This window comes from Micavibrio aeruginosavorus EPB (genome assembly GCF_000348745.1).
Taxonomy (GTDB): Bacteria; Pseudomonadota; Alphaproteobacteria; order Micavibrionales; family Micavibrionaceae; genus Micavibrio; species Micavibrio aeruginosavorus_A.
On record NC_020812.1, the window covers coordinates 1497936 to 1555606 of the forward strand.

A 57671-nucleotide genomic window follows, 5' to 3' on the forward strand; every position below is an offset into this window, starting at 1 on the left:
GCGTTATATTTATCTCGGAAGGTTGTAACCGCAGCATCGGTCGCCTTAACCTGCGCAACAGTAGCGGCAATCTGCGCATTGTTAATCAACTCCTGGCCTTTCAGAACCCCACCGATCAGCAGACCGATGATGATCATGACCACGGCCAGTTCGACGAGCGTAAAGCCCGCCTGGGACCGGTTGGTCGTGTGAATAGATTTAGTCATAGAGAAATCTCCTTACCTTGACGTCATTGAAGAGAGGTTTTGTTAAGAACTGCAGTTTCGAAAAACCGCCCCGCCGCCGGAAACGGCGCGCGAAAACGATTCGTGAAAATTATACACGCTCCGCACACACAGAGAACCCCTAACCGTTTCAGAATGCGGCGTTTTTGGTAAACGGAGTATTAAAAATGACAGGGTGATCCACCCATTTTGACGGATTGAGAAGGCGGTTTGTCAGAATGAATCGAGAACATTACAATCACCGCCGTGAAGCGCATGATCGAGGCCCTAAACTTTGTCCCTAAACTGCCCCGGCGTCACGCCTTCGATCTCTTTAAACACCCGGTTAAAGGATGCGATGGAGTTAAAACCCACCTCCTCCGCCACGGTTTTGACCGGGGCTTTGGTATCGCGGAGCAGGATTTTGGCATCCGCCACGCGGCGTTCGTTCAAAATCTGCGGCAGAGTTTTGCCGAAATGCAGGTTGACCACGCGGGAAATCGCCGTTTCCGATACCCCCAATTCCCGGGCCAGATGGGCGCGGCCATAGGTCGGTTCGTGGTAGACTTTCTCCATGGTTAACAACTGGTCAATCTTTTGCGCCAGATCCCGGTCCGCGCCAGACAAATCCCCCGCCCCCTTGGCCTCGCCCCGCGCGACCAGTTTCAAGGCTTGCGGGTAAATGCGAAACAGGCTGGTCCCCGCCAGATAGACAAACCCCAGCCCCCAGATGGTCCGGATCACCACCGCGTCATCCATCCCCAGAACCGGGGTCAGGGCCAGCAGCATGGTGGTGAGGAAAAACAGGTTGGTAAACACCAGCATCAGCACCAGCCAGTACCGATCCGCCCCGCCCGGCTGGGTTTGCATTTGTTGCAAAATCGCCCGTTGCGCCCACATGACCGCCATACTGATCGCCCCCGCCAGCAACCCGGTCACGGTCAGCCAGTCGCCATACGTTGCGCATTCATCCAACGGTTTGCATTCGGAATCCAGCGACGCCGCAAACACGGACACGGCCAACGCCACGGGCACCAGCAGTAAAACAAAAAAATTGAACCAGCGCGGCAATTCCGACATACGCGCAATCTGGATCATCAGCAGGACGGACAAAGGCGGCCCCATGTACCACAGCGCCCATTGAATGGTTGTGAAATGCGGAATAGACCCGCCGATAAAGCGCGTCGCAAAGCCGGATAAAAACGCACAAGCCAGAACAAAGAAATAAACAAACGGAATGGCCGCCCGCACCCAGCTTCCCGAACGAAACGCCATGTACACCAGAACGTAAACGCACTGCACCAGTCCAATCAAGGACAGGATTTCGGGAATGGTGAATTTCAACGACTCCAGATCCATACCCTAGCCCCCCGGAATGGATGTGCAAACGGGATGGGTCGCCGCCTGTGACGGGGTCAGAATTTTGTCGCAGATCCAATCCCGGATCAGGCGAATTTCCGCCGGATCCATTTTTTCGGCATCGTTTTGTAACATCCCCATCAGAATATCATAGGCGGCTTCCTTCTCTCCCCGAGCGACGAGGATGAAGGCTGGCATCTGCCGCGTCCATGCGGGCATATCGGGAGTCGACAAATTCGCCAGCTTGGTCGCCAGATCAAAAGACCGCACCAGGTCATTCTGGGTATAGCGCGACAGGAACACGGCCTGCGCCAACCAGCGCCATTTTTGCGGCTCTGGCCGTTGGCCGATGACCTCCAGATAATCAATGACGGGGGTTAAATCTTCCTGCTTCGTCGTTGCGCCGTAATAATAGGCTGCCAACGCAGGAATATAGTTGGATTTCGGATCGAGGCTGTCTTCCAGAAAAAACCAATCCTTCAACGCCGTATAATCATATTGCGCCAGGTTGGTAATACGCCCGCCAATATCCCCCAGATTTTGAAGCATCAAGCCATAGACACGATAGCCCATCTGCGCATCGCCCAGCATCGCGATGGTTGCACCGCGTTCGCTGGGGACGGGTGGAACATTGCCCCATGTCGTGCGCGCATGGCGGGCCTGGGTCCAAAACCCGATATTGCACGCAAGCATCAGGATCAGCAAAGCGGGCAAGCCCCACCGTGTAAAATCAAAACCCCGTTTATCGTGCGCGGTCATTGTGGCCATTGATGAACCTCACTCAGAATTGACGGCGCCGCAGATCGACCAGGCCCGCAACCAGAACCAATCCGGTAAAGACCAATCCCTGAAGCGCGACAAAACCGTAACCGACGGATGAATTTTCTGTGCCATAAACCAGCCATGTGGTTTGCGCCATCAAATCCAGACGCGGGATCACAACAGAAATGACGTTCATCAAAATCCCAAGGATGGAGAGGTCGTCCCCCAAAAACGCCTTGTTCGCGATGCCCAACAATTGGCCAATAATCCGGGCCAGAACATAAAACCCGAAAACAGCCAGCGTCCCCGCCGCCGCCCCCGGCAACACCATGGAGAAAAACAACGCGACATTGACAACGATAATCAGCTCAACAGCCAAGGAGAAAACCCAGAGCGCGTGCCCCGCCCCGACAGCCGCCGGAACCATGGCCATCAACGTGCCACCAACCACGGCAGCAACGGCAACGGCCAGAACAGAAAATGCAACAGCATGGGACACCAAAAACCCGGTCCGCGAAATCGGGCGCGACAACAAATAATCGACATCCTTGCTATCAAACGAACGGCGCATGTGAAAGACGACAAACAGGACCAACCCCGCCACCGCCGCAAAGCGCAGGCCGCCGGCGGAAAATACCAGCGCGAAAACCTGATCCTCAATCAACGCGGCGGACCCAAGGAACAGCGACAAGCTGGCCCCCACCGCAACGACCAGCAACAACGCCAGAACGATGCGGTCGCGAACCGCCGCGGTCAAAACATACTGGATCAAAGGCCAGGACAAGAGCATAGAGGCAATCCTTTTTGCGAAAGACATACTGCACTGCCAAATATACAAAGGCCGGTGCGGATTCGTCCAGCACCGGCCCCTATTTATATTGGTTTATTCAACCACCGATTAAATATTGCCCGTCTAGATATTGTCCGGGCGACGGTCACCGGAGAACTGACGATACAGATCGCGATCAATCGGGGAAATGCCGCTGCCATCAATAATGGTGGCCTTCAGGAAGATCACGAGCTCGGTTTTCTGGATATTGTCCACCTGGTTGCGGAACGCGCTACCAAACAACGGGATTTCGGACAGAACCGGAACACCCTGTTGCGTGCTTTGTGTACGATCTTCCATCAAACCACCCATAATCAAAGGCTGGCCGGAATGGGCACGAACAACGGAATCCATTTCCTGAATGTTCACAACCGGGATCAGCGATTGAATGTTGGTGGCCAGGTTGTTGTTCGCCACGGTAAAGGCCACCGCCGGGTCCGCCACCTGATCAACAATACGCGTAACCGTCGGACGCACCGCCATGGAAATGGTTTTGGTTTCGGTATCGATCGACGGAATAACGTTGATCAGAACACCTTCCGGTACGCTCTTGATCTCGCTGTCGATTGTGGTCTGGGTGTTGTTGTCCTGGGTCGTAACGTCGATGTCCAGTTCGAAATACACGCGGTTATCCGCCACGTTCAAAACCGCCGATTGGTTGTTCAAAACGGTCAGACGCGGGCTTGACAATGCACGCACGGTTCCGAAACGGGAAATGGCCTGAATAACGGCTTCGACGTCGTTACCGGCATAGCCCATAACGAAGTTGGATACCGGGTTGGTGGCTTCGGCAAAATCCGGACGGATCAAACCACCCGCCGCGGTTACATCAAAGCCCAACGACCATTCGCCAATCATCCCTTCCAGCAGGTTCCAGTTAATGCCCGTTGCAAACTCATCCGTCAGGGACACTTCCAGAATTTTGGCTTCGATCAAAACCTGTGACGTAACCGACGAACGCAGCTCAGTCAGGTAATCACGAATTTGCGCATGCTGGCGGTCGTTCGCATAGATGGAAACGATACCGGCCTGTTTGTTGATGGCAAAGCTGGGCTCCGCACCGCCACCCTCACCCGCGGACATGCCGCTGTTCGGGTCGGTCTGCGTCGTCGGCAGGGATGTCACGTTCAATACGGCCTGCGGGGCCTGAACCTGTACAACCGGGTTACCATTGGCATCGGTCGTCGTTGCCGGAGCAACCGGAGCCGGGTTGGAGGCCGCCGCGGTAATGGTCGGGTCCGACGCGGTCATCAGGCTGGCGGCCGTCGTGGTCACGCCGAGAATTTGTTGCAAGTTGGTGCTGAGCTCACCCCAGAAGTCCGCTTCGCTGGACGAACTGGCGGCGAATTTCGATCCTGTGCTGGCCGTACCGCCGGACACAACGGAAATGTCGTTGCTGATCCCGCTTTCGCTTTTGCGGATATAGCTGAGGTAATCGATTTTGTATGTTTTGTGATACGGCTTGTCCAATTCAACGCGCAGGACATCATCATCAAAGCTGTAGCGCAGACCGGCAATCTCGGAAATACGCTGGATCACGGAATCCAGCGGACGTTCACGCGCCGTGAAAATAACCGAACCGGTGATGTTCGGGTCCAGTTCCAGGTCATATCCCGCCTGCTCCGCCAATTGATACAGCGCATCGCGCAGCGGTACCGTCTGGTTGACCGAGATGGAGACCAGCGGCATCGGCTTCAGGTTCTTCGACGGCGCGGCCACATACGGCATCAAATCGGGAATATTGTTTTGCGCGACCTTGGCAGCCTTGGCTTCGTCGCTTTCCTCGTTAATGCGCGGGGCGAGCGCGTCACGATAATCCTGGAACTCCATATTGGTGCTGCGATCAGCCTTCAGATAATTGCGCGTCAGGTCGCAGCCGCCCAGCATCAAGGCCGTGGCAGATGTGCCGACGATCATCATGGACAAGCGACCGAAAGAACGAAGGGTGCGTGAATTGACAGGCATGGAAATGTCACCAACAAGGTCGAAAAGATGGGTTACAGGAGGAGCGATCCACCACAAGAACGCAAGGGGCCGCGATTCGAATTACCCTTCAAGGATATGCGTTTTGCCACACCTTGGCCAGCGGATAATTGCGGGAATCATGGAACTTTTGAAGAGTATTATAGAAACCAAAAAACGATCAGTCAGACAACTTAATCGACGATGTATCAATGGATTTAAAGGCATCGCCGCCGCTCTTGCCCATCTTCACCTGCTGGATACGGATCTTCATATCGCCAGGCAGATCAGCCTGGGTGATGGCCGTTTCCTCGGCGATCAATCCGTCAGCAAACAGGCGGAGCAAGGATTGGTCGAACGTGCACATACCGATGGGATTGTTCTGCTCCATCACGTCTTTGATTTTCGTAATCTCACCCTTATGGATCAGATCGCGGATCAGACCCTGGTTCAACATCACCTCAATCGCCACAACCATGCCCCCGCCAATGGCCGGAACCAGACGCTGGGAGACAATACCGCGCAAATTCATGGACAGGTTCAGGCGGATTTGTGCGTGGTAATCTTCGGGGAACAAATTCACAATCCGTTCAATGGATTGATAGGTGTTGTTCGTGTGTAACGTTGCCAGGCACAGGTGCCCCGTTTCGGCGGCGGTCAAGGCCTGCTCCATCACCTCACGGTCGCGCACCTCACCCACCAGAATAACATCCGGGCGCTGGCGCAGCGCGTTCTTCAACGCGACGGAGAAAGATTCCGTATCCACGCCGATTTCACGCTGGGTAATCACGGATTTTTTGTGTTCGTGGAAATATTCGATCGGGTCCTCGATCGTAATAATATGCCCCTGCTCGCGACTGTTGCGATAATCAATCATTGACGCCAGCGTGGTCGATTTACCCGACCCCGTCATCCCGGTCACAAGGATCAGGCCGCGACGTTCCATCGCCAGATGGGCTAAGTTTTCAGGTAAACGAAGCTCACTAAAGCTCGGAATTTTCGAAATAATTCGACGAATAACCAAAGCCGGAAACTGACGCTGGCGCAGGGCATTGACGCGGTAACGCCCAAACTTCCCCACATCCAACGATGTGTTCAGCTCCATATGCGCTTCAAAATCACGGCGCTGGCGGCTGGTAAAAATCGACCCGATAATCTCATTCAGTTCATCCACCGTGATGGGCGTGTCACGCAGATTGAGCAGAGTTTGCTCAATCCGCAACGCCGGCGGGAACCCAACCGTCAGGTAGAGGTCACTCGCCCCCTTGTCGTTCATCGACTGGAAGTACTGAAGGATTAAAGGCGCGGTCAAAATGTATAGCCCTCGCCCGTATCATCCTCACCCGGCTTGCGCGGCTGCGCCCCCGGGGCGCGACCGACGGCCGCCTGCTTCCGAGTCATGGTCTCGGACATTTTACCCCCACCCAACGAGGCCGCCACACTGTCTTCATCGCGCGCCCCTTCGTCTTCGGTGGTTTTCAGCAAGGCGCGGCGCGCCTCGTCCTTGTCAATCACACCCTGCTCCAGCAAAGCGTTCACAGAATCTTCCAACGTGGTCATCCCGTAACGCGATCCGGTCTGGATCATGGAATAAAGCTGGGCGATCTGGTTTTCACGGATCAGGTTTCGCACAGCGTTGGTACCAACCAGAATTTCAAACGCGCCGACCCGGCCCGATCCATCCGCCCGTTTCAACAGCGATTGGGCCACAACGCCCTGCAACGAACTGGCCAACATGGCGCGAACCATTTCCTTGTCCCCCGATGGGAACACGTCAATGATACGGTCAATCGTCTTGGCCGCCGTGTTCGAGTGCAGCGTACCAAACACCAAGTGCCCGGTTTCCGCCGCGGTCAGAGCCAGAGAGATCGTTTCATAATCCCGCATCTCCCCCACCAGAATAACGTCCGGGTCTTCACGCAACGAACTGCGCAAAGCCTTGGAGAATGATTTGGTATCGGTGCCGATTTCACGATGGTTCACCACCGCCTTTTTCGAGGCATGGAAAAATTCGACCGGGTCTTCGACCGTAATAATGTGGCTGGCGTGATTTTCGTTAATATAGTTGATGATCGAGGCCAGCGTGGTCGATTTACCCGACCCCGTCGGACCGGTCACCAGAACCAGCCCCTTTTCCAGCTCGGCAAAACGGCGGATGATCGGCGGCAATTCCAGCTCTTCCATCGTCGGAATCAATGACGGAATGGAACGGAAAACGGCGGCCGTGCCGTTTCGGGTGGTAAAGGCGTTCACACGGAAACGAGCCTTTTCACCGTAGGCAATAGCGAAATCCAGCTCCAGCTCGCGTTCGAAATCGGCGCGCTGATCCTCGTTCATCACGGAATAGAGCATGGTGCGAATGTCATCACTTTGCAGCGGATCGGCCTTGATCCGCTTCATCTCCCCGTTCACCCGGATAACCGGCGGGTTGGTCGGACTCAAGTGCAAGTCAGACGCATTGTTCTGAATCGTAAAGCGCAAAAGCTGAAGAATATCCAAGGCGGCTCTCCCCTGATGATGGCCCGGACATGGACCCAATGCTCACTTTAATGTGAAAAGTGCAAACGGAAGGTTAATCAGATGCAGAATTTGTCACGGATTCAAGGATGTATGAAGCACACCGCCCCGTCAATACGACAACCGGGCAAAAGACAGGCCATGATCCAGCCCCAGATCCACGCGGGTCAGCGCCAGACACAGGGCAAAAGCCGCGATCAGGGCCGGGCCAAAGGGGAAAACCGCCCCACGTCCCGTTATTTTCCAGATCAAAGCCAACCCAACCCCCAGCACCCCAGACCACATCAGGAACGCGGGTGCCAATGCCACCGGGAGCCACACACCCACGACAGCAAAAAACTTAACATCCCCAAGCCCCAACGCCTCTTTCTTCAGAATTTTCTTCATCAAAAAACCAAGCGCAAAAGCACACACGCCCCAGACAAGACCCGACAGGATCGCAAATCCCGCACCATGAACGCCACCCAGAATAAATTGATAAACAACCCCAAGAAGGGCAGCTAACGCATTGAGTTGAGCGGGTAAAATGAAATGGCGCAAATCAATGACAAACAACGCCACCAAAAACGGAATGGTCAGCATGACAATCCCGCCCGGCGCGTTATAGCCCCACAGCGCATACACGCCGCAGCACAACAGCACGGTCGATAGTTCAATCGTCGGATATATCCAGCCAATCGGCTTGTGACAATGACGGCACCGTCCACGCAAAAACACCCATGAAAAAACCGGGATCAAATCCCACAGGGTCAACGGTGTTTGGCAATGCGGACAGGCCGAGCGCGCCGCCCCTTTATTCGCAAATATCCACGACACACCACGCGGAATACGCCAGATCAAAGCCGTGGCAAAGCTGCCGCAGCATAACCCGAACATCAACACAAAAAGGATTTCAAGCGCGGTGCGCGCATCCACACCGGTCATCAAGCACGACCGGTGATCAGATTAGTTCGCCCGCAAGGTCGACAAACGGTCATACACCTGATCCCGCGGAATGGAACGCCCGCCACCATAGACCGCATCGGTTTCCAGCGCCTGCTCATAATACTTCATGGCATTCGATGAATCCCCGGCCCGGTCAAACAGGATGGCCAGATTATACAGGTGCGACGCATTGCGCGGGTCCATGCTGGCGGCCATGTTCAGGGACCGTACGGCATCCTGGGTCTGTCCCATGGCGGCATAGGTCATGCCAATTTGCGCCATCAGGCCGGAGTTCGCGGGATGACGCTCCTTCAAATCCAGCAAACGACGTAAAGCAACAGACGGATATTCGTCACGCAAAATGCCCATCATGTTGATGACGGCATCGGCATTTTTTGGATCGGCCTTCAAAACTTCTTCATAGCTTTGAATGGCCAGCTCGCGGTAACCGACATTCTGTTGCGCCACGGCACGGCCCATCAGGATGCGGATATCGCTCTTATTCTTTTTGTACAGCGTGTCGTACATTTCCAGCGCGGATTCATAGCGCCCCAGATCCAGCGCACGGCCAGCGGCAACGACCATCGCCTCCTGCTCACCGGAACCGTAATCCTTCTGCACAATCACCATGGTCGATGCCGGCTCCATCGTCGGGTCGACCTTGCGCGGGCCAACCGTATTGGACAGCGGTCCCGTCGGAACGCCCGGCGCAGAATCGTAATACACATCATTTTCAACCGCCGGGGCCGGAGCCACGACACGGTTTTCCGTTACACCACTCGCCGATTCACGTCCGGATATGGTTGCAGAGGGTGGCGGTGCCGCCGTATCGGACAGCGTGTCCGGTGCCCCTTCCAATCCGGTCAAATCCGGCATGGGTGGTGTCGGCTCATCATTGCCGAGAATAATAGGCTCCGGCGTTGGCTCTGGCGCAGATTGCGCAACAGGCTCCGGCGTCAACGGCGCGTCCGGCGCAGGAGCGGCAACCGTTTCATCAATAATAATCGGCGTTTCTTCAGGCGCAGAGGCCGGAGGTTCCGCCGAAACAAAACCATCAACCGGAGACGGCGCAGGAGCCGGTGCAGGTGCAGGGGCCGGCAATACACCCGGCGCCGGGGCCAATTCATCCGCGGGCATCGGCACGTCGTCCGGGCCATTCGGCACACCGGCAGCCCCAAGGCCGCCACTCGCCGGTTCAATCGCATTCAGTGCGCCCAGTATCGTCGTCATGGCAGGATCCGCCGCACCATCAATCGACACAGGCACAGTATCAACACGGGACAGCACAGTGACATCCGGCATCGTCACATCCGGCACAACCGGATCAACATCAGCGGCATCGAGAGCGGACAGTTCGGTGACAATCTTACCACCCACCTGCTCCATCTGTTGCGCGCCAGCGGTGGCCAGATAGCCCAGCCCCGCGCCAGCCAATGCAACAACGGCAACCGTCGACATCAAAATTCTGCGCCCCGCGTTCGGTGCGCGCACAGGTTTTTGCAATTCGAGAATGTCATCATCATCGTCCATCATATCCAGAACCATATCGTCCAGATCGGAGTCGTAAGTATTGGACAGGATGTCATTCTTAGCCATTGTAAGCGCCCCAGACAGGATCAGAAAAATATGAAGGCGCGCGAGGAAGGAGAACCCGAAAGCCCCGCGCGACATGATGTATTCGTATTAGATTCTAACAGAAAACCGCATGCAAGTGAATCCTTGCCGCACAACGCTTTTATTCCCATATCAGGCCGCGGCAGAAGGCGTATCAATCACCTTCAAAAACGCCCGTTCCAGGTTATCCACCCCGGCCCGATCACGCAAACCCGCGGGCGGGCCGATATAAACCAGAACACCATCGTGTAAAACCGCAACGCGATCACAAATTTCATCCATATCCGCAAGAATATGGGAACTTAAGAAAATCGCCCGCCCCTGTGCCTTGGTTTGCAATAATGCATCCTTCACCGCCGCGCGGGCGCGCGGATCAAGACCGCTCATCGGCTCATCGAGAATCGATAACTCCGCGCCGGTCATCAAGGTTGCCATCAGCCCCAGCTTCTGCCGCATGCCCTTGGAATAGGTTTGCACACGATGCCCCAGAACATCGGGGTTCAGCCCCAGATGATCGGCCAGCGCACGCGCTTCATCTAAATTAAAAACTTTGCCGTATAACCGCATGGAAAATTTTATAAATTCGGCTCCGCGTAAAAACCATGGCGGCTCAAATTTTTCTGGCAGGTATGCCAGGCTCTTCTTCGCCTCGCCCACCAGACGGTCATGACCGTTGATCAGAATATCGCCGGTGCGGTGGTCACGCAGACCAAGAATCCCCTTGATCAACGTTGTCTTGCCCGCGCCATTCAAACCAATCAGACCAAATGTCTCCCCCTGCGCCACATCAAGCGTGATGGAATGCACAACATCGCGCGCACCATAGGCCATGGTGACGCCAGACAAACGCAATGCGGGAACAGAATGTGATGAATCAGATGGAATCGTCATGCCCAGAAATATAGGGCATGACGCAACATTTAGAAAGGTGCGACATCCATGCCCGCCCCGGCGGCTTCCGTTTCAGCCCCCGTGCCCGGCAGGAAGATGCGCGCATCCAGATTAAAGCGCTCATGCGGGCGCAAGCGAATCGGAAACACCAGGTTGGTCGATGCATCGAACCATTTCAGGTCGATATATTGACGCGCCACCCGAATGTCCAAAATCTGTTTCGGAATGGCATCCTTGGTGATACGCACACCATTCAACCAAACCGTCCAGCTATCCTTGTTGCTGTACAAAATACCGCCCAGGCTCACTTCACGCGGGCCCGTCGGACGCGACACAACCGTGCCATCGGACGCCAGTTCCGTGTTTGTCGGCGGACGGGTAATGAACAACTGTTTCGCTTCCTGTAACAACGCATGTTGCCAGGCGGTGAAGAACAGGCTGGGCATCGATTCCGGCGACATCGCGGAATCACGCAACATATTCTTGGTCGACGCCATACCAACCAGACGCGCATGCGCCTCGGCACGGTCCTCGGCCGAAATTTGGTTGGGCATGGGTTGCCCCATCTGTCCGCGCGGCATCTGCTGGCCCATCTGCGGATTTACGCCATCGGGATATTGCCCCGTTTGCGCCAGCGCCGGGCCGGACAACATCGCAACAACGGCCAGAACCGACGCACCCGCCAATGCTCGACGGTGTAACGTTTGCATGAAGGTCATCATTGCACACCTCCCGCATCATCGCCGCCGGCCTTGGGCACCATGGTGCGCCATGTGAATCCCACTTTGCTATCAATCAAAGTCACGGGAGAACCGGACCCAATCTGACGCAACACGGCTTCGCTCAAATCCCCCTTGCGCGTCAGCTCGATCATGTCGACACCGACATGGCCGGGGAATGCGTTTTCAATCCAGTATACAAAATTGTAAACGTCGATATCGTCCATCGCCTCAATCGCGATTTCAATCGGGCTGACCATCAGCTGCTGACCAGCCTCGGTCGCCTTCTCCGTATCTTCCTGTTGCGCGGCACCGATGGTGTAACGGGCGCTCAAAACACTGGATTGGGTTTGGATAGCCTCAATCGTGCGGCGGGCGTTGTAACGGTCCTGCTCACCAAAAAAATCGGATTTTTGAAGAACGGCGAACAATTCCTTCTGTTCTTCAATCTGTTGCAATTGCGTGCGCATTTTTTCGGTTTCATCACGACGCTGGGAAATCTCCGACCGTACCGTGCGCAATTCCTGATCCGTTTTGTCCTTTTGCGGCAAAACATACAGATATGTCGCCGCCCCCAGAAGGGCATTCACCACAAGCAAACCAGCAATCACTGTTACGCGGCGGGCGCCAAGAACTTCAATCATTGTTCTGCTCCCTCATAAGTCATGTCGGGAGTCGTCTGGTCTTCCATATTTGTGTCCACCGGACTATCCGTTGCCGAAGCATCAGTCGGCGCTCCATCAACAGGGGTTTCAGGTTCGTGGAATTGCACCGGACCGGTAATAACCAGTTCCGCAACATGATCTTCCAGCGGGGCCTGCACTCCGCCCTGCGCACCGGGCACACCCGTGCCGCCTTCAACTTCCTCATAGACCAGATCGCCGACCGGACGCGGAATGGCCACGTCGTAACCCGGCAAGGCCGTCCGCAAACGTGCTTGCAAATCATCAACTTCGCGCTTGGCCACCAGCGGGTCCACCGTTCCGGGGAAGCTGAGCTGCAACGATGCTTTTAATGTCGGGGCTTTTTGCTCCGGCGTCATCTCGGCCACAACATACGGATCATCCGGCAACTTGGGCACAACACGCTCAATCTTCATCGTATCCAGACGGAGTTCAGACCCCAGCGCCTCGCCCACTTTACGCAGGATCGGCAATGGCCGCAGGCTTTCAGCCTCCAGCGTCTTGTATGTTTCCAGCGATGACTGAATCAATTTGATATCAACGCCCAGCGCGTTCATGCGCGCCACTTCAATCTCGTATTCCTGGTTGACGTTGATGCGCAACCGTTGTTGCGACACCAGATCATCCTTTGCCGTGAACCAGGCTTGCGTATTGCCGGCCAACTGCCAGCCCAGATAGGCCGCACCGCAGAACAGCAACAAACCAGCAAATGTCGCCGCCTGACGCGGGCCATAGATTTTGTTGATGTCCGCCGCCACCATCGGCAGGATCAGGCGCGATTTGCGGCCAATCCACGACGCATGCAACGGGTCGGCGTGATATTGGTTTTCCTGGATGCCAATGCTGAAACCCAGTTCGCGCGCAGCCTCGCCCACCGTGTAATTGTGGATATTGCACGGCACGTCGATGCGCTGGCGCAACATTTCACCCGCCTGCGGCGTGGTGATGACGAAAACTTCGGTTCCATCGCCCGCAGAATAACCAAAGCGCGACAGATAGCTGATCGTCGCCTTGAATTCCTGCGCCACTTCGGACACCCATGCATTCGGGTCCGTGGACAGGTCCGTCACCGGCGTCATCCGTGTCATCGCCAATTGGCCGTCACGGGTAATCACCTGACGCAGACCACCACTTTGATGCTGACCAATCAGGACAGCCCAGCGGGATTTGGTTTTTTCACGCTTCGCCGCCTTCTCCGCCAACGCCCGGACCATGTCGGACGATTCAACGGGAAGCAGCGTAAAGCCCGCGATCGACGACATCGACGTCTTGACCGCGCCAATTGTTTTTTGCACCGGTTCCGACATCGGAACGGCGGCGAACAGATACAGCCCACCGCCCGCCTGTGCCGCGGTTGCGCCCGTTTTACGCGGGCCCGCATCTTTCAGCGCCAACGCGCCACGGATCGGATAATTCGGGAATGCCACGGCCAGTTTACGCGCAACCACGTTGGCCTTGTCCATCGGGCCGACCTTCGGAATACGCTGGCCGCCCTTGAACAATTGATCCGTCATGTCGTTGACGATCATCACCGACTTGCCACCGCATTCGCGGCGGATCAGGCCAGAGACCGTTTGTTCAAAATCACGCGTCGCCCACGGCACCGTATCAACCAGCCGGACCTTGCCCCCGACATCATAGACATACAGGGCATCGTCGCTGATCATAAGGACACAGCGCGAAGGCGTTAAAAATGGTATCGATGAACCCGGCATGGTTTAGAAATCAATATTCTCAAAGCTGGCGTAAATGGGACCGAAGACGGCAACGGCAATCCACATGATCATAACACCAAGGAACATGGTCAGGAAGGGTTCAATCATTGCGATAAGACCCTGGACCGCTTCATCCACGTCATTGGTGTAAAATTCCGCGACCTGATCCAGAACCACGGTCAGATTACCGGATTCCTCGCCCACCTTCAGCATACGGACAACCATGCTGGGAAATTCGCCAGACGCGTTGAAGGCCTCGGACAAGGGCGACCCGGCGGCCACCTGCTCCTCAACACCTTCCAACGCTTCAACCAGCGCCAGGTTTTTCACGGTATTCCGCGCAGCGCGCAGAGCCGACAATACGTCAATACCGCTGGCAAACATGGCCCCAAAGGTCTGGGCAAAGCGCGCAATGTTAATTTTCCGGATCAGTGGACCAGCCACCGGCATTTCCAGAAACAAGCGGTCCATCCTGTAAGCAAAATCCTCGGACGATTTCACCAGCGTCTTATAGATAACGTACAGGATCGGCGGCGTGGCCAGAACGCCCCACCAATATTGAACAAAGAAATCCGACGTCGCCATCAGGGACGTGGTGTACCACGGCAATTCCTGGTCCAGGTTACGGATAAAGCCGACAATCTGCGGTACGACGAAGCTCATCATCACCACGATGGTGGCAATAACGACCACAACCAGAATGGTCGGATAGCGCGTCGCTTTACGCACCTTGGCCTGCATTTGATCAACCCATTTCAGGTATTTGATCAAGTGGCGGTACGCGGCGGTCAGATCCCCTGTTTCCTCCCCCGCGGCAATCAGCGAGATATACAGGGAACCGAACGTCTTCGGGTGGTGGGCCATGGCCTCGGACAGGGCCGAACCATCGGACACATCGCGGTGAACCTCGGATAACACGTCACGCAAACGATCATGTTCGGTCGTATCACGAATATCGGCCAGCGCATCAAGCAAGGCCACGCCCGCGCCCTGCATCTGTTCCATGTGCATGAAAAGCTGGATCAGGTCACGCGTACTGATCTTCGGTGCCCGCACATCGGCCAGGAGTCCCTTTTTCTTGGTCAGCGACTGGCACTGGATCAGTTCCAGCCCGGCGCTTTGCAGCTGGTTGTACAAATCCACTTCGTTTGCAGCGGAAATGACGCCCCGGACAGGACGGCCCTTGTTATTAATGGCCCTGTATTTATAGCGATCTGCAGCCATGACACCCGAACTCTGGCAAGTATTGAAACGACTTTAATAAGGAACGGGCTGGATGCTTATTTATAAACATCAACGGCCGTAGCGAGGGATTCGAGGGTGGTAGTACCCTCAAGAACCTTCAGAATGCCATCGTCCTTCATGTTTTTAAAGCCTTTTTCGTAGGCCTTGCGTTTCAGCTCGGCCTTACTGCCATTTTGGGCGATCACTTCATCGAGCTCGTCATCAAACAGCAAAATCTCCGCTATGGAAATTCGACCCTTGTAACCCTGCCCCGCGCACATCTGGCATCCGCCCTGATGCGCTTTGTAAATGGTCGGCGGATTGGCGGGATCGACATTCAAAATCGCGCACTCATCCGGCCCCGGCTGATACGCCTCGCGGCAATGCGGGCAGACCTTGCGGACCAGACGCTGGGCAAACACGGCCACGATCGCCCCGGCGATCATCCCCGGCTTCAACCCCAGATCCAGCAAACGGGGAATCGCCCCGAATGAATCATTGGTGTGCAGGGTCGAATAAACCTGGTGACCCGTCATCGAGGCCTGCAACGCCTTTTCCGCCGTAATCCCGTCCCGGATCTCGCCCAGAAAGATGATGTCCGGATCCTGACGCAGAAGCGCGCGGATACCATCGGCAAATTCCAGCACGCCCTCACGCACCGGCGTCTGACGGATCATCGGCAGCGAATATTCCACCGGATCTTCCAGCGTTTGAATATTCACCTCGACCGTATTGATTTCGTTCAACATGGAATACAGCGACGTGGTCTTACCCGAACCGGTCGGGCCAGTCACAATAATGATCCCCTCCGGACGGGCCTGAGCCCGGCGGATTTTTTCGATGTTGTGAGCACTGAACCCCAACTGATCCAGCGGAATAATGTTGCTGCTCTGGTCCAGAACGCGCAGAACGATATTCTCGCCATGCACTGTCGGCAAGGACGACACACGGAAATCGGCCAGCTTGCCCCCGATATTCAAACCGAAGCGTCCATCCTGCGGACTCAGTTTATCGGCAATGTTCATATGCGACATGATTTTCAGTCGCTGGGAAATCCCGTTCCAGTGTTGTTTGTGCAAAATCTGCGCCGTGAACAAGACACCGTCCAGACGGTAACGCAAGCGCGCGAAGTTTTCTTCCGGTTCAAAGTGCAAGTCGGACGCACCAATTTTCACCGCGTCATAAACCAGCGCGTTCACCAGACGTACAATCGGGTGGGAATAGGCTTCGTCTTCGGACAATGTCGAAAGATCCGTCGGTTCGCCCTCTTCCAGCTCTTTCAGAATCGCAGCGATAGAACTGGCGTAGCCATAGGCCGCATCAATCGCTTCCGAAATAATCTTCGGCGTTGTCACCAACGGCTTGATTGTGATGTTCTTTGGCAGAAAACGACGCAACGTATCCATGGCCACCACGTCATACGGGTCACACATGGCCACGGCGGCTTCTTTATCATCAATGGAAATCGGCAAGAGCTGATGCTTCTTCGCCGTTGCCTTGTCGATCATCGCCAGCGCATCGCCGGAGAAAATCGTGTTCTTCGGATCAAACACATCAAAGCCGGAACTTTCCGCCAGAAAGCCGGACAGCAAATCTTCGTCAATAAACCCAAGGTCAACCAGAACAGATCCCAGCATCTTGCCGGTGACCTTTTTCTCCTGCAGGGCAACGTTCAACTGGTCTTCGGTAATAATGCCCATGGCGACCAGGCGATCACCCATACGGCCACGGTTCAGGTCTTCAGACAAACCACCCGCGTTTTGCACGGCCAGATCACGCGCGCCAGAGGCCGCGCCTGCGCTCGCCCCACTTCCAGATCCCGGTGATGATGGCTGTGGTTGTTGTCCCGGTTGTGGCCCGATGTCACGCGTGACGACCTCAACGGTTTCGGCCTCGATGTAATCGTCATCCAACGCCAGAGCAAAGGCCCCATCGTCAAGCTCCAGATCAGCCCCCGGCTTACGCGGAGCCTTTTTGTTTGAATCGTCCATCACTTCTGGTCCTGTATCTTTGGAAAAACGCATCGTTGATAACCCGGAAAAATCTATTGCAGTGAATGCCGGAAACGGCCCCCGAATGACGCGAATTCTGAAATCCGCCCCCTTACAGAATGCAGCGCAAACGTTAAAGAAAACCCTAATATATTATGACAAAACAAAGACTTCACGCGCGTGCGGCGCACAACCACCTGAAATATATAGAATTTTACTTAAATATCGTCGAAAACGGGGCCCAAATGCCTTTAGCACCGATTGATCGGTGCTGGGTAATTTCAGAACTGTGGGGAAAAATGGCGCGCCCGTAGGGATTCGAACCCCAAACCTCCTGATCCGTAGTCAGGTGCTCTATCCAATTGAGCTACGGGCGCATTCTGTTCCCTGAGGCGGATAAATCCGCCGGGGAAAGCGGAGCAGACCATAAGAGAAGCCGGAGCCGATTGCAAGGGGTTTATGACAGCTTTCTGAATTTCATTATTTTTTGTACAAATCCAAGGGGTTGCCCCCATCACCCCTACCTCTGTGCTGGCCGAACCACGCCGTCTTTTTCCGCATCTGCGGTTCACCATAACCGTGTTGCCCCCTCTGCCCGCCATCCACCTCACCCGTTCAACATAACTAATGTGTATGACCCTGATCTTTTGGGGTGAACGCGCCTTGACAGTCCAACGCTTTTCGTGTGTTTTTAAGGGGGTTTACAGGGACGAATCTGTCCCATTTCATGCCATAGCTGGATTGGTATTATGACACGCAATGTTTCCACCCGTCGGGGTGCTTCTTTTTCACGCTTTGCCTGCAACGCAGCCGTTTTCGCCCTCGCAGGTTTGAGCGCCGCCCTGATCAACGGTGCCCCCGCAGACGCCCGCACCAGCGGGTCAATGCCCCCGGCTCTGGTCGTGACCAACGAACCTTTGCCGAACGAACTGCAAAGCAAAATCTATCAGCAACCGCGCCGCGCGCCCGTGATCGACACCCAGCAAGTGATGGGATCGCAATACTGGGACGAAGGATCCGAAACCATTGTCAGCCGCAAGATCGACGATCTGCGCAAGGAACTGTTCGGCCTGCAGGGCAACGTCTCCGGCCTGTCCGATCGTTTGAACCAGCTCAGCCTGGCTGGCCAAAACCATTCCGCTGAATATTACGCCAACGTCGCAACGATCAGCACGCAATTGCAATCCGGCACCACACCGGGCAACCCGCGTTTGATCAAACGTTTGTCCGTTGCACGCAACTCGCTGGAACAATTGGCGGGCAATGTTGCATCGCTGAACGATCTGGCTGTTGAAATTTCGAATGCGGCCAGCATGGCTGGCTTCCTGCTGGAATCCGCACGCACCACCTACTCCCTGTCTGGCGCGGTGGAGGAAGATCACGTGCGTCTGTCCCAACTGGAAGATTCCATCAGCAACACCGTTGTTGCCATCGACCGCATGTTGAACACCGTGAATGACGATATCACCCGCACGGTTGCGTACCTGAGCACCGAGCGCAATAACCTGCGCACGCTGTCGCTGGGCATCACAACGGGCGATTTGTTCGGCAAGAGCCTGGGCACCCGCCCGTTCTCCGGCGCACCGCAAACATCCATGAACGGCGCCCCGCAAGCTGTTGCACCGATGGGCGATGATATGGCTGGCGGTTACGTTCAACCGGTGTCTCAACCCGCGCCGCTGGCCTCTGCCCGCCCGCTGGTCAAAATTCGTTTTGACAAAGCCAACGTCAATTACGAACAACCGGTTTACATGGCCGTGAACGAAGCGCTGCAACGCTACCCGAACGCGCGCTTTGAACTGGTCGCCGTTCAACCGACCGGTGGCAACAGCGCCGAAGCCACGATCGAAAGCACCCGCGCCCGTCGCAATGCTGAGAAAGTTTTGCGCAGCCTGACCGAAATGGGTGTATCGCTGGATCGCATTGATCTGTCGAACCTGCAAAGCAACGAAGCAACGACCAGCGAAGTGCATCTGTACGTTCGTTAATCAAACGCTTCAAACGATTTTCAAATCCCGGCGCAAGCCGGGATTTTGTTTTGGGCGATCATATTTGCACTGAGAAAAATGGCGTCCCCGGCGTGATTTGAACACGCGGCCTACGGTTTAGGAAACCGTTGCTCTATCCGGCTGAGCTACGGGGACACGCAAGACGCCCCATACCCTAGCGAAGGCGCACACGGTGCGCAATGCCCGTTCCATACAATTTTATCAATCACAACATGCTGAAACATCGACCTTTTTCAGCGCCCTGAAAAAAGACCGCGACACCGCGTCGAAGCGCCCTAAATCATTATCGTAGTGCGCCATAAACGCAGGAGGGTGTAGCCATGAGATCCCTGCTTTTTTCCATCGCCTTTGCCGTTGTGACCTTGATTGTTTTGACCCTGGCCTTCCCCGCCAAACCCAAGGCACAGGAAGCGCCCGCCCCGGCAACGTCACTGTTTTCCAGCACGGCGGAAACGTCGCTCATGCGCATCAACGCGCACAGGGGCCGTGCCGAGGAAGCAAGCTATAACAACGCGCAATCCATCCAGAATTTACTGGACCAGACCATGCTTGATACGCGCGGACAACCCGTTGCACCTGTTCATGACGTTATCATCGTCAACGGCGATGACCGCAATGACAATGAGGCGGAGTTCCTGATCCTGTCCGACGGTACGCAATTCGGCATGTCTGGGCGTATGGTTGCGCTGGAATATAATGACGCTATTAAAAGCGAACCGCGCCGCGAAACACTCAAACGCATCGACACCAGCGATAGCGAAGACATCGTGGCATTTGACTACAGCTTCGAACCCGGCATGAACGATACCCGTCTTTTACGCCTGAATGAAATCAGCGTCCGCAACACGATCGGCACACCAATCTATGGCACCAAAATGGATCAGGTCGGCATGGTCGCCGATGTGACTCTCCAAAACGGGCGGGCCGATTTGATCGTATTCATCCCCACTCCTGTCATGGGCATGGGCATTGATCCCGTCGCCTTGTTCTATGACCAGACGTTGATTATCAGCGCAGCGGACGGGCACAACGCCTTTCAGCTCAGTCCCGAGCAAGATGAGGCCCTGAGCCGTTACCGTTCGGCCCTGCGTACCTTCTAACCTGCAGAATAGCGGATTCGCCCACACCCTACCCGACGGATCCGCCCAGCCCCTGTGGTCCCCACCCCCACAGGGGTGCTTTTCATCTTGAATCACCGGGTTAAAGCTTTAAAATCCCCTGCATAATTTGATTCTGACCAATCTTTGTGAAAGGCCGCGCCGCAAAGCGCCGTGTAAGCACCATGAAAATTCTTGTTCCAGTGAAGCGTGTGATTGATGCCTATGTGACCATCCGGGTGAAAGCGGATGGCACAGGCGTCGAAACCGCCAACGTCAAAATGTCGATGAACCCGTTCTGCGAAATTGCGGTGGAAGAAGCCGTGCGCATGAAGGAAGCCGGCAAGGCCACCGAAATCGTTGTCGTCTCCGCCGGTCCGGCAAACGTGCAAGAAACCATGCGGACCGCGATGGCCATGGGCGCCGACCGCGGCATTCACATTCAAACGGATGAAGACATCCAACCGCTGGCCATGGCCAAGTTGCTGAAAGCCGTCGTTGAAAAAGAACAGCCGGGCCTCGTCCTGATGGGCAAGCAGGCAATTGACGGCGATAACAACCAAACGGGCCAGATGCTGGCCGGGTTGTTGAACTGGGCGCAAGGCACATTCGCATCCAAAGTTGAATTGGACGGCGATCACGCCATTGTGACGCGTGAAATTGATGGCGGCCTGGAAACGCTGAAACTGAAAATGCCGTGCGTGGTCACCACCGACCTGCGCTTGAACGAACCGCGTTACGCCGCTTTGCCGAACATTATGAAGGCCAAGAAAAAGCCGTTGGACACCACCACCCCGGCCGATCTGGGCGTGACCATCGAACACAAAGTCAAAACGCTGAAAGTGTCCGAGCCGCCGAAACGCGCCGCCGGGATCAAGGTCGCCGATGTGGCCGAACTGGTCAGCAAACTGAAAACCGAAGCAAAGGTGCTGTAAATGTCTATTCTTGTCATTGCCGAACACGACAACCAAACGCTCAACCACGCCACATTGTGCACGATTGCCGCGGCCCAGAAACTGGGCAACGACATCCACGTGCTGGTCGCTGGATCGGGCAGCGCATCCGTGGCCGATGCCGTATCCAAAGCCGCTGGCGTCACCAAAGTGTTGCATGCCGATGATGCGGCCTATGCCCGCGAGCTGGCCGAAAATATGGGCAACCTGATTGCGAAAATCGGCGGGTCCTATAGCCACATCCTGGCCCCTGCCTCGTTCTTCGGTAAAAACATTATGCCGCGTGCGGCGGCGTTGCTGGATGTTCAGCAAATTTCAGACATCATTGCGATCGAATCCGCCGACACATTCGTGCGTCCGGTTTATGCCGGTAACGCATTGGCCACCGTTCAAGTAACGGGTTCCCCCGTTATTGTGACGGTGCGTCCGACCGCGTTTGACGCCGTTGCCGAAACCGGTGGCGCCGGTGCGGTTGAGGCCTTGGCATCGGCTGGCGATTCCGGGCTGTCATCCTTCGTCGGACAGGAAGTGACAAAATCCGAACGCCCCGATCTGCAAACGGCCAAGGTTGTCGTTTCTGGCGGCCGCGGTTTGGGCAGTGGTGAAAACTACGAAAAAATCATCACGCCGCTGGCGGACAAATTGGGCGCAGCCCTGGGTGCATCACGCGCCGCGGTCGATGCCGGGTATGTGCCAAACGATTATCAGGTTGGCCAGACCGGCAAGGTCGTCGCCCCGCAGCTTTATATCGCCGTCGGTATCTCCGGCGCGATCCAGCATCTGGCCGGGATGAAAGATTCCAAAGTCATCGTAGCCATCAACAAGGACGCCGACGCCCCGATCTTCCAGATTGCCGATTACGGTCTGGTCGCCGATTTGTTTGAAGCGGTGCCGGAACTGGAAAAAGCCCTCGGGTAAAACAATAATGCGAAAATAAAAACGGGGCTGATCGGCCCCGTTTTTTTTCACCCCATTTGAACCAGTCCCCAAAACCAGGCCAATCTCTCTAAAAACCACCTGATTATATCATTATGACAACCGATTACGCTTGACCCCGTCCCCGGTTTGGATATGGTACACCCACCTTGCAATAAAACAGCGTTTTGGACGATGTCGAACCCTCTTTTAAGTGCCATTGCCGGATCGGATAAAGTATCCGTGCGTCTGGCCAAGACCCCCGCAGAAATCGAAGCGGCGCAGCGTTTGCGCTATCAGATTTTCTATGACGAATTTGGCGCGAAACCGGATGACACCGTCGCGGCCACAAAGCTGGACGCCGATAAATATGATCCGGTTGCGGACCATATTATTGTTGTCGATACGTCCGGCGATGTGGAAAAAATCGTCGGCACCTATCGCCTGATCCGCAAGGAGCCCGCCGATTCCGTTGGCGGTTTCTACACCAGCAACGAATACGACATCAGCGCCCTGCAATCCTGTGGCATGAGCATTCTGGAACTGGGGCGCTCCTGCGTTCTGCCGGATTATCGCACACGTCCCGTCTTGCAATTGCTGTGGCAGGGTATCGCCAATTACGTGATGGTGGATCACCAGATTGAATTGTTGTTCGGGTGCGCCAGCTTCCACGGTACCGATCCAGAAAAAATTTCGGAACAACTGTCTTACCTGTATCACTATCACCTCGCCCCGCCGGGTCTGCGCCCGACGGCATTGCCGGACCGGTTCGTGAAAATGGACCTGCACCCGAAGGAAAGCCTGAACCCGAAGAAAATTTTCAACGAACTTCCGCCGTTGATTAAAGGTTATTTGCGCGTGGGGTCCATGGTTGGCGATGGCGCGGTGATTGATGAACAATTCAACACCATTGATGTCTGCATCGTTTTGCAAACCCATCTGGTCACCAGCCGTTACAAAAAACATTACGAACGCAAAACGGGCCAGAACATGCCCATCCCCGAGGAACTGGCCGGACAGACGGACGCAGACGCCGAAGCCTTGTTCCGCCGGGATTGAAAGATGAAAGCACAATGACCCGCACCCTGATCGCCGTTACAAAAATCCTGATGTTCGTGCTGTGGTCGTTGCTGGTTGCGCCGTTGCAGTTTGTGTTCCTGCTGTTTAATCGCGGTCCGGCGGCGTATATCCTGCCGCATATCTGGCAGCGTGGTGTGTGCCGTATCCTGGGCCTGCGCGTTGTTGTCGAGGGAACGCCAGAGACAACACGGCAAGTGATGTTCGTATCGAACCACCTGTCCTATCTCGACATCCCCGTGATCGCCAGCGTTTTGAAAGCATCCTTCATCGCAAAGAAAGATGTCAGCTCGTGGCCTGTGTTCGGTTTCCTCTCCACCCTGCAACAAACCGCGTTCATCAGCCGGGACCGCAAGGATGCGAAGGTGGAAAAAAACAACCTGTCCGCCATGATCGCCGCGGGCAAAAGCCTGATCCTGTTCCCCGAAGGCACATCGACCGATGGGTGCGATGTTGTGAAATTTAAATCCAGCCTGTTTTCACTGGCCGCGGATCCGGCCACGGGTGCTTTCCTGCCGGTTCAGCCCATCAGCCTGCTCATGGACCGCGTCGATGGCCGCGCCCCCGTCGCCGGGCCGAATGATGTGCGGGACCTTTATGCCTGGCATGGCGACATGACCATGGGGCCGCACTTATGGAATTTTTTCAAATCCCGCGGGGCAACCATCCGCCTGATTTTCCACCCGGTTCTGGACCCGCAGGTTTACAGTGACCGTAAATTGCTGGCCGACGCCGCCTGGAATCAGGTGCGCGCGGGTGTCACGGGCTCCGCCCTGCCCGGACCGGCCACCGCCTCCACCCTTGCCGCCGTAGCGATTGGCTGCGGTTAGGGTACAAACCAGAACAATATTGTAGAAGACGCAAAAGGACGTAAAACCATGTCACAAGCCCAAGCCAAGCTGAAAATGACCGGCGAGGAATCCTCGAAAATCCAGAAATTTCTGGAAAACACCCTGAAAACCCCGGGCTTGGCCCTGCGCGCCCGCCCGCAAGCCTCCGACTCGGTCGAGGTGCTAGTCAATGGCGAATATATCGGTCTGATTCACAAGGATCTGGATGAAGGCGAAACGTCCTATATCTTCACCATGACCATTCTGGACATTGATCTGGAAGAATAAACCCCGGTTTATTGCGGATTTTCAACGCCCCTGCGCCCCCTTTTTGGGTCAGCAGGGGCGTTTTCCTTTTGCAGAATGGTAAATTTGCAAAAGCCCTATCCCTTCAGGTACAATTCTATAATCCCTTTTCGTGGTTTGCGTCATGACAAAACCCGGGGGATTCTGTACACTGACGGGGCGTGTGACAATAAGAGGGGACGAAGAGCCTATGATCCTGTTTTCCGGGAATAAACAATCCAAAGCGGGGCCTGTATCCGCCCGTTCCGTCATTCGCATGGCCTTGACGATGTGTGGCGCGGCCTTGATCGCCGCGACGATCTCATCCGCGGCCCAGGCGCAGCCCGCCAGTTGCGATCCCGCTTATTGGGAATCCATGAAACAACGCGGCATGCTGGAAGCCCAACGCGAGGTTCAGCAGAACCAGAACTTGATTTTCAAGGCCGACAGCGTTTTGGAACTCACATGTTTCGACCGTCAGCTTCAGGCCCTGGCCCAGCAAGCGATCAGCCTGTTCAGTGAAACCACACGCTGGGGCGTTATTCTGTCGCCGACATCCATGGATGCCGCGCTGAATAATCTGGTCGCCACGGGATTGATGAACTACATCGCCAACAACAGCTTCGCCCATAATTACGGCGGCGGACGATTCCCTGGTGATTACACCATGCAATCATCCTTTGGCGGCAGCACGGTATATAACTGCAACACCATGGCGCTCGTGTGGGAAGCAGCCAAGTGCTACAACTTCGCCGAAGAAAGCAAAGACGGCTTCTTCACGTTGGCCGATTTCGTTGAACCGCGCGTTGGCGTTGGCCACCAGGGATTCACCTGCTCCGGCGATGGCCGATTGGGCAATATGCGCAGTGTTGCATCCAACTCCGGTGATCAGTATCAGACGGAAACATACAACTCCTACGCCGGATTGTTCGCATCCGACTCCTGCTCGGCCCCGATCCCGACCGGGGTGCGTGTATCACGCGTGAACATGAATCCGTATAACGAACACATCTGTATCAACCCGGGTTGCTTCTACAACCTGTCGACCTGTACGAACACACCGTAAAACGGGACTAGGAAATCAGTTGAAAAACTCAGACATCAGCGTCCGGACCTTGGTCTGGACGCTTTTGTTTTGTGGCTGGAGTTCAAGAAACAAACGGATCGTTTGCAGATTGCGACGACGATCAATCGCCTCATATCCCGGCTTTACGGGCTCGGGTTTGATATCGGCGGCGGGGTTCCATGCCTTCACCCCCGGTGGCAAGGATGGGCGGTCATCGGACACAGGCTCCATCAGATCCAGCAACGTCCGATCCCCTATCAGCGCCCGTACCCGGGCCAGCAAGGCCGGGTCCAGTTGGTCCCGCGTCTGGCGCAATTGCGTCAGGGCATCGTCCAGAACCTGTTTTCGGCGGAGGGCGGCGGGGTCTAGAGAGGAATCGGTCACGGCGGAAATCCTTTCCGTTTAGGCGGCTAATCCATTGATTTTCAGCCGATTATGGCCGATTTTTAACTGGTCAAAGGGGTGTGGACCCCTTATATCTTCATACCATTACGATACGCCCATTTGCCTAACACAAGGTTAGCAAGGAATTTCCGGGACTTAAGGGACCATGGAACGGATTTACAGGACATTGATGCGGGCCGGGACCCCGGCCCTCCGGCTGTTGCTGGCCACCCGCGTCAAGCGCGGCAAGGAAGACCCCGCCCGTTTGAACGAACGAATGGGCGTGGCCGGGCATGCCCGTCCGGACGGCGCGCTGGTCTGGTTCCATGCGGCCAGTGTGGGCGAGGCCCAATCGACCCTGATCCTGATCACCGCCCTGCTCGACGCACATCCCGACCTTAACATCTTGGTGACAACGGGCACCGTAACGTCTGCGGAGTTGATGAAGAACCGCCTGCCCCCGCGCGCGATCCACCAGTTTTATCCGCTGGATCACCCGGCATGGGTGGACCGGTTTGTCGATTATTGGCACCCCGATCTGGTTCTCTGGATGGAATCTGAACTCTGGCCCAATATGCTGGGCGCCATCCGGGCGCGGCATATTCCGGCTGTGTTGGTCAATGCCCGCCTGTCGCCGCGGTCGATGCGCCGCTGGAAACGGATGCGCAGTGTGATTACGCCGATGCTGTCCACCTTCACCACCATCCTGACCCAAACGGATGAACACGCGGCCAATTACCGGGCCCTGGGCGCAACCAACATCATTACCACCGACAATCTGAAATTTGCATCGCTGCCCTTGCCATACAACGCCACAGACCTGCATGCACTGAAAGATGCGATTGGCGCGCGCCCTGTCTGGCTGTATGCCAGCACGCATGACGGTGAAGAAGGATTGGCCTGCACCCTGCATCACAAATTATTTATTGATTTCCCCGAATTGCTGACCATCATCGTGCCGCGCCATCCGGAACGGCGCGAGGTGATTGCCACCACAGTGCGGGCCGAACATTTGCGCGTGTGTTTGCGCGGCCCCAACAAAGCCCTGCCCGGCATGGATGATGACATTTACGTCGCCGACACGCTGGGGGAATTGGGATTGTTCTACCGCCTGGCCCCCATATCCTGCATCGGCCGATCATTCAGCCGCGATGGCGGCGGTGGCCACAACCCGGTTGAAGCGGCCCAGCTTGGATCCGCCGTTCTTTACGGCCCACTGGTCCAGAACCAGCAAGCTTTGTATGACGAAATGCGTGATTACGGTGCGGCCATTGCCCTGACCGACACCGACATGTTCGCCAGCACGCTGCATGATCTGTTACACAACCAAAGCCGTTTGATCGAACAGCAAAACCGCGGCCAGAATTTTGCCCGTGAAAAAAATGCCGTTCTGGACCGCGTCATGGCCGCGATTACACCGTTGGTGCCCACCCCGAAAAAATCGGACGCGGCGTAAGATGGTCAGAAAAACGCCGGCATTTTGGTACAAAGATACAACCGATTGGCGCGCACAGGCCTTGGCCGCACCATCGGCCCTGTACGCCGTGGGCCATGCCATTCACATGGCCACCGCCCGCCCGAAAGCGGTGCCCGTCCCCGTGATTTGTGTCGGCAATATCACAGCCGGCGGGGCCGGGAAAACACCGATCGCCCGCGCGGTTATGCGCCTGATTCAGGAACGTGAACTGGCCCGAAACCCGGTCTTTTTAACCCGCGGATATGGCGGAACGGAATCCGGCCCCGTTGTGGTGGATACCACCGCACACAACAGCACGGCCATGGGCGATGAATCCCTGCTCCTGTCCCGTGATGGCGCGACCATCTTATCCCGCAACCGTTATGATGGCGCCCAATTCGCCATTGCAAACGGATATGACATGATTGTGATGGATGATGGATTGCACAACACATCCCTGCATCGCGATCTCAATATACTGGTGATTGATGGGCATCACGGCATCGGCAATGGATTGATGATCCCCGCCGGGCCGTTGCGCACGCCGTTGCACCGCGGATTGAACCGCGCCGATATCATCATCATTATCGGCAATGATCGCACCAATATTGCCGCGCGCATCCCATCCGGAAAAACCATCATTCACGCCCGCCTTGTTGCCGATGCCACACCACAACATGGTGTGAATTATCATGGCTTCTGCGGTCTGGGATTGCCGGAAAAATTCAAGGGCACCTTGCACGAAGCCGGATACACCTTGACCGGATTTACTGCGTTTCCAGATCACCACCCCTACACGCCGGATGATCTGGATAAGCTGGCCCACATTGTCGAAAATGCCCGCCTGATTACAACAGAGAAAGACGCAGTTCGTCTGCCTGATGATTTTATCGCGCGTCACAATGTTGAAATTCTGCCCGTATCCATTCGCATGGATGATGACGATGCCGACCGGCTGGCCACCGCGATTGGAGCCATCAAAAAATGAAACAGATCCGTTATCTGATCCAGTTTATCGCGCTTTTGCCGATCATGGGGCTGTTTGCCATTCTGCCCGCGGCCACCGCATCCAATCTGGGCGGTTGGCTGGGGCGCATTGTTGGCCCCAAACTGGGTGCGAATAAAAAGGCCCTGCGGCATCTGCAGATGGCCCTGCCCGGAAAGACGGATGATGCGTATGCGGCCATCATCACCGGCATGTGGGACAATCTGGGCCGCACATTCGCCGAATACCCACACATTAAAACGCTGGCTCGCAAAACCGAAATCGTTGGTGCCGACAACCTTCTGACACCGCTGGACGATGAAAAGCCCGCCATTATGTTTTCCGCCCATCTGGGTAACTGGGAATTACAACCCCCCAGCATGCTGACTCAGCATGGCCAACGGGTGGACACGATCGTCCGCGCCCCCAACAACCCGTATGTGGGATGGTTGTTAAAACGCTTTCGTGAAATGGGCGGACGCATTGCGACCCTGCCCAAATCGAAACAGGGCACGCGCCAATTGGTGCAAACATTGAAAGACGGACGCCCCATCGGCATTTTGATTGACCAGAAATATAACGAGGGCATTGCCATGCCCTTTTTCGGCCACCCCGCCATGACCAGCCCGGCCTTCGTTCAACTGGCACAAAAATTCAAATGTCCATTGATCCCATCGCGACTGGAACGGACCGATCGCACATCGTTCCGCTTAACCTTCTACCCCGCTCTGCCCGTATTCGATGAAGACGGAAACCCCCGCAAAGTGGAAGACGTGATCACGGATGCCCACGCCATGATCGAACAATGGATCACCGAACGCCCAGACCAATGGATATGGCTGCACCGCCGCTGGATCGATGAAAGCCGCGACGTGACCCATGCGGGTACGGATAGCATCAATTAAAGGATCAGAATGTTTCTACGCCGTTGGCGATCTCTTCGGCGGCTTGTTCCATGATGGTTTGCATGGCCGGGCCGAATACAGCACGCCCCGCCGGGGTCACCATATTGCCGTTAAGCTGTTGCGTCATAAACGCCAGCAACATTTTAGGACCGGCGGTCATCACGCCGCGTTCTTCCATGATCGACATGGTTTCAACACGGCTTTGTTCATAACTTAGACCCGCGGATGAGCCAACGTCGGCTTCGTGCAACAACATGGCCATCATCGACAAGGCGGGGTTTTCGTCGAACCGGCGCAATTTACCAATCATCATCATGCCGATATCGTCTTCGGTCACATTGCCGACGAAGAAATAATCAAAAATCTTGCGCATGCGCACGCACGGGCTGTTTTCCCCGGCAAAGAACGTGATGTCGGTGCAAAAGACGATGGTTTCAATTTCGGCCAGCAAATCGCGGTCCAGATCCAGCGCCTGAAAATACGGGCGGGCAATATCCACCGCGCGCTGCTCCATATAACCCGGCGTATAAATGCCATCGCGCATGTTGTCGCCGCCTTCGTGGCCCAGATCGTGGATCGCCGCGGCAATCAACATCTGGATAATCTGCGCTTCGCTCAGCTTAATGGCTTTTTCATCCTGCAACGCCTGATGCGTAACCATCAAACGGATCACATGGAACATCACTTTGCGGTAATGTTCATTGCCATGATACAGCAAATTGTTCGGATATTCGGCCAACAGTGCCGCCGTTAAAACCGACGCCACATCCGGATGATCATGCGGAATGTTGAAATGGTCGATGGCATGCGCCGCCATGGCCACCATGGATGGCCCGCCCCCTTCGTCCGCCCAACGATTGAAAACGGATGTCGCGCGTGCGCCATACGCCACCAGATCCGGCCCAAACAGCAGCTCGGACACATCGGTCATGCGCGCATCATCATCGGCGTAATTATCGACGATTGTATCCAGAACAGCGGCCAGTTCATCAGGCGCAAAACCTTTTTCGTCGCCCTGCACATCGGCAAGGCGCGGACGCAAGGCCTTCAGGGCCGCGGTGGCCCAGTAATTTTGGCGTGGTCGTAAAGCCAGTTCGTGCAACAAAAAATCGACTTTCTTCTAAAAAAGCGGCCATGCACTGAACAAAGAGCACGCCACACCCAAAAAAACCTGCTTTTTCAGGGTAATATTAAAGGGTTAAAAAATAAAGGCTTTGCTTGTGATAAGATGGTTTTTCCGGCTATGCTGTTGTGCAAAATAAGAAAAAACCTATGTAAATACGGATAGTTAGAGGAAAAACCATGACCAGAACACACTGGACCCCGTCCAGCTGGCGCGACAAGCCCGCCCGCCAATTGCCGGCCTATCCGGACGCCCTGGCCCTGAAACGGGTTGAAGAGGCTTTGGAGGCCCTGCCCCCTCTGGTTTTCGCCGGGGAAGCCCGCAATCTGACCGCCCAGCTGGCCGATGTGGCCGCGGGCCGTGCCTTCCTGTTGCAAGGGGGCGATTGCGCCGAAAGCTTTGCCGAATTCAGCGCCGGGAAAATCCGCGATTCATTCCGCGTGATTTTGCAAATGGCCATTGTCATGACGTTCGCTGCCGGATTGCCGATTGTGAAGGTGGGCCGCATGGCCGGGCAATTCGCCAAACCGCGCAGCGATGATAACGAAACCATCGACGGCGTGACCCTGCCCAGCTATCGCGGCGATAACGTGAACGGATTTGATTTCACCGCCGAAGCCCGCACCCCCGACCCCGACCGCATGATCCGCGCCTATCACCAGGCTGCATCAACGCTGAACCTGCTGCGCGCATTCGCGCAAGGGGGCTATGCCGATTTAAACCGCGTGCATAAGTGGAATTTGGATTTCGTCAAGGACAGCAGCCTCAGCGAACGCTATGACGATCTGGCCACGCGGATCGACCAAGCCCTGACCTTTATGGGCGCATGCGGTATTACGGGGGACAAAGTTCCGGCCATTCGTGAAACCAATTTTTATACCTCGCACGAAGCATTGTTATTGCCGTATGAGGAAGCCCTGACCCGTGTGGACAGCACGACGGGTGATTGGTACGCCTGCTCCGCGCACTTCCTCTGGGTTGGCGCCCGCACGAACCAGACCGAAGGCGCGCAGATTGAATATGTGCGCGGCATCGCCAACCCGATCGGATTGAAATGCCCGCCGGATCTGGACCCGGATACGCTGATCTGCCTGATCGATACGCTGAACCCGAACAACGAACCCGGCCGCCTGACGCTGATCGCCCGCATGGGCCATGGGAACGTTGAGGACAAACTGACCCCGCTGGTCCGTGCCGTGAAACGTGAAGGGCGCAGTGTTGTCTGGTCCTGTGACCCCATGCATGGCAACACATTCAAATCATCATCCGGTTACAAAACACGGAAATTTGAAAATGTTCTGGGCGAAGTGCGGGAATTTTTCGGCGTTCACGCGGCGGAAGGCACCCACCCCGGCGGCATTCATCTGGAATTGACCGGACAAAACGTCACCGAATGCACGGGCGGCGCACAGGACATTACCGAAGAAAACCTGTCCGACCGTTACCACACCCATTGCGACCCGCGTTTGAATGCAAACCAGGCGCTGGAAATGGCCTTTATGCTGGCGGAGGAATTGAAGTCCCTGCGCCTGGCCCCGGCCACGGGTGTGATATCGCACGCGGCGGAATAAAATCACGCCGCCGTGGCAGAATCCCGCAAACGCAGGATCATGTCGCGGCGGTTTTTATACAGACCTTCCTCAATCCCCACGACATACACGTGGGGATTTTTCAAACGGCGGTGCGTGGGATCCAGCATTTTCAAACCATTCATCGCACGGGCGCGCGCCATGTGAACATCCTCCAACGGAATGATCATAGTGCCGGCCCGAAACACCGACACCAACGGGCGATAGACATGCACCCCCGGCGCAAAGCGTTTCCGGCGTGTATCATCATCGCGGCGAATGGACGTCAACGGATGAATTAAAACACCATCACGCGCCGGATCGGCCATAAAAACAGGCAGGATGGTATCGCCATTATATCGCACCGGTTTATCCCCGTCATACACGACATAACGGATCACATCCAGTTCACCGGGAATGGATGTTTTGATGGATTGTTCGGATAATTTGATGACATCGCGCATGAAATGCCTATCAAGGTGCGGCATTTTACCCGCCTGCACCTGTGTCCGCATGGCGTCAATATCCGCCTGAGACAGATCCTCCCCGAACACTGCGCCCAATTTATACACCGCACCCAATGCCGGTTGCGCCTTGGACGTGGCCAGATTGGTGCCCACGCCCCACATGTCAATGCGCCCGCCTTCCTGACGGATGGCCAAAATGGTTTCTTCGTCCAGATCGTTGGATGCCACGATTTTCGCATCGGTAAATCCAGCCGCATCCAGCAAGGCACGCGAACGTTTCGACAGATACGCCAGATCGCCTGAATCCAGACGGATTCCCTTCATGGTAATTCCAGCGGATTGGCACGCTGCAATCGCGCGTTTTACGCCCTGCACCGTGTCATAGGTATCAACCAGAAACACGCCGTTATGCGGCATGGCACGGGCATAATCGGCGAAGGATTCCACCTCGTCCTCATACACCATCACCCATGCGTGGGCGAAGGTTCCGGTGGATGGAATGCCATAGGCCAAATCGGCCTGCATATTCGACGTTCCCGCTACGCCGCCAATCCATGCGGCGCGCGATGGTTCCAGCCCGCCAATACATTGCGCCCGGCGCAACCCAAATTCCAAAATGGGTGCCCCACCCGCCACATCAGTCAGACGTGCGGCCAGCGTGGCAAACAGGGATTGTGAATTGATGACGTTCAACAACGCGGCCTCAACCATCAAACATTGCCACAACGGCCCATGCACACGCATGATGGGTTCATCAGGGAAGGCCAGTTCCCCCTCCGGCATGGCATCAATGCTCAAATCCAGCTTCGCATCCTTGACCATGGCGATAAAATCATCGGTGAACAGACGGTGTGATTCACCCGTAACCGGGTCGGTCACCGTCTTGCGTTTCATCCATTCAATTTCATCCGCACCGAAACGCCAGCGTTGCAACCATTCAAAAACAATATTCTGCCCCGCCGTGACCAGATAAGCCCCACCAAAGGGATTTTTCCGGATAAAGGCATGGAACGTGGCGTTCACATTGTGTTTGCCGGTTGTAAAAAACGCCTGCGCCATGGTCAGGGCATATTGATCCCCCCACAAAACACTTTGCCGGGCTAACGGGTCTTTGAAATCGGGCATAATGCAATATCCTTACTTAAAACCACCGGTCAAACGCGCTATGATCGGGCGGGACTGGACAAGGATTATAGAATGACCGCGACCGCATTGGAACCACTGCATATCACGCTGGCCCAGGTGAATCCCACCGTGGGGGCCCTCACCGCCAACGCGGACAAGATTTTGCAGTATTATAACAATACACCGGACACCACCGACCTGATTATTTTCACGGAACTGGTTCTGGCCGGATATTCGCCGGAAGATCTGGTTTTAAAACCAGCCTTCCTCGCCTCCTGCGCCGCCGCCCTTGACCGCATTGCCGCCGCCACGGCGGGCCGCCGCACGCATATCCTGCTCGGCGCGCCCATCCCCAGTGGACAACCTAAGCCGCACAACGCCGCCCTGTTGATCGGGGACGGAAAAATTGTTGAAACGCGATTGAAACATCACTTGCCCAATTACGGCGTGTTTGATGATGAACGCATTTTCACATCCGGTCCCCTGCCCAATCCCATCATGTTCCGTGGTTACACGCTGGGCGTCATGGTGTGCGAAGATATGTGGTTCCCAGACGTTTCCGCCAAATTGAAAAAAGACGGCGCGCAAATTTTGATCGCCATTAACGGCAGTCCGTTTGACATGGGCAAACACGAAAAACGCCGTACAGAAGCAAAAAAACGCACATCCGAAACCGGCTTGCCCCTGATCTACACCAACCAGGTTGGCGGACAGGATGCCATTTTATACGATGGCGCATCCTTCATCATGAGCGAATCCGGCGACGTGATTGCACAGCTCGACAGCTTTGCCGAAGATTGCGCCGACAGTGTCTGGACGGCGACCGCAAACGGCCCCCTGCTGTGCCAGACCACGCACACCCGCCATGTGCCCGAGGGGATGGAGCGCATGTATAGCGCGTTGATGCTCGGCCTGCGCGACTATGTCACAAAAAATGGATTTCCCGGTGTCGTTCTGGGGTTATCCGGCGGGATCGACAGCGCATTGACCGCCGCCATTGCCACCGACGCACTGGGCCCCTCTGCTGTGCATACGGTGATGTTGCCCGGCCCATACACAGCGCAGGAAAGTTTGGATGATGCGATGGAAAGCGCCCGCCTTCTGGGCATTGCGCATCAATCCATCAATATCATCCCGATGGTGCAGGCGTTCGAGAAAGAGCTGGCGTCCAACTTCAACACCGACACGCCATCCATCACATTCGAAAACTTGCAATCGCGCAGCCGGGGTGTGGCGCTGATGGCGCTGTCCAACGCCACCAACCGCATGGTCCTGACCACCGGAAACAAATCGGAAATGGCGACCGGATACGCCACATTATATGGCGACATGTGCGGCGGGTTTAATGCGCTGAAGGATGTTTATAAAACCGATGTATTCGCCCTGTCGCGCTGGCGCAACGCCCATCATCCGGTGGGCGGCTTCGGCCCGCACGGCCCGGTGATGCCGGACCGCACCATCACACGCCCCCCCACCGCCGAATTGCGCGCCAACCAGACGGATCAGGATTCCCTGCCGCCCTATGACGTGCTGGATGCGATCCTGTTTGGTTTGATCGAAGACGACCAATCCATCGCCGAAATCACCGCCGCCGGGCATGATGCGCAAACGGTCACCCGGGTGCAAAAATTGCTGGATCGGGCGGAATATAAGCGCCGCCAATCCGCCCCGGGCACGAAAATTTCGCGCAAGGCCTTTGGCCCCGACCGCCGTTACCCCATCACCAACGGCTATACGATTGAAAAACAATAGGTTTTTAGGCCTAAAGCACCCTTGCACCAAGGGGGGTAAAACCTATATATTGCAAAGCCTTACACCACCCGTCATTCCGGCGAAGGCCGGAATCCATACGATCCATCCACTGGATCCCGGCCTTCGCCGGGATGACGATTGAGAAATAAGAAACTTTGAAAGGTTTAAACCGTGTCCGTTCGCGTTCGTTTCGCCCCATCCCCCACCGGTTATCTGCACGTTGGTAACGTGCGCGCCGCCATCGTTACATGGCTGTTCGCGCGCAAAAATGGTGGCAGCTTCCTGCTCCGTATCGACGACACCGACGTGGAACGCAGCAAGCCGGAATACGAAGCCGATATCGAAGCCGCCATGAACTGGCTGGGCCTGAACTGGGATGACCATGCCCGCCAACGCGACCGCGGCGATCGTTACAATGCGGTGATTGAACAATTGAAATCCAATGGCCGCCTGTATGCCTGCTATGAAACGGCGGATGAGCTGGCGCTGAAACGCAAGACCCTGCTGTCACGCGGCCTGCCCCCGATTTATGATCGTGCGGCGCTGAACCTGACCGACGATCAAAAGGCGAAATTTGAAGCCGAAGGCCGCAAACCGCACTGGCGTTTCAAAATGAACCCGACCGCGATTGAATGGGACGATATGGTCCGCGGCGCGGTGAAATTTGATGGCGCGCTGGTATCCGACCCGGTTCTGATCCGTGAAGACGGTACGCCTTTGTACCACCTCTGCTCTGTCATCGACGACATTGATTACAAAATCAGCCATGTTGTCCGCGGCGAAGACCACGTGTCCAACACCGCCATGCACGTTCAAATGTTTGAAGCCATTGGCGCACCGGTCCCGCAATTTGCCCACCTGCCGATGATTTCGGATTCCGAAGGTGGCAAACTGTCCAAACGTCTGGGCAGTTTGAGCGTCCGCGATCTGCGCGAAAATGAAAAACTGGAACCGATGGCGATCATCAGCCTGATGTCCCGTTTGGGCAGCGCCGATCCGATTGAGCCGTTCACATCGATCCAGCCGCTGATCGACCAATTCGACATGTCCAAATTCTCCAAGGGCGCGCCGAAGTTCGATATGGAAGAACTCCTGCGCCTGAACGCGAAAATCGTTCATGAACTGTCTTTCGCATCGGTGAAGGATCGTTTGACCGCGATGGGCCTGAAAGATCTGGATGAAAATTTCTGGAACGCCGTCCGACCCAACCTCGACCGCATGAGCGATGTTCAGGATTGGTGGAATGTGGCCAACGGCCCGGTCGAACCGATGATCAGTGATGCCGATTTCGCCGCACAGGCCGCCGAGCTTCTGCCCGCCGCCCCGTGGAACGAAACCACGTGGAAGGCCTGGACCGAAGCCGTGAAGGCCGCCACGGGCCGCAAGGGCAAGGAATTGTTCATGCCGCTGCGTCAGGCCCTGACGGGCATGGATCACGGTCCGGAGCTGGCCGTGCTGCTGCCGTTGATTGGCCCGGATAAAGCGCGCCAGCGTTTGACCGCCAAACGCGCCGCCGCGTAATTAACAGCCCATGACCGGAACAGACCGCACACAAATCGAACCCCCACAGGACCACGGCCCTGTGGTTATTCTCGTCGGCGCACAGATGGGTGAAAATATCGGTGCCGCTGCACGTGCCATGATGAATTGCGGCGTCACGCGCATGCGCTTGGTTGCCCCGCGTGATGGATGGCCCAATCCGGCCGCCGAAGCCATGTCATCCGGCGCGCTGGAATTGATGCCACCGGTCGAAGTTTTTGCCACAACGGCGGACGCTCTGGCCGACATCAACCATGTTTACGCCACCACGGCCCGCCCCCGCGATATGGTTAAACACGTCCTGACTGCACGCGGTGCCGCCGAAGACATGCACACGCGCATCAAGGCTGGTGAGAAAACCGCCATCCTGTTCGGCGCGGAACGCAGTGGCTTGGCCAATGACGATGTCGCGCTGGCCCAATCGATTATCACCATTCCGCTGAACCCCGGATTTTCATCACTCAATCTGGGGCAAGCCGTATTGTTAGTCTGTCACGAATTTATGAGCGCGGGTGATGCCACACCACCGAAACAACTGCCCACCGGCGATTCCGCTCCAGCGGTGCATGGCGCACTGGTCAATTTATATGAGCGGTTGGAAGATGCGTTGGATGAAGCCGGGTTTTTCCGGTCACCGGAAATGAAACCCTCCATCGTCCGCAACCTGCGCAACATGCTGGGCCGGGCCGAAATGACGGAACAGGAAGTCCGCACCTTCCACGGGATGATCTCCGTCCTGGCCGGCCGCCGCACCGGACACGATTAATCCAGACGCTCAACACTTTATTAACCAAATTATGGCAATTTTCCTTTAACGGAGGAGTGCCCTGGTATGCTAGACCTGCTTATAAATTCACTGACCACCTATTACGGGCTCGACTGGGTCTCCGTTCTGTTCGGTATTTCCGCAACTTATGCCCTGGGCAAGCAAAACCGCATTGGCTTTGTCTTCTCGGCCATTTCCTGCATCAGCGGCATCGCCGTGGCCAGCATTTCGGCCCAATATGGCTATGTTTGCTATAATTTCATCCTGATGGCCATGGCCCTGCGCGCCTATGCCAACTGGGGCCGGGTTCGCGCCCCAGTTCACACCGCGTCGTAGACGCTCAAAACTGGACAAGCCCCCTCTTTCCCCGTAGATTCGTCCCATAAAATAAAAAAAGACTATAAAACAGGGACATAAATGATGCCGCTTAAAGGCACAGCCACGCGATGGGGCAAAGCCATCGTTTTATCCTTCGCCCTTGTGGCCGGATGCCAAACATCTTCACCGATGATCGGCAATGACAACCAACCGCCACAGCCACCCCGTTCCGACACCAGCACCGAACTGACCCACCTGTTCACGCGGCACAGCGCAACCCCGGTCATCGTTCTGGACAGCGTGATGATCGAACGCGCCATGGACAATGCGCCCGATGATGCCGTTGGCGTGACCGCCGAAACAATTTTGCCATCCCTGATCAAAACCCTGTCGGGTATTGATCCCAGCCCGGACACCGTCGAAATGATGGGGCAGGCTTATTACAACCACGCCCCGGTTGCCATTCCCAACCATGACAATATTGGCGGCGACACAACAAAAAAACCGAATGATTTATGGGTTGTTTTTGGTGATCTGCCCGGCGCACCGGTTTATGGCACGCTGTTTATGTTCAGCAAAATTCACCCGGATAATTTCAAGAAAATCGTCCCCGACATTGATGTGGATGCGCTGCATATTCCGCCGCATCTGGCCGAACGTTTTATCAAACTGCACGAAGGATTCCACGCGATTGACAGGCGTTATACCATCGCCATGCACAATCTTCCGGAATTGCACGAAGAATCGTTTGCGGACTATGCCCGCCATAACGATGTGCGGATGCAGATTGAAGTCCTTCACCAGAAAGCCGAAACATTCGCCGATGTCGCCGCCGCATTAAAAATGGCGCAAGAAGGTCACACCCAATACCTTGTCCCCTACGCCGCCTCGCGCGGTATGGCCCAATATTTCCGACATCTGCACAGCATGCAACGCGGCCAGGGCTACGCCGATATGATCATGACGGATGAAACCGGCGTGATCGCGGATAAAGTCTCCGGCTGGCCCGACAACCTGACCTTCGTGCCCCAGCCCTTTACATCGCACAATACGGTGAAGGGGTTGTTGATGGTCAATGATTTCGTCACCCGCACCCCGGCCCAAATCATCCGCGCGATGACGATGGATGATATTCTGACCAAGGCCTACGCCATTACCGAAGCCACAACCCCGTCGCCGGATCAATTGCGGGCCCAGGCCTTTTATATGTGGAATGATATTCGCAAGGCTCTGGGCGAAACGACAGCCCCAGCTTTGGTAGAAGATTTTTGCCCCACCCCCTGCGCCTCCGCCATCACGCCAACACAGCGGGCACACGCGAAAGAAGCCTATGACGACTACATCAACACACTGAACCGCGCCGTGGCCCCCTATCGCAAACCATCACCCGGCCCGCAGTCATAAGCGATATCTCAGGGCTTGGGACCACGCGGCTTAAACGGCACAACCACCGACGCCCTCGCCCGTTCGACTTCAGCGGCCAAAGCCGGACCATTGGCAATGTGAATGTCCATTTCGTCGATGATATCCTGCACGCTTTGAATATTTGGGTTGGACAAAACCGTATCACCCTCGGCCTTCGCCATATCCAACAAAGCAACCAGATCATGCCGCTGGCACGCGCCAGAGATCGTGGCATCCGGCGTGCCGACAATCGCCTCAACATACGATGCACCAAACGCGCTGGACACTTCGTGATAGACCAGCGTCGGACGCGGCTGGAACCGGCCGGACCGGAACAAGGATTCCAATTCCGTTTTGGGCAGGAATGAATAATTCATAACGTTCTCACTTTTTTGATTACGGGCCCTTTTTGATTATAGGGGCAACCTACGCAACTTCGACGCGATTGTGCAACAAAAAAGGCCGCCCGGTTGGGGCGGCCTTCTTCGTATTCTTCTGCCGATTAACGGCTGTAATATTCGATGACCAGGTTCGGTTCCATCTGTACAGCGTACGGAACGTCTTCCAGTTTCGGAGCGCGCAGGAATACGGCTTTCTTCGCCTTTTCATCCACCTGGATGTATTCCGGCAGGTTACGCTCTTGGGATTCCATAGCGGAAACAACCAGACCCATGTCTTTGGATTTTTGGCGCACTTCGATGACGTCGCCGTCTTTTACTTGGTAAGACGGGATGTTCACGCGTTTGCCGTTCACGGTCACGTGGCCGTGGTTTACGAACTGACGCGCCGCGAACACGGTCGGTACGAATTTCGCGCGGTAAACAACCGCATCCAGACGACGCTCCAACAGGCCGATCAGGTTCTGGCCGGTATCGCCACGCAGGCGGGATGCTTCCAGATAGTAGCGGCGGAATTGACGCTCGCCGATGTTGCCGTAGTGCAGGCGCAGTTTCTGTTTCGCCAGCAGCTGTTGACCATAGTCAGACAGTTTGCCGCGGCGCGCACCATGTTGGCCCGGAGCGGTTTGACGCTTGTTGAACGGGGACTTTGCACGGCCCCACAGGTTCAGGCTCAAGCGACGGTCAATTTTGTATTTAGCACTTGGACGTTTCAACGCCATTGTCGTTTCCTTTCGAACATTATTGTCCCGATATCCATTGGTATTGGCCGAACCATTCGGCCAACGCACCCAAGTCATGGTGCTTTTCGGGAGTGCCCCGGTTTTAGACGGTTTTATGGGATCAAGTCAATGTTTCTGCGCCCTTTTTGGCAGAAAATCGCCCTTTTCAGCCCTTTTAATTTTCATAATCAAAAGAATGTCAACCGAACACCCTGCCCCAGGCAATACAGGCAGACGATTGTGACCAGAATCCGGGTGAATTTTTTAAAATGGTGGTCGCTCATCCGATGCAGAATCACCCCTGCCGCCGACGTGCCCGCAATGGCCGCCACCATAAAACCGGGGATAGCCCAGCCCGGGATCGAATCCGGCCACACGGCCTGCCCGCTGACCAACGGCACCAGCGACCCGAAATAGGTCAACCGCGTTAAATGCATCGCGCTTTGCGTAAACGCCTTGGTACCGACGATTTCCTTACGCGTCAGCGGCGCGTTGTTATAGAGCAAATCCAGCAACGGCCCCACCACCCCCGCCGTCATTTGCACAAAGGTCAGAATGGTCGCCGTGAAAAACGTATGCACCTTGTTGGTGATATGCAACGTCACATACCGTTCCCCCGCCATGGCCAGCAACGGCAACGCCCCCATGGCCAGAAACACAACACCCTTGTCCGGCACGAACCGGACCATCAGCATAATGCCAAACCCCGCCACCATCCCGGCGAAATATGGCGGCAACACCCGCCACACAATATGCCGCCGCCACAAAAAACTGCGCCACGCGTTGGACACCAATTGAATGCACGCATGCACACTCATCGCCGCGGCCACGGGCATAAACCCCAACAAAATCGTCATCAAAATCAACCCACCCGCCATGCCAAACATGCCGGACAGGATCGCGGTGAGGAAGGTTGAAACAGTGATGATCAGAATAATCGGCGACATGCCCACAGATTAACAGGGCATGCCCACGATCACCAAGCCCGAATACGAAACCGGGATGAATTTACATCCACCCCGGCTTGGATCCGTTATGGCATTTTATGGTTTTAGAACTTAACGCCAAACCCAACGAAGCCGACATAGCGATCTTCATAACGATCGCGAGACAAATCAGCCCCGGCTTTCAACGAGCGAGAATTATCCAGATCGTAACGCAGCTCGGCCCCCAGACCGACATCAAACGTCGTCAAATCCCGGCCGTTGATGGTGGTGGCGCTTCCTGCACCAGCAAAGCGCGTTGTATTGGACGCCTCTTCAAGCTCCCACTGCTGGCCGACATAGGGGCGCAGTTTAACGGCGAACGCCCGGCCATCTTCAAACTTCATTTCGCGTTGTACAGCCATGCCAATTTTTGCCGATGCGGTCGAAAACGTATCCGCCGAAACCGTCATGTTCATGGCCCCACCGCCCTTTTCCGTGTAGCCATCCGTACGCACCGCGGTGTAAGACACAGACGCAAACGGTTCGAATTCATAATGATCATGCGCGTACAAACGGCTCAGTGCCGCCGTCATGCTGCCGCTCCACCCGTCATAGTCACTGCGGGGTGATTGCGTCACGCCACCGACATCAATGTGGCGTTTAGATTCGTAATCGCCATAACCAACCATGGCCATGCCGCTCAACTTTGTAGCGCCGAAAAGCTTCTGTCCATACAAACCGATATTATAGTTATACCCTTCGGTATCGCCTGCATGGTTATCGACATCGACATCCGTACGGAACATGCTGCCCAGAACGCCAACCATATGTGTTTGATCAAGCGCAAATTCTGCACCCGTGACAAAACCGCGACTGAACGTGTCATAGCCCATGGTGGATGTCGTGGCATCGCCATTGGCCCCCGCCACGACAGCTTCGGTCCAGACCGCTTTCTGGCCCGGCTCATACCGGTCATAGGCACTGGCAGACAACGATAAAGACGGCGCCTGACCCATTTCCGTCATTGCATTCGCATTGCTATCCGCAAAAATCCAGCCAGACATGTCGGCCTGACCATCGCGGAAATTCAGCGACGACACAGAACCCACATTCCCCAAAACAGTGCCCACCTTTTCAACCAGAACATTGGTGGTCTGTCCGCTGGCGGACATCATGGTTTGGCCCGTGACACTGGTATTCACGGGGAATACCGTTTTCATCACCTGTGCAATTTCTTCCGGCGAGGTCAGAGTGTTCAAATATGTGCCAATGGTTGCGCGATCGCCGCCATTATCATCAAACCCGTCGAAATAACTGGCCAGTCCTTCCGCAGGCGTCCCCGTTGACGTCTGCACATACCCACCGCTGAAAAAACCGATTGGAACGATGGCGTAGCGAATAATCCCGCCGCCATACAAAACATCGCCGCTGCCCGTACCGTAAAATGTAATGACGCTGAATGTCGCGGAATCATCAATCGCGCCAACAAACGTACGATTTCCCTGTCCCACGGCGGAACCTTTGTTGTCCGACTGCTGCGTCGCCGTCCCAACCAAAATCGGCGTTCCTCCGTCAAAGCTAATGTATAACGAAGATGGATAGCAACACGTCCCCCAATCGCCCAGATCAATACCAAATCCGTTGATTGGATTGTCGAACGTAAATGTCAGGCCCGATGTAACCTGTCCATTTGCAGTCATTTGAATGGATTGACCGCCCGGAACACTCGGAATAGCATTCGTGCCCAGATATGTATTATCAATAGAACGATTAACGCCATTGGTCGCCGTAATCGTATAGGCACCGCGATCCCACGTATTGCCACCAACCAGACCGCTGAGAGGATCGAGCGTTAACGTGCCGCTGGCGCTGTTCACCAGATCGTCAAATTCGTCACGGCCGTCCGGAATGGTATCAAAAAACGGAATGGGCTGCGCCATGGCCGATGCGGCCCCCATCATAACCCCAGCACAAGCCCCGGACAAAAGAATGGCGCGGGACACAGAACGCGAAATACGCTTCACAGACAGGATGGCAAACACGGAAATACTCCAACACAAGAAAGGGGCATAATAAACGCATGGATTGTCCCACGCCGCCCCAATCTTGTAAAGCGGGTAGTGTTTTGTTTTTACAAGGAAATGTTGTATCAGGGTGCCGGGGAATGTGTCGGCGCAGCCCCCGATGCCGCGGAGCTCAACCGCCGCATCATCCGCTTTGCCGCCATGTTCAGGGCGGTGGTGGCATCATAATGTGCGGCCCAGGTTACCGTCTGGTCACATTTCAGGGCCACCATGACAATGTCCACGCCATTGACCAGCAACAAACGCTCGGCCATCTGTGGCATTTTCATACGGCGGGCGCTGCATTCCTTGCGCAAGGCACCGATATCGGTTGCCGGATTGCGTTCATCCGCAAAATGAGGAGATGTGGTCCCCTGCGCGTCCCGATGTTCGACCCATGTCATGTGCCATCCCGGCTGCGTTGTATGGTCCTGCTTGGTTGCGGCCTGATTAAAATTTGTGGTGAGGCGCGTGACTTCTTTTGCATCACTCATCTGCACCGTTTTTCCGTCCAGATGCCGCGTCATAATTTTCAGGCCGAGAAAGTCGCGGTACTTCTGCATCGGTGAGGAAACTTTGGCATAAGGCGGCGAGGTCCGAATGATGGTTTCAATCACGTCCAGTGCGATGCGGTTGCACTCCAGATCAAAATTAAAATCCTTGGACACGTGCAGAACTTTGAAAAACCCCTGCGCCTGCTTGAAAGGTGCGGGCAATTTGTTATCAACGAAATACTCCGCCGCGGCCAGATTGGTCATGCGCATGATTTCATGGACCAGGTCGGTGCCCTCGTACCCCGGATGGGGCGGAAATGCAGGCTCGGATGTCGGCTGAATATTGTCATTCACGGCCAGATTGTTACAAATCTGAGCCATCTCCTTCGTCCGTTTTTCATGCAAACGATGCCCCAGATCAGTCCAGCGTTTTACATCCGGATCGCCCTTGGCCAGTTCACGCACAATATCATTGTCATTACATTGTTTCAGATTTTCAAAAACCGTGCGCTCAACCGCGCAGGATTGCAAATTCAAATCCGCATCCAGAACGAAGGTGAACGTCACCGCTGGACGCTTTTGCCCTTGTTGTAAGCTGATGCAATTTTGCAGGAATTTGTAATTGAACAACGGCTTGTCCGCACCAAATCCCTTTTCATGCCTGCGCGCAAAAAGCTCCATCGGGTGTTGGTTGGGAACCAAAGCGGGTACATCGGCCAGACTGGCCTCAATGCGCCACCCACCATCGTCCGTGGGGGTCATAAAAATTCCATCATCCAGCAACCGGGCCCGTTCCGTATCAATCGTAATGCCCCGGACCTGACGGCGCCCCGCCCCATGGACCAATCCCTGCAAGCGACCCGCCGCATTAAAATCAACCACAATGTCGTTGGCTGTTGAAGGATTGGCGTAGCGGGCCTGCCGCTCTTGCTGCTGCCGCGTCCGTTTTTGGTTGGCGTTCTTATTATTGTTACGCTTCATGATCCCGTCCCTGCATGTTCCGGGTTTTGGCCCCGGTTTTTTATAAGCCCAAGAACCCTATGATAAAAATATGGAAATTGCAAGATTTTGGGGAAATGGTGGGCCAGGCCGGACTTGAACCAGCGACCAAACCGTTATGAGCGGTCCGCTCTAACCAACTGAGCTACTGGCCCTTTTCATCTATTGTCGTATCAGGGTTGCACGGCCCTATCAAGGGGGGCGCGGGGCTGGATTTCGGCCTTTTGCCCGGCTTTTTCGCCCATTTTCCGGCGCAAAGCCCACCCGGCCACGGCCCACAGGCCCGTGATGATCACAATGCTGACATAGCCATCAATGGCATAGTGCCAGCCCAGCACGACCGAGCCGACCATGATGGTGGCAAAAAACGCCCCCATAAATGCCATCACCCACCAGCGCCGCACGGCAAACGCATACAACACCAGCAGCCACGCCACCGCGACATGCATGCTGGGCATCGCGGAAATGGCGTTCATGTCCAGCTTGGTTTCATCGCCCCACAAATCCTTCAACGTCACGGCGATATCCAGTGCGCGCAGCGGTGTTTGGTCGTGAATGGCCTGCAACGCGGCCAGATGCGCGGTGTACCCGTTCAACGGCAGGTCCGGATAAAAGTCCTTCAGATAGATCGGCCCGACAGAAGCCAGCGCAATCGCCAGCCCCGTGCCAATCACCATCCACGACACGCAATACACCCAGAGATATTGCAAACGCCGCACACGGTTGCGATCACAGAACACAACCCATGACGTCGTGCCAAACATCACCGGAAACCAGAGAATATAAATCTTATCAATCGCCCGAATGATCCATGGGTGTTCATACAGCCCACCCAGCCAATCCATCGCCGACCGCCCACCGTGAACGATTTCTTCCCAACGGATCATCGCTGGATCCCAGTGGTAATTGCCCAGCAAGGGCAGCAACCCCTTGCCGATAAAGAACTGGCTGAGACCAATAATCGCAATTGTCCCCAGAATGGTATCGGCCAGAACCGGCCATGTCGTGTAGGGATGAATAATATGGTCAAAAACCGTATTGATCCGCTGGCTGAGGCCCTTGCGGCCACCGCGCAACGCCGTAAAAACCGCCCGGCCATACGCCAGCCCCAGCAACACACCCCAGAACGCAAAGGCAATCAGCAACGCCATCAGGGCATAACCCACGCCCTGCAACAACTCATGCGCCGGAACGCCCGCCCCAAACACAGCCACGCCGGATACAACCAGATAATAAGCAAACACGACCACGATCAAAGATCCGTGGTCGTGCCATGATTGTTTCCAGGTACCGGACATTGATGCCTGTGCGCTTATGTATCCAGGAAGCTGCGCAGTTTGCGTGAGCGGCTCGGGTGTTTCAGCTTGCGCAGAGCCTTCGCCTCAATCTGACGAATACGTTCACGCGTTACGTTGAATTGCTGCCCAACTTCTTCCAGCGTGTGGTCGGTGTTCATGCCGATACCGAAACGCATCCGCAGGACGCGTTCTTCACGCGGGGTCAGGGTCGCCAGAACGCGCGTGGTTGTTTCACGCAGGTTCGAGTGAATGGCCGCATCAACGGGCAGAAGCGCGTTTTTGTCCTCGATGAAATCGCCCAGTGTTGAATCTTCTTCGTCACCGATCGGGGTTTCGAGGGAGACCGGCTCCTTCGCGATTTTCAGAACCTTGCGCACTTTATCCAACGGCATGTGCAGACGTTCGGCCAATTCTTCCGGCGTCGGCTCGCGACCGATTTCGTGCATCATCTGGCGGCTGGTGCGCACCAGTTTGTTGATCGTTTCGATCATATGCACCGGGATACGGATCGTCCGGGCCTGATCCGCGATGGACCGCGTGATCGCCTGACGAATCCACCATGTGGCATAAGTCGAGAATTTATAACCGCGGCGATATTCGAATTTATCAACCGCCTTCATCAGGCCGATGTTCCCTTCCTGAATCAGATCCAGGAATTGCAAACCACGGTTGGTGTATTTTTTCGCGATCGAGATAACCAGACGCAGGTTGGCCTCAACCATCTCTTTCTTCGCGCGGGCGGCTTCGCGTTCGCCCTTCTGCACCGTACCAACGATACGGCGGAATTCACCGAGCGGTACACCCGCATCATCCGTCACCGCCACGATCTGCGTACGGATTTCACCAACTTCGGTCACGTATTTTTCGGCGAACTTGGCCCAACCCTTGCCCGTCAGTTTGGCGACCTTGGCCAACCAGTTCGGATCGAGTTCGGAACCATAATAGTTCTGCAGGAAGTCTTCGCGCTTCACGCCGCAATCAACGGCCAGACGCATCAAACGCCCTTCCAGGCTGACCACTTCGCGGTTCATTTTATACAAACGGCCAACCAGCTGTTCGATACGGGCGTTGTTCAAACGCACTTCGTTCATCAGCTCGACCATCTGGGCTTTCAGATCGTCATATTTCTTGTTCGTTGCGGCCGGCGGTTGCTTGGCGTTTTGCAGATGTTCAAAACGCTCCTGCTGCACCTTCTGCATTTTCTTGTAGGTTTTCTGAATCTTCGAGAAGCTTTCAGACACCTGCGGCAACAATTCCTGTTCCATCGCGGACAGGGACACGGCGTTTTCTTCTTCGCCGCCTTCTGCACCCTCGGCCTGCTCGCCCTCGGATTCATCCATATCGTCCGTCGGCGCGCCATCGCTGGAATCGCCATAGGTGGCGTCCAGGTCAATCACTTCGCGCAGGAGAATGTCCCCCTTCTGCAAAGCTTCGTACCAGGCAATCATGGATTCAATGGCCAGCGGGCTTTCGCAAATGCCGCCGATCATCATCTCACGGCCAGCTTCGATCCGTTTGGCGATCGCAATTTCGCCTTCGCGCGACAGCAGCTCAACCGAGCCCATTTCGCGCAAATACATACGCACCGGGTCATCGGTACGTCCGGAATCATCGGAACTGATGTTCCCGCCGGTCTGGTATTCTTCGCCCTTTTCGGCTTCTTCAACGTCGTCTTCGCTGTCGACCAATTGAATGCCCACATCGGACATGGTGGCCATCGCGTCTTCGATCTGCTCGGACGAAAACTCTTCCGCCGGAATCGCGCTGTTGATTTCGTCATAGGTCAGGAACCCGCGTTCCTTGCCCTTGGTCACCAGTTTTTTGACAATGGATTCCAACGAGCCGCGCGGCTTGGCCGGGGCGTCATCGGTTGGGGCTTCTTGTTGCTGTCCTTTTACGGCCTTGTCCGCAACGGGGGCTTTCTTGCCCTTCGCGGCTTTAACATCATCTTCAACCGCAGGAGGTGTTTGTTTTACGCTCATCTTCGTGGAACCGATGGAACCTTTTGCATTCTTGTTCTTGTTGTCTTCGACCTTCGGCTGGGGGGCCGGCTTTTTGGCGACTGGCGGCGTCTTCGGCGTGGCCGCCTTCACCACCGGCTTGGCTACGGGTTTTGCCTTGGCGGCGGTTTTGGCCGGAGCCTTTGCCGCCTGTTTTACCGCCTGCTTCACAGGGGCCTTGGCTTTCGAAGGTGCAGGCTTTGCCGCCTTGACGGGTTTGGCCGCAGGCTTCACCGCCTTCTTGGCCGGCGCGGGTTTCGCAGCCTTTGCCGATTTAGAGGCCGATTTAGGAGCCGCCTTTGGCGCAGGCTTCTTCGCCGCGACCTTTTTCACCGTTTTGGTTTTGGCGGCGGATTTCGACGCGGCCTGAGTCTTTGATTTGGACGGAGCTTTTGCCGGCACGCGGGTTACCTTTTCTGTCTTCTTTGCGACCTTGGCCACGCGCGCAACCTTCTTGGCTGCTGCGGCGGAACCCTTCGCTGTTTTACCTGTTTTCTTGACTGCCATTCCCAACCCGTATCACCCGAATCCGAACATGGAATTTAACCGTATTTCCCACGAAAAATCAAAGCGCTTTCACCCTTGCCCGTCCTGATCCTGACGCGCCTGATGCAAAGCGAGAATGCGCTGTTCATTTTCCGTACTGAAGTCCCCGGCCAAAGTCTGGCCCGCAACACGCAGTTCCTGGCGTTCGGCCTGGTCATAAAGCGACCTGATCGTTTCCGCCCACCCCTCACGCACATCTTGTCGTTCGGCAGAGGGACGAGCGAATCCAGCGTGCACATACATAGTGTCTGACGCCAGATTTTGCAATTCTTTATCAAAGCCATATGCACTTAAATGGTCATAAAATGGCGTTTTTTCAAGGTTTGGGGCCTCAGACAGGGTCCGGATCATCATTTGGCGCAGGGAATCGAGCCGCGAATCAGTCATGGACAAGGCACCGAACTGCTCCTCCACCTCTTCAAACAGCCACGGATGATTTAACAGAATCAGGAGTAGGATCGAATGCGCCCGCCGTTCCTTCTCCACCACGGGGCTGCGCAACGGGGGCAAATCGATCTTCCGGCCCTTGGCCTTTGGTCCCATATCACGTCCGAACCCGCGCCCCATGCCAGCACCACGGGAAGCGTTTTGCTTGGCACGATCCAGTTCCCAGAACAGATTACTGCTCTTCTTCAGCAGCAGCTTGCGATACTGGTCCTGCACCGCCTTGTCGACAATGCGGGCGGTTTCATCCAGCCATGTGCGTTCCAACCCGGCGCGCTCTTCCGGCGTGTTGAAACTGCGGCCTTCCGTCTGGCTCATCCAGATAAAATCGGCCAGCGGCATGGCCGTATCAATAATGGTTTGAAACGCCACCGCGCCCTTGGTCTGGATCAAGCTGTCCGGGTCTTCCCCTTCGGGCAGGAAGGCGATGCGTGCCGAATGGTCGGGTTTCAAATGCGGCAGAATGCGTTCACACGCCCGCGCCGCCGCCCGTCGCCCGGCATTATCACCATCGAAACACAACACCGGCACCTTCATGTCGCCGGGGATCATCTTCCACAACACGGCGATCTGGTCTTCGGTCAACGCTGTACCCAACGGCGCCACCGCGCCCGTGAACCCAGCGCGCCAGCATGCAATCACATCCAGATAGCCCTCAACCACGATCAACGGCTTGCCATCAATCGCCGCCTGCCGTGCGTGCGGTTCACCGAACAGCATTCGCCCCTTGTGGAACAACGGTGAGTCGGATGAGTTGATATATTTCGGCGGTTTCGATTGCGACGGATCGATCGGGCGCAAATGTTCCGGCAACACCCGTCCACCAAACGCCACCACGCGTCCACGCCGATCCGGCACGGGGAAAATCACGCGGTCACGGAAGAACGCGTACAGATCATTATTACGCGTCGATTTGCGCGCGACCCCAGAATCCAGAATTTGTTTTTCACTGAACCCCTGCTCCCGCAGGAATTTGGGCAATGCCCCGCCATCCGCCGGGGCAAACCCGACCGAGAACGCCGACAGCACATCATCCGGCAATCCCCGTTCGCGCACATATTGAAGCGCGTCGCGATGGGCGGGGCTGTGCAACTGGTCCTGGAACCACTTGGTGGTGGCCGCCATCAAGGCATGCAGGTCTTTTTCCTGCTTGGCGTGTTCGACATCTTCGCGCGTCTGGCGCGGAACTTCCAATCCAGCTTGCGGGGCCAGCGCTTCAATCGCCTCAATAAACGACAGATTGTCATGCCGCATGACAAAGCCCACCGCATCACCATGCGCGCCACACCCAAAGCAATGGAAGAATTGCTTGTCATCATTCACATAGAAAGACGGTGATTTTTCCCCGTGGAACGGACAGCAGGCTTTATATTCATGCCCAGCGCGGACAAGCTTCACCCGCCGCCCAATAATCTCGGACAGGGACAAACGGTCACGCAACTCTTGCATAAAACGCGGGGAAATCGACATATCCCGGTTTTTAGCAGACCGCCCCCCCAGAAACCAGACCTAAACCAGATCTAAACCAGATCTAAACCAGACCCAAACCAGCCCAAATCACCCCCAATGACCATCCGGGCGTATGAACCTTACATGCCAGTAAGGTTTCGTTAACCTTTTTCCCAGAATACTGGCTCATTCTAGGACAATAAAATGACAGAACCCGCCGTTTTGGTAACGTTTCGGAAAAGATTTTCCGTTAAACTTTAGGTTGGGGTACGGTTGGGAGAGATTGATGACAGAGAAATTATACGCACGTTTTGCGATCGCAAAGCCAACGGGGAAGGTGTCCCTGACGCGCGAGTTCGTCGAAGTATCCGGCACGAATATCAAAGATATGGCCCTGCCCGACAATGTCGTGCGGGTTGATTTTTTTGCGGACCTGACCGCCGAACAACCGGCGAAACGCGTCTTTCTGGGCGTGGATCAGGTCTACAACAAATCGGACATTGATCATCATTACGGCGAATTCTTCACCCACCAGATCGAAGAAGCGGGTGGCAGCCATGCGGTCCTTCTGGCCGGACTGGGCAAACTGGTCCCGGCGCAGATCGGGGATGAATTTGTTCATACGGATGGATTGCACCAGATGGCCATCGCCTAAGACGCGATTCATCACAGAGATATAAAAAGAGCGAGGCCCGCGCCCCGCTCTTTTTTACTTCCAGCATCCCAGCTACATACGCGGGAATGGCGATCTAAAAACTAACCCGCCAAACGTTGCTTCACCATGCCGCTGACTTTGCCCATATCCATCTGGCCAGCATAGCGGTCTTTAATCGTCGCCATGACCTTGCCCATCTCGCGAATGTCGGTCACGTTCATTTCGGCCAACACTTGATCAATGGCCGCTTTCACTTCCGTTTCATCCATCTGTTTCGGCAGGAAACGACGAATGATGCCAATCTCGGCCAGTTCGCGATCAGCCAGATCCTGACGGTTAGCATCGGTGTAGGTCTTCGCCGACTCTTCACGTTGCTTGATCATCGATTGCAACATGGACAGGATTTCGCTTTCGCTGATCCCTTCGCTGTTGCCTTGGCCGCGGGCGTTGATATCCCGGTCTTTCAGAGCCGCAATAATCAGACGAATCGTCGACAACGCGATTTCGTCCTTCGCCTTCATGGCTTCTTTCATTGCGGTGTTAAATTCTGCACGTTTTTCCACGTTTTTATCCTTTAATTCGATCATGTCTTCCGGCATGCTGACCCTGTATCTGGACTCACCCCCGACAGGAGAACACGCCATGCCCGACGTTTCTAACGCCAAACAGCCGCATAATGCAACCGGTGTCCTTGTTTTGGCTGATGGAACAGTGTTTTGGGGGCGTGGTTTTGGCGCGGCCCGGGCCTGTGTCGGGGAAATCTGTTTCAATACGGGCATGAGCGGGTATCAGGAAATCCTGACCGACCCCTCTTACGCCGGGCAAATCATCACCTTTACCTTCCCCCATATTGGCAATGTCGGCGCCAACGATCTGGATATGGAAAGCACAAAGCCCGCAGCACGCGGCATGATCGTGCGCGAGGATGTGACCGAACCATCCAACTGGCGCGCGATTGAGGGGCTGGACCAATGGATGAAATCCTATGACATTCCCGGCCTGTGCGGTTTGGACACGCGCGCCTTGACCCGCCACATCCGGGACCACGGCGCCCCGAACGGCGTGATCGCCGTCAGTCCGAGCGGTGATTTCAACATCACCGCCCTGAAAAAAATGGCTGCCGAATGGCCCGGCCTGAACGGCATGGATCTGGCGAAGGATGTCACCTGTGAAAAGGAATATGTCTGGACCGAAACCAACTGGGACCCGGACGCAAATGAATATGGCAAGGTCGACGCCCCGGACCACCACGTCGTCGCCATCGATTTTGGCATTAAACGCAATATCTTGCGCAACCTTGCTGCAGCAGGATGTAAAGTCACCGTTGTCCCCGCCCAGACCAGCGCAGAGGACATCTTGAAACACAAACCGGACGGCATTTTCCTGTCCAACGGCCCCGGCGACCCCGCCGCAACCGGTACCTACGCCGTTGCGACCATCAGCAAGCTGATCAAATCCGGCACGCCGATTTTTGGCATCTGCCTTGGCCACCAACTTCTCGCCCTCGCCCTTGGCGGCAAGACGAAGAAGATGGAATTGGGCCACCGCGGCGCCAACCATCCGGTCAAAGACCTCACCACAGGCAAAGTTGAAATAACCAGTCAAAACCATGGCTTCCGGATTTTACCTGACACCTTACCGGAAGATGCGGAAGTCACCCATGTCAGCCTGTTCGACGGATCAAACGAAGGATTAAGATTAAAAGATAAGCCTGTGTTTTCAGTGCAATATCACCCGGAAGCATCCCCCGGCCCGCACGACAGCCATTATCTATTCCAGCGCTTCGTCGACATGATGAAGAAATCCGCGAAAACGGAAAAAGCGGAACCAGAGGAAAAGGCGGCGTAAAAGCCGCCTTTTTCTTGCCCAGATCCAGGATCAGGTTGTAAAAACCGATATCCTACGGAGTGTACAAACATGAAACTGCATGAATTGATGATCCGCCACGGCCATTCGATGTTCCGGTGGCGCAGCTATATCCCCCTGCTCTTTATCGGCCCGCTGCTGCTGGCCTTCCGCGAAAGCGCCCATATCGAATCCCTGGTCGGCGATTCCGCAGAAGATGTCTGGGTTCTGTTCTGCTTTATCCTGTCCCTGTCCGGCCTTGCCTTGCGCGCCTTTACCGTCGGGTTTGTTCCGGCGGGCACATCGGGCCGCAACGCCAAAGAACAACGCGCCGAAGTTTTAAACACAACCGGCATGTACTCAATTGTTAGAAATCCGCTCTACCTCGCGAATTTCATTATCATTCTGGGCGTTTTGCTCTCCATCAAAGTTTGGTGGCTGGTCGCCCTCGCTTCGCTGGTGTTCTTCGTCTATATGGAACGGATTATCCTGACCGAGGAAAGTTTCCTGCTGGGCAAGTTCGGCAAGACCTATGCCGACTGGTGTGAAAAGACTCCGGTGATCCTGCCGAATTTCAAGCTCTGGAAACCATCGACGATGGCGTTTTCGATGAAGACGGTTCTGCGCCGTGAATACCCGGGTCTGCTGGGCATCGGCACCGCCTTCTTCGTCACCGAGATGATTCAGGATCTGGTGTACGAAGGCGAAGCATTCCGTGAATGGATTGCCGAGGACTATATCTGGCCCATCACCTACGCAATCATTATCGCAACTTGCCTGAGTTTGCGGCATTTGAAGAAAAATACAGATCTTCTGAAAGTTGAGGGGCGGTAACGCCCCTTTTCTTTATCCATATCCACGCACCAACAAAAACGTGGAAAACAGGCTTGCCCTTTTGCATACGCAATAATACACAATAGGTCTCGGGCCGTGAATCACCTACACTGATTCAGTCATTTCCAAGGGACCGAGATCCATCATGCCAAAACGTCACGACATTCAATCCATCTGCATCATCGGTGCCGGACCGATCGTTATTGGGCAAGCCTGTGAGTTCGATTACTCCGGCACGCAAGCCTGCAAGGCCCTGCGCGAGGAAGGATACAAGGTCATCCTGATCAACTCGAACCCGGCCACGATCATGACCGACCCGAACATGGCGGACGTAACCTATATTGAGCCGATCACGCCCGAGATTGTTGCAAAAATTCTGGAAAAGGAACGCCCGCATGCCTTGCTGCCCACCATGGGCGGGCAAACGGCGCTGAACACGGCACTGGCCCTGCACGCCAATGGCACGCTGGACGCGCTCGGCATCGAACTGATCGGTGCGCGCGCCGATGTGATCGCCCGCGCCGAGGACCGTGACCTGTTCCGCCAGTGCATGGACCAGTTGGGCCTTGAAAGCCCGCGCAGCGTCACCGTCACCAATTTGTTCGAGGCCATCGACGCCCTGCCCAATATCGGCCTGCCCTGCATTATCCGCCCGTCCTTCACCCTGGGCGGCACGGGGGGCGGCATTGCCTATAACCGCGAGGAATTCGAGACCATCGTCCGCGAAGGGTTGGATGCATCCCCGGTGCGTCAGGTGCTGGTCGAGGAATCCGTCCTCGGCTGGAAAGAATATGAGATGGAGGTCGTGCGCGACCGCAACGATAACTGCATTATCGTCTGCGCCATCGAAAATATCGACCCGATGGGCGTGCATACCGGAGATTCCATCACCGTCGCCCCGGCCATGACCCTGACCGACAAGGAATATCAACGCATGCGCGATGCATCCATCGCCGTCCTGCGCGGGATTGGCGTGGAAACCGGCGGGTCGAACGTGCAATTCGCCGTAAACCCGGAAGATGGCCGCATGGTCGTCATTGAAATGAACCCGCGCGTATCGCGATCCTCTGCCCTGGCATCCAAGGCCACGGGGTTCCCGATTGCGAAAATCGCCGCCAAACTGGCGATTGGCTATACGCTGGACGAATTGCAGAATGATATTACGGGCGGATTGACCCCGGCCAGCTTTGAACCGACGATTGATTACGTCGTCACGAAAATTCCGCGTTTCGCATTTGAAAAATTCCGCGGCACATCCAACATCCTGACCACGTCGATGAAATCGGTCGGTGAAGTGATGGCCTTTGGCCGTAGCTTCGAAGAATCCATCCAGAAAGCCCTGCGCTCGCTGGAAAAGGGCCTGACAGGATTTGACGAGGTCGTGATTGGCGAAGGCGACGGGCAACACCCGCACCCGGACCATGTCCGTGCCGCCATCGCCCGCCCGACCCCGCAACGCATCCTGTATATCGCCCAAGCCATGCGCCATGGGATGAGCGTGGATGAAATTCACGACATTACAAAATTCGATAAATGGTTCCTGAACCGCATTGCTGGCATTATCGCCACGGAAAACAAACTGCGCGTTGGCGGGCTGCCCCGCGACGCCGCCGGGTGGATTGCCGTGAAGAAAATGGGCTTTTCCGATGCGCGTCTGGCCAAATTGATGAACGTCACCCCGGATATGGTCCGCACCGCCCGTCACAAGGCCGGAGCGGTCCCCGTGTTCAAACGCGTTGACAGTTGCGCCGGTGAATTGCCGACCAGCACGGCGTATATGTATAGCTGCTATGAAAATGTCGGCGCGGAAAACGAATGCAACCCGACCGATAGTGAAAAAATCATCATCCTGGGCGGTGGCCCGAACCGGATTGGTCAGGGCATTGAATTTGATTATTGCTGCGTTCACGCCGCCTACGCTTTGAAAGAAGCGGGTTATGAAACCATCATGATCAACTGCAACCCGGAAACCGTATCAACCGATTACGATACGTCCGACCGTTTGTATTTCGAACCGCTGACCAACGAAGATGTGGTTGAAATTATCCGCGCGGAACAACGCAAGGGCAAGGTTAAGGGCGTGATCGTCCAATTGGGCGGTCAAACCCCGCTGAAACTGGCGCAGGCGTTGCAGGCCGCGGACATCCCAATTTTGGGCACATCCCCCGACGCCATCGATCTGGCCGAAGACCGCCAACGGTTCCAGAAATTGTTGCATCAAATGAAACTGCGCCAGCCGCCAAACGGCTTGGCCCGGTCCGAAGAACAGGCCATTAAAATGGCCGAAGAACTCGGCTTCCCGCTGGTCATTCGCCCGTCTTATGTTCTGGGTGGACAAGGCATGGAAATCGTCCACAGCATGGATGAACTGAAACGCTATATCAAAACCGCGGTTCAGGTTTCCGGTGATACACCGGTGTTGCTCGACCGCTATCTGCGCAGCGCCATTGAAATCGACGTCGACGCATTGTGCGACGGCACCGAAGTGGCCGTGGTCGGCATCATGGAACATATTGAGGAAGCGGGCATTCACTCCGGTGACTCGGCCTGCGTCCTGCCGCCGCACTCCCTGCCCTACAAGACCGTGAAGGAAATCGAAAAGCAGACGATCCGTCTGGCCAAAGCCCTGAAGGTGAAGGGCCTGATGAACGTCCAGTTCGCGGTGAAGAAAAACCGCGACAGTGGCGAATTCGATATCTTCATTCTGGAAGTCAACCCGCGCGCCAGCCGCACCGTCCCCTTCGTGGCCAAAGCCACGGGCGTTCCGGTGGCCAAAATCGCCGCGCGTTTGATGGCGGGTGAAATGCTGGAAACCTTCGCCACGCAATTGCGCGGCATGGACCAGGAACACACGGCGGTGAAGGCCCCGGTCTTCCCGTTCTCCCGCTTCCCCGGCGTGGACCCGATTTTGGGCCCGGAAATGAAATCCACCGGCGAAGTCATGGGCATTGACCGTGACGTGGCCGTGGCCTTTGCCAAATCACAAATTGCCGCTGGCACCCACCTGCCGCTGGAGGGCACCGTGTTCCTGTCCGTGAAAGATTCGGACAAGGAAGCACTCGTCCCGATTGCGCAGGATCTGGTCGATATGGGCTTCAACCTTGTTGCCACCGGGGGCACATGCGTGTTCCTGAAGGCCCAGGGTCTGCCCGTCACCCGCATCAACAAAGTGATGGAAGGCCAGCCGCATATCGTGGACGCGATCATCAACGGACAAATCCAGTTTATGATCAACACCACCAAGGGCCCGCAAGCCGTGACCGATGCCACATCCATCCGTCGTCAGGCGCTGACCTATCGCATTCCGTATTACACGCTGCTGTCCGCGGCGCGTGCCGGAACGATGGCCATCCGCGCCCTGCGCGCCAAACCGTTGGACGTGGCCTCGATCCAAAGCTATTTCGGCGTGGACGGCGAAGGCATCTTCAGCCCGGCGGACCTGGATTTCCCGCAGGATATGCAGGCGGCGGAGTAACTTAAAAAAGATACAGGACGTCATCCCGGCGAAAGCCGGGATCTTCCTCCGCCATACACAAACAATTCTACGTCTATATAATATCGATCCTGCATAATCGCGTTTT

At 55.7% G+C, this 57671-nt stretch carries 48 protein-coding genes, 3 tRNA genes and 1 pseudogene (2 of these 52 cut by a window edge); 22 read left to right on the plus strand and 30 right to left on the minus strand.

The window, feature by feature from the left end; translation table 11 throughout:
- The 16 genes from A11S_RS07010 to A11S_RS07085 form a co-directional block, all read right to left on the minus strand.
- On the minus strand, positions 1–206 hold the start of the coding sequence (locus tag A11S_RS07010) for a type II secretion system protein (RefSeq protein WP_041802560.1). 526 nt of this gene lie to the left of the window's left edge; only the first 206 of its 732 coding nucleotides appear in the window; the start codon lies at positions 204–206; the stop codon falls past the left edge of the window.
- Between the two features lie 285 nt (positions 207–491).
- Positions 492–1562: a helix-turn-helix transcriptional regulator gene (locus A11S_RS07015; protein WP_015467807.1), complete on the minus strand. Its 1071-nt coding sequence runs from the start codon at positions 1560–1562 to the stop codon at positions 492–494.
- A 3-nt stretch (positions 1563–1565) separates the two neighbouring features.
- Entirely contained in the window at positions 1566–2330 is a 765-nt protein-coding gene (locus tag A11S_RS07020) for a hypothetical protein (RefSeq protein ID WP_015467808.1), read from the minus strand.
- A gap of 13 nt (positions 2331–2343) precedes the next feature.
- Positions 2344–3114: a hypothetical protein gene (locus A11S_RS07025; RefSeq protein ID WP_015467809.1), complete on the minus strand. Its 771-nt coding sequence runs from the start codon at positions 3112–3114 to the stop codon at positions 2344–2346.
- Positions 3115–3237: 123 nt separating this feature from the next.
- Positions 3238–5118, minus strand: coding sequence for a type II and III secretion system family protein (locus tag A11S_RS07030; RefSeq protein ID WP_041802563.1), 1881 nt, complete (start codon positions 5116–5118; stop codon positions 3238–3240).
- 178 nt (positions 5119–5296) lie between these two features.
- Positions 5297–6427, minus strand: a complete 1131-nt coding sequence (locus A11S_RS07035) for a PilT/PilU family type 4a pilus ATPase (RefSeq protein WP_235067545.1) — start codon at positions 6425–6427, stop codon at positions 5297–5299.
- Positions 6424–7614, minus strand: coding sequence for a type IV pilus twitching motility protein PilT (locus A11S_RS07040; protein ID WP_015467812.1), 1191 nt, complete (start codon positions 7612–7614; stop codon positions 6424–6426). The genes A11S_RS07035 and A11S_RS07040 overlap by 4 nt, the downstream gene beginning before the upstream one ends.
- A 129-nt stretch (positions 7615–7743) precedes the next feature.
- Positions 7744–8556 (minus strand): prepilin peptidase, encoded by an 813-nt coding sequence (locus A11S_RS07045; RefSeq protein WP_015467813.1) that lies wholly within the window; start codon positions 8554–8556, stop codon positions 7744–7746.
- Positions 8557–8577: 21 nt separating this feature from the next.
- Positions 8578–10152 (minus strand): tetratricopeptide repeat protein, encoded by a 1575-nt coding sequence (locus A11S_RS07050; protein ID WP_015467814.1) that lies wholly within the window; start codon positions 10150–10152, stop codon positions 8578–8580.
- Positions 10153–10302: 150 nt separating this feature from the next.
- Positions 10303–11061, minus strand: coding sequence for an ABC transporter ATP-binding protein (locus tag A11S_RS07055; RefSeq protein WP_015467815.1), 759 nt, complete (start codon positions 11059–11061; stop codon positions 10303–10305).
- Positions 11062–11090: 29 nt separating this feature from the next.
- A complete protein-coding gene (locus tag A11S_RS07060) occupies positions 11091–11771 on the minus strand; it encodes a hypothetical protein (RefSeq protein ID WP_235067548.1) in 681 nt (226 codons plus the stop codon).
- A gap of 8 nt (positions 11772–11779) precedes the next feature.
- On the minus strand, positions 11780–12424 hold the full coding sequence (locus tag A11S_RS07065; RefSeq protein WP_015467817.1) for a hypothetical protein: 645 nt from the start codon (positions 12422–12424) through the stop codon (positions 11780–11782).
- Complete coding sequence (locus A11S_RS07070) at positions 12421–14130, minus strand: hypothetical protein (protein ID WP_015467818.1); 1710 nt, start codon at positions 14128–14130, stop codon at positions 12421–12423. The genes A11S_RS07065 and A11S_RS07070 overlap by 4 nt, the downstream gene beginning before the upstream one ends.
- 51 nt (positions 14131–14181) lie before the next feature.
- On the minus strand, positions 14182–15402 hold the full coding sequence (locus A11S_RS07075; protein ID WP_015467819.1) for a type II secretion system F family protein: 1221 nt from the start codon (positions 15400–15402) through the stop codon (positions 14182–14184).
- A 56-nt stretch (positions 15403–15458) separates the two neighbouring features.
- Positions 15459–17393 carry a GspE/PulE family protein gene (locus A11S_RS07080; RefSeq protein ID WP_148285184.1) on the minus strand — a complete coding sequence of 645 codons (1935 nt, stop codon included), beginning with the start codon at positions 17391–17393 and terminating at the stop codon, positions 15459–15461.
- Positions 17394–17693: 300 nt separating this feature from the next.
- Positions 17694–17770: transfer RNA gene (locus A11S_RS07085), tRNA-Arg, on the minus strand.
- Between the two features lie 372 nt (positions 17771–18142).
- Between A11S_RS07085 and A11S_RS07090 the strand changes: the two genes are divergently transcribed.
- Positions 18143–19381 carry a hypothetical protein gene (locus A11S_RS07090; protein WP_015467821.1) on the plus strand — a complete coding sequence of 413 codons (1239 nt, stop codon included), beginning with the start codon at positions 18143–18145 and terminating at the stop codon, positions 19379–19381.
- Between the two features lie 79 nt (positions 19382–19460).
- Here the strand turns inward: A11S_RS07090 and A11S_RS07095 are convergent.
- Positions 19461–19537: transfer RNA gene (locus A11S_RS07095), tRNA-Arg, on the minus strand.
- Positions 19538–19722: 185 nt separating this feature from the next.
- Here A11S_RS07095 and A11S_RS07100 point away from each other — a divergent pair.
- The 7 genes from A11S_RS07100 to A11S_RS07130 all read left to right on the plus strand — a co-directional run bounded on the left by A11S_RS07100 (position 19723) and on the right by A11S_RS07130 (position 25625).
- The gene (locus A11S_RS07100) at positions 19723–20502 is read left to right on the plus strand and encodes a hypothetical protein (RefSeq protein ID WP_015467823.1); all 780 of its coding nucleotides are present in this window, start codon (positions 19723–19725) and stop codon (positions 20500–20502) included.
- Positions 20503–20684: 182 nt separating this feature from the next.
- Entirely contained in the window at positions 20685–21434 is a 750-nt protein-coding gene (locus A11S_RS07105) for an electron transfer flavoprotein subunit beta/FixA family protein (protein ID WP_015467824.1), read from the plus strand.
- The gene (locus tag A11S_RS07110; RefSeq protein ID WP_015467825.1) at positions 21435–22370 is read left to right on the plus strand and encodes an electron transfer flavoprotein subunit alpha/FixB family protein; all 936 of its coding nucleotides are present in this window, start codon (positions 21435–21437) and stop codon (positions 22368–22370) included. It abuts the gene before it with no gap.
- Between the two features lie 192 nt (positions 22371–22562).
- Complete coding sequence (locus A11S_RS07115; RefSeq protein ID WP_015467826.1) at positions 22563–23426, plus strand: GNAT family N-acetyltransferase; 864 nt, start codon at positions 22563–22565, stop codon at positions 23424–23426.
- A 14-nt stretch (positions 23427–23440) separates the two neighbouring features.
- Positions 23441–24274, plus strand: coding sequence for a lysophospholipid acyltransferase family protein (locus A11S_RS07120; RefSeq protein ID WP_041803080.1), 834 nt, complete (start codon positions 23441–23443; stop codon positions 24272–24274).
- Positions 24275–24322: 48 nt separating this feature from the next.
- A complete protein-coding gene (locus A11S_RS07125) occupies positions 24323–24562 on the plus strand; it encodes a DUF3126 family protein (RefSeq protein ID WP_015467828.1) in 240 nt (79 codons plus the stop codon).
- Positions 24563–24770: 208 nt separating this feature from the next.
- Positions 24771–25625 carry a hypothetical protein gene (locus A11S_RS07130; protein ID WP_015467829.1) on the plus strand — a complete coding sequence of 285 codons (855 nt, stop codon included), beginning with the start codon at positions 24771–24773 and terminating at the stop codon, positions 25623–25625.
- A gap of 15 nt (positions 25626–25640) precedes the next feature.
- Here the strand turns inward: A11S_RS07130 and A11S_RS07135 are convergent, their stop codons facing one another.
- The gene (locus A11S_RS07135; protein ID WP_015467830.1) at positions 25641–26009 is read right to left on the minus strand and encodes a hypothetical protein; all 369 of its coding nucleotides are present in this window, start codon (positions 26007–26009) and stop codon (positions 25641–25643) included.
- A 166-nt stretch (positions 26010–26175) separates the two neighbouring features.
- Here A11S_RS07135 and A11S_RS07140 point away from each other — a divergent pair, with 166 nt between their 5' ends.
- From A11S_RS07140 to A11S_RS07150, 3 genes are read left to right on the plus strand one after another with little or no spacing between them, the layout of a single operon-like run.
- Positions 26176–27465, plus strand: a complete 1290-nt coding sequence (locus A11S_RS07140) for a 3-deoxy-D-manno-octulosonic acid transferase (protein ID WP_015467831.1) — start codon at positions 26176–26178, stop codon at positions 27463–27465.
- Position 27466: 1 nt separating this feature from the next.
- Complete coding sequence (gene lpxK / locus A11S_RS07145; RefSeq protein WP_015467832.1) at positions 27467–28453, plus strand: tetraacyldisaccharide 4'-kinase; 987 nt, start codon at positions 27467–27469, stop codon at positions 28451–28453.
- Positions 28450–29355 (plus strand): lysophospholipid acyltransferase family protein, encoded by a 906-nt coding sequence (locus tag A11S_RS07150; RefSeq protein WP_015467833.1) that lies wholly within the window; start codon positions 28450–28452, stop codon positions 29353–29355. Before lpxK ends, A11S_RS07150 begins: the two co-directional genes overlap by 4 nt.
- Positions 29356–29359: 4 nt before the next feature.
- On the opposite strand, the gene A11S_RS07155 is transcribed toward A11S_RS07150, so the two are convergent.
- The gene (locus A11S_RS07155; RefSeq protein WP_015467834.1) at positions 29360–30460 is read right to left on the minus strand and encodes a hypothetical protein; all 1101 of its coding nucleotides are present in this window, start codon (positions 30458–30460) and stop codon (positions 29360–29362) included.
- Positions 30461–30657: 197 nt separating this feature from the next.
- On the opposite strand from A11S_RS07155, the gene A11S_RS07160 reads away from it, so the two are divergent.
- On the plus strand, positions 30658–32049 hold the full coding sequence (locus A11S_RS07160; protein WP_015467835.1) for a class II 3-deoxy-7-phosphoheptulonate synthase: 1392 nt from the start codon (positions 30658–30660) through the stop codon (positions 32047–32049).
- A 2-nt stretch (positions 32050–32051) separates the two neighbouring features.
- Here the strand turns inward: A11S_RS07160 and pncB are convergent, their stop codons facing one another.
- A complete protein-coding gene (pncB, locus tag A11S_RS07165) occupies positions 32052–33638 on the minus strand; it encodes a nicotinate phosphoribosyltransferase (protein ID WP_015467836.1) in 1587 nt (528 codons plus the stop codon).
- 72 nt (positions 33639–33710) lie between these two features.
- Here pncB and A11S_RS07170 point away from each other — a divergent pair, with 72 nt between their 5' ends.
- The 5 genes from A11S_RS07170 (at position 33711) to A11S_RS07190 (ending at position 39417) form a co-directional block, all read left to right on the plus strand.
- Positions 33711–35390: an NAD+ synthase gene (locus A11S_RS07170; RefSeq protein WP_015467837.1), complete on the plus strand. Its 1680-nt coding sequence runs from the start codon at positions 33711–33713 to the stop codon at positions 35388–35390.
- Between the two features lie 171 nt (positions 35391–35561).
- Positions 35562–36911: a glutamate--tRNA ligase gene (gene gltX / locus A11S_RS07175; RefSeq protein ID WP_015467838.1), complete on the plus strand. Its 1350-nt coding sequence runs from the start codon at positions 35562–35564 to the stop codon at positions 36909–36911.
- A 10-nt stretch (positions 36912–36921) separates the two neighbouring features.
- Positions 36922–37695: an RNA methyltransferase gene (locus tag A11S_RS07180; RefSeq protein WP_015467839.1), complete on the plus strand. Its 774-nt coding sequence runs from the start codon at positions 36922–36924 to the stop codon at positions 37693–37695.
- A gap of 66 nt (positions 37696–37761) precedes the next feature.
- The gene (locus A11S_RS07185; RefSeq protein ID WP_015467840.1) at positions 37762–38031 is read left to right on the plus strand and encodes a nicotinamide mononucleotide transporter; all 270 of its coding nucleotides are present in this window, start codon (positions 37762–37764) and stop codon (positions 38029–38031) included.
- 81 nt (positions 38032–38112) lie between these two features.
- The gene (locus tag A11S_RS07190; RefSeq protein ID WP_015467841.1) at positions 38113–39417 is read left to right on the plus strand and encodes a hypothetical protein; all 1305 of its coding nucleotides are present in this window, start codon (positions 38113–38115) and stop codon (positions 39415–39417) included.
- 8 nt (positions 39418–39425) lie between these two features.
- On the opposite strand, the gene A11S_RS07195 is transcribed toward A11S_RS07190, so the two are convergent.
- From A11S_RS07195 to dnaG, 9 genes and pseudogenes are all read right to left on the minus strand, one after another.
- The gene (locus tag A11S_RS07195; RefSeq protein WP_015467842.1) at positions 39426–39794 is read right to left on the minus strand and encodes a hypothetical protein; all 369 of its coding nucleotides are present in this window, start codon (positions 39792–39794) and stop codon (positions 39426–39428) included.
- 125 nt (positions 39795–39919) lie between these two features.
- Positions 39920–40537, minus strand: coding sequence for a 30S ribosomal protein S4 (gene rpsD / locus A11S_RS07200; RefSeq protein WP_014103116.1), 618 nt, complete (start codon positions 40535–40537; stop codon positions 39920–39922).
- 188 nt (positions 40538–40725) lie between these two features.
- Positions 40726–41484 carry a sulfite exporter TauE/SafE family protein gene (locus A11S_RS07205; RefSeq protein WP_015467843.1) on the minus strand — a complete coding sequence of 253 codons (759 nt, stop codon included), beginning with the start codon at positions 41482–41484 and terminating at the stop codon, positions 40726–40728.
- 104 nt (positions 41485–41588) lie between these two features.
- Complete coding sequence (locus A11S_RS11695) at positions 41589–43505, minus strand: autotransporter family protein (RefSeq protein WP_015467844.1); 1917 nt, start codon at positions 43503–43505, stop codon at positions 41589–41591.
- 107 nt (positions 43506–43612) lie between these two features.
- Positions 43613–45001: an RNB domain-containing ribonuclease gene (locus tag A11S_RS07215; protein ID WP_015467845.1), complete on the minus strand. Its 1389-nt coding sequence runs from the start codon at positions 44999–45001 to the stop codon at positions 43613–43615.
- 96 nt (positions 45002–45097) lie between these two features.
- A tRNA-Ile gene (locus A11S_RS07220) sits at positions 45098–45174 on the minus strand.
- Between the two features lie 18 nt (positions 45175–45192).
- Positions 45193–46317 (minus strand): phosphatase PAP2 family protein, encoded by a 1125-nt coding sequence (locus A11S_RS07225; RefSeq protein ID WP_015467846.1) that lies wholly within the window; start codon positions 46315–46317, stop codon positions 45193–45195.
- Positions 46318–46331: 14 nt separating this feature from the next.
- Positions 46332–48230 (minus strand): annotated as a pseudogene (rpoD, locus tag A11S_RS07230) (RNA polymerase sigma factor RpoD); the annotation flags it as partial.
- A gap of 663 nt (positions 48231–48893) precedes the next feature.
- Positions 48894–50777, minus strand: a complete 1884-nt coding sequence (dnaG, locus tag A11S_RS07235) for a DNA primase (RefSeq protein ID WP_015467848.1) — start codon at positions 50775–50777, stop codon at positions 48894–48896.
- A gap of 265 nt (positions 50778–51042) precedes the next feature.
- On the opposite strand from dnaG, the gene A11S_RS07240 reads away from it, so the two are divergent.
- Positions 51043–51411: a hypothetical protein gene (locus tag A11S_RS07240; protein ID WP_051054890.1), complete on the plus strand. Its 369-nt coding sequence runs from the start codon at positions 51043–51045 to the stop codon at positions 51409–51411.
- Between the two features lie 101 nt (positions 51412–51512).
- Here A11S_RS07240 and A11S_RS07245 read toward each other — a convergent pair whose 3' ends face one another.
- Entirely contained in the window at positions 51513–52010 is a 498-nt protein-coding gene (locus A11S_RS07245; protein WP_015467850.1) for a GatB/YqeY domain-containing protein, read from the minus strand.
- Between the two features lie 43 nt (positions 52011–52053).
- Here A11S_RS07245 and carA point away from each other — a divergent pair, with 43 nt between their 5' ends.
- The 4 genes from carA to A11S_RS07265 all read left to right on the plus strand — a co-directional run.
- Entirely contained in the window at positions 52054–53259 is a 1206-nt protein-coding gene (carA, locus tag A11S_RS07250; RefSeq protein ID WP_015467851.1) for a glutamine-hydrolyzing carbamoyl-phosphate synthase small subunit, read from the plus strand.
- 69 nt (positions 53260–53328) lie between these two features.
- Positions 53329–54090: a methyltransferase family protein gene (locus tag A11S_RS07255; protein ID WP_015467852.1), complete on the plus strand. Its 762-nt coding sequence runs from the start codon at positions 53329–53331 to the stop codon at positions 54088–54090.
- A gap of 145 nt (positions 54091–54235) precedes the next feature.
- Entirely contained in the window at positions 54236–57565 is a 3330-nt protein-coding gene (gene carB, locus A11S_RS07260; RefSeq protein ID WP_015467853.1) for a carbamoyl-phosphate synthase large subunit, read from the plus strand.
- 77 nt (positions 57566–57642) lie between these two features.
- A protein-coding gene (locus A11S_RS07265) for a GIY-YIG nuclease family protein (protein ID WP_321162821.1) crosses the window boundary here: on the plus strand, positions 57643–57671 show its beginning. It continues 241 nt past the right edge of the window; 29 of the gene's 270 nt are visible here — the first part of the coding sequence; its start codon is at positions 57643–57645; the stop codon falls past the right edge of the window.

What these genes read in the sequence shown, in the direction of transcription:
- A11S_RS07065 (WP_015467817.1), bottom strand. Translation starts at nt 12,424, where the DNA reads ATGATTGAAGTTCTTGGCGCCCGCCGCGTAACAGTGATTGCTGGTTTG.
- A11S_RS07015 (WP_015467807.1), bottom strand. Translation starts at nt 1,562, where the DNA reads ATGGATCTGGAGTCGTTGAAATTCACCATTCCCGAAATCCTGTCCTTG.
- A11S_RS07160 (WP_015467835.1), top strand. Translation starts at nt 30,658, where the DNA reads ATGACCAGAACACACTGGACCCCGTCCAGCTGGCGCGACAAGCCCGCC.
- A11S_RS07025 (WP_015467809.1), bottom strand. Translation starts at nt 3,114, where the DNA reads ATGCTCTTGTCCTGGCCTTTGATCCAGTATGTTTTGACCGCGGCGGTT.
- A11S_RS07255 (WP_015467852.1), top strand. Translation starts at nt 53,329, where the DNA reads ATGAAACTGCATGAATTGATGATCCGCCACGGCCATTCGATGTTCCGG.
- A11S_RS07030 (WP_041802563.1), bottom strand. Translation starts at nt 5,118, where the DNA reads ATGCCTGTCAATTCACGCACCCTTCGTTCTTTCGGTCGCTTGTCCATG.
- A11S_RS07225 (WP_015467846.1), bottom strand. Translation starts at nt 46,317, where the DNA reads ATGTCCGGTACCTGGAAACAATCATGGCACGACCACGGATCTTTGATC.
- A11S_RS07180 (WP_015467839.1), top strand. Translation starts at nt 36,922, where the DNA reads ATGACCGGAACAGACCGCACACAAATCGAACCCCCACAGGACCACGGC.
- A11S_RS07100 (WP_015467823.1), top strand. Translation starts at nt 19,723, where the DNA reads ATGAGATCCCTGCTTTTTTCCATCGCCTTTGCCGTTGTGACCTTGATT.
- A11S_RS07195 (WP_015467842.1), bottom strand. Translation starts at nt 39,794, where the DNA reads ATGAATTATTCATTCCTGCCCAAAACGGAATTGGAATCCTTGTTCCGG.
- A11S_RS07125 (WP_015467828.1), top strand. Translation starts at nt 24,323, where the DNA reads ATGTCACAAGCCCAAGCCAAGCTGAAAATGACCGGCGAGGAATCCTCG.
- lpxK (WP_015467832.1), top strand. Translation starts at nt 27,467, where the DNA reads ATGGTCAGAAAAACGCCGGCATTTTGGTACAAAGATACAACCGATTGG.
- rpsD (WP_014103116.1), bottom strand. Translation starts at nt 40,537, where the DNA reads ATGGCGTTGAAACGTCCAAGTGCTAAATACAAAATTGACCGTCGCTTG.
- A11S_RS07120 (WP_041803080.1), top strand. Translation starts at nt 23,441, where the DNA reads ATGACCCGCACCCTGATCGCCGTTACAAAAATCCTGATGTTCGTGCTG.
- A11S_RS07110 (WP_015467825.1), top strand. Translation starts at nt 21,435, where the DNA reads ATGTCTATTCTTGTCATTGCCGAACACGACAACCAAACGCTCAACCAC.
- A11S_RS07115 (WP_015467826.1), top strand. Translation starts at nt 22,563, where the DNA reads ATGTCGAACCCTCTTTTAAGTGCCATTGCCGGATCGGATAAAGTATCC.
- A11S_RS07240 (WP_051054890.1), top strand. Translation starts at nt 51,043, where the DNA reads ATGACAGAGAAATTATACGCACGTTTTGCGATCGCAAAGCCAACGGGG.
- A11S_RS07190 (WP_015467841.1), top strand. Translation starts at nt 38,113, where the DNA reads ATGATGCCGCTTAAAGGCACAGCCACGCGATGGGGCAAAGCCATCGTT.
- A11S_RS07185 (WP_015467840.1), top strand. Translation starts at nt 37,762, where the DNA reads ATGCTAGACCTGCTTATAAATTCACTGACCACCTATTACGGGCTCGAC.
- A11S_RS07060 (WP_235067548.1), bottom strand. Translation starts at nt 11,771, where the DNA reads ATGCAAACGTTACACCGTCGAGCATTGGCGGGTGCGTCGGTTCTGGCC.
- A11S_RS07140 (WP_015467831.1), top strand. Translation starts at nt 26,176, where the DNA reads ATGGAACGGATTTACAGGACATTGATGCGGGCCGGGACCCCGGCCCTC.
- A11S_RS07070 (WP_015467818.1), bottom strand. Translation starts at nt 14,130, where the DNA reads ATGATCAGCGACGATGCCCTGTATGTCTATGATGTCGGGGGCAAGGTC.
- A11S_RS07170 (WP_015467837.1), top strand. Translation starts at nt 33,711, where the DNA reads ATGACCGCGACCGCATTGGAACCACTGCATATCACGCTGGCCCAGGTG.
- A11S_RS07050 (WP_015467814.1), bottom strand. Translation starts at nt 10,152, where the DNA reads ATGGCTAAGAATGACATCCTGTCCAATACTTACGACTCCGATCTGGAC.
- pncB (WP_015467836.1), bottom strand. Translation starts at nt 33,638, where the DNA reads ATGCCCGATTTCAAAGACCCGTTAGCCCGGCAAAGTGTTTTGTGGGGG.
- A11S_RS07080 (WP_148285184.1), bottom strand. Translation starts at nt 17,393, where the DNA reads ATGGACGATTCAAACAAAAAGGCTCCGCGTAAGCCGGGGGCTGATCTG.
- A11S_RS07045 (WP_015467813.1), bottom strand. Translation starts at nt 8,556, where the DNA reads ATGACCGGTGTGGATGCGCGCACCGCGCTTGAAATCCTTTTTGTGTTG.
- dnaG (WP_015467848.1), bottom strand. Translation starts at nt 50,777, where the DNA reads ATGTCGATTTCCCCGCGTTTTATGCAAGAGTTGCGTGACCGTTTGTCC.
- A11S_RS07055 (WP_015467815.1), bottom strand. Translation starts at nt 11,061, where the DNA reads ATGACGATTCCATCTGATTCATCACATTCTGTTCCCGCATTGCGTTTG.
- carB (WP_015467853.1), top strand. Translation starts at nt 54,236, where the DNA reads ATGCCAAAACGTCACGACATTCAATCCATCTGCATCATCGGTGCCGGA.
- A11S_RS07090 (WP_015467821.1), top strand. Translation starts at nt 18,143, where the DNA reads ATGACACGCAATGTTTCCACCCGTCGGGGTGCTTCTTTTTCACGCTTT.
- A11S_RS07215 (WP_015467845.1), bottom strand. Translation starts at nt 45,001, where the DNA reads ATGAAGCGTAACAATAATAAGAACGCCAACCAAAAACGGACGCGGCAG.
- A11S_RS07105 (WP_015467824.1), top strand. Translation starts at nt 20,685, where the DNA reads ATGAAAATTCTTGTTCCAGTGAAGCGTGTGATTGATGCCTATGTGACC.
- A11S_RS07020 (WP_015467808.1), bottom strand. Translation starts at nt 2,330, where the DNA reads ATGGCCACAATGACCGCGCACGATAAACGGGGTTTTGATTTTACACGG.
- A11S_RS07205 (WP_015467843.1), bottom strand. Translation starts at nt 41,484, where the DNA reads ATGTCGCCGATTATTCTGATCATCACTGTTTCAACCTTCCTCACCGCG.
- carA (WP_015467851.1), top strand. Translation starts at nt 52,054, where the DNA reads ATGCCCGACGTTTCTAACGCCAAACAGCCGCATAATGCAACCGGTGTC.
- A11S_RS07130 (WP_015467829.1), top strand. Translation starts at nt 24,771, where the DNA reads ATGATCCTGTTTTCCGGGAATAAACAATCCAAAGCGGGGCCTGTATCC.
- A11S_RS07150 (WP_015467833.1), top strand. Translation starts at nt 28,450, where the DNA reads ATGAAACAGATCCGTTATCTGATCCAGTTTATCGCGCTTTTGCCGATC.
- A11S_RS07245 (WP_015467850.1), bottom strand. Translation starts at nt 52,010, where the DNA reads ATGCCGGAAGACATGATCGAATTAAAGGATAAAAACGTGGAAAAACGT.
- A11S_RS07075 (WP_015467819.1), bottom strand. Translation starts at nt 15,402, where the DNA reads ATGGCTGCAGATCGCTATAAATACAGGGCCATTAATAACAAGGGCCGT.